Raw genomic sequence first — 56442 nt, forward strand, 5'->3', positions numbered from 1 at the left:
ACAGCCCCGACAGCGTCGTCATGCTGGTGTCCAGCGCCTGGTACTGGCGGCGCAGGCGCGCCTCGGCCAGGGCCAGCCGGACCTCGAACGCGTCCTGGCTCTTCTCGTTCTGCTTGATCTGCGACTGGATGCCGGAGGTGCGCGTCGTCAGCAGCCCCTCGCTGCCGAGCACCGCGTTGCCCAGGTCGCGGAAGCGGTCCATGAAACCGGAGCCGGCGGTGGTGTCGGCGTCCTCGGCGAAGACCTTGCGCAGTTCCTCGCGCTGGCTCGTCAGCGCGTTCTTCAGCTTGGTGCTGTCGACCGAGAGCTGGCCGTTGGCGCCCATCGAGATGCCGACGTCGGACAGGCGGCCGTAGACCGACGACGCGCTGCTGCCTTCGTTGATGACGTTGCGCAGCTGGGACTGCAGCGACACCGTCGTGCGGTCGCCCTGCAGCGTGCCGCCCTTCTTGGTGTCGGCGTCGTACTTGGTCTGCTCGGCGATGTAGCTGGCGAGCTGGTTGAAGGCCTTCACGAAGGTGTCGACGGCCTTGGTCACGGCCTCGTCGTCGGCGTTGACCTTCACCTCGACGGCGCTCGTCGTGGTCTTGTTCAGCGTCAGCGTCAGCCCTTCGGCGACGTTCTCGAGCTTGTTGCTCGCCGAGGTGACCTGGATGCCGTTGATCGTCGCCACGGCGTCGGCGGCGGTCTGGGTGCGCGTCATCGCGCTGGCGCCGACGGCGCTGAAGCCCAGCGTCGACAGGCCGGTCGTGGTGCTGCCGTCGTCGGCGGTCTCGGTCGCGGTGACGCGGAACGCGCTCTCGGCGCCGGTGCTCGCCGAGCGCAGCGCCAGGCGCGCGCCCTGCGAGTCGGTGACGATGGTCGCGGTGACGCCGGCGCCGGCGGCGTTGATCTTGTCGCGGATCTTCTCGAGCGTGTTGTCCTCTTCGCCGATGGTCACCGTGACCTCGCTCTTGGCGGAGAAGCCGGTCGGCGTCGGTTCGCCGGTCCAGCTGCCGAGCTCGATCTTCAGCGTGCCGGTGCCGACGACGGTGTCCGACGCCGCGAAGCGCTGGCTCGCGACGGTCTGCGTGCTGGCGAGCTGCTGCACCCCGATGGCGTAGCTGCCGGCCACGGCCCCGCCGGCGGAGCTGACGCCGACGGCGGCGCTGTCGCTGCTCGTCGCCGCGGTCTGCTTCCACAGCAGCACCGACGACAGCGCGTTGGCCGCGTCGCGCATCTCCGAGGTGTAGCTCGTGAGCTTGCCGACCGCCGACAGCCGGGTGTTGAGCGTCGAGTTCGCCTGCTGCAGCAGGTTCAGCGGCCGCTTCTCGACCGACATCAGCTGCGTGACCACCGCCTCGACGTTGATGCCGCTGCCCAGGCCGGTGGAGGAAATGGTCGCCATGTCGATTCCTTGGAGTCTCGTCTCGCCTTCGGCGCGCACGCGCCGAACTTGAGCCTGCGCTGCGCCGTTTCGCGCAAGGCGTCACGCCGCGCCGTGGCTGACGGCCCCGGAGCGGCGTGGAAGGAAGGCTTGCCGGTGGTCCCGGCGAAGGGGGGTCGCGTCAGCGCTGCAGCAGGCTCAGCACCTGCTGGGGCAGCTGGTTGGCCTGCGCGACCATCGCGTTGCCGGCCTGCTGCAGGATCTGCGCGCGGCTCATGTTGGCCGTTTCGGCAGCGAAGTCGGCATCCATGATGCGGCTGCGCGCGGCCGACTGGTTCTCGACGCTGATCTGCAGGTTGGAGATCACGGCCTCGAAGCGGTTCTGGGTCGCACCCCACATCGCGCGTTCGTTGTTGACCGTGTTGAGCGCCTTGTCGATGTTGTCGATGACGGTCTTCAGGTCGGCGGCGCTGGTCAGCGCGCCGGAGGTGCCGATCACCGAGCTGGTGGTCGTCACCGCGCCGAGGTCGGCGTTGGCGCTGAAGGCGGCGGCGATCCTGACGGTGACGACGTCGTCGTCGGTCGTGTTCGGGCCGACCTGGAACGACATGTCCGTGGTCTGGCCGAAGACCGGCTTCTCGTTGAAGGTGGTGCCGCCGAGCACACGCTTGACCTCGGTCTGCAGCTCGAAGAATTCCTTCTGCAGCGAGTCCTGGTCCTTGGCCGTGTTGGTCGAGTTGCGCGACTGCACGGCGAGTTCGCGCATGCGCTGCAGCGAGTCGCCGATCTTGGCCAGCGCACCTTCGGCCACCTGGGCGTAGGAGATGCCGTCGTTGGCGTTGCGGATCGCGACGTTCATGCCGCGCACCTGGGCGTTCATCCGTTCGGCGATCGCCAGGCCGGCCGCATCGTCCTTCGCGGAGTTCACGCGCAGACCCGACGACAGGCGCGCCATCGACGTCGCCAGCGAGCCCTGGGAGGCGCTGAGGCTGCGCTGGGCGTTCAGCGAGGCCAGGTTGGTGTTGATGGTCTGAGGCATGTGCGGCTCTCCTTCGATGGCTGCATTGTCCGGAGGGCCGCGGGCGGCAAAAGCGCGAAAAGGGCAGGAAAGACGCGCCAAAAGAAAAGCCGCGCCCGGGTGGGCGCGGCTTGCGGGGCGGTGTCCGGGGCGCGCCGCTTCGACGCGCGCCGGGCCCGGGCTGCGATCAGCGCAGCAGGCTCAGGACCTGCTGGGGCAGCTGGTTGGCCTGCGCGACCATCGCGTTGCCGGCCTGCTGCAGGATCTGCGCGCGGCTCATGTTGGCCGTCTCCGAGGCGAAGTCGGCATCCATGATGCGGCTGCGGGCGGCCGACTGGTTCTCGATGCTGACCTGCAGGTTCGAGATCACGGCCTCGAAGCGGTTCTGCGTCGCACCCCACATCGAGCGCTCGTTGTTGACCGTGTTGATCGCCTTGTCGATGTTGTCGATGACGGTCTTCAGGTCCGCGGCGCTCGTGACCGAGCCGCTGGTGCCGATGATGGCGGCGGTGGAGGTCACCGCGCCGATGTCGGCGTTGGCGCTGAAGGCGGCGGCCTGCTTGACCGTCACCACGTCGTCACCGCTGGTGTTGGCGCCGACCTGGAAGGTCAGGTCCGAGGTCTGGCCGAAGATCTTCTGCTCGTTGAAGGTGGTGCCGCCGAGCACGCGCTTGACTTCGTTCTGCAGCTCCAGGAATTCCTTCTGCAGGGAGTCCTGGTCCTTGGCCGTGTTGGTGGCGTTGCGCGACTGCACCGCCAGTTCACGCATGCGCTGCAGCGAGTCGCCGACCTTGGCCAGCGCGCCTTCGGCGGTCTGCGCCCAGGAGATGCCGTCGTTGGCATTGCGCACGGCGACGTTCATGCCCTTGATCTGGGCGTTCATGCGCTCGGCGATGGCGAGGCCGGCGGCGTCGTCCTTCGCGGAGTTGACGCGCAGACCGGACGACAGCCGGGCCATCGAGGTGGCCAGCGACGACTGCGAGGTGGTCAGGTTGCGCTGCGCGTTCAGCGAGGCAATGTTGGTGTTGATGGTGGCAGGCATTGAGGGCTCCTAAGACTGTCGGCGACCCGGGCGCACGGCGGAAACTCTCCGCTCGCGCAAGCCGCCTCGGGCGTCACGTGTTGCACTGACCTCATCCGGCTCGCGCCTTCGAGGCCACCGCCCGACGCCAGTCCCCTTCTCGTGGCCTTCCTTGCGGGAGGCGTCGATCGGGCTTCTGGCCGGACCACGGATTCGTTGTCGGACCCGTTGGGGGTGTTATCGAAGCGCCGCGGAAAAACTTTAGCGAGTCGTTGCGAAACCCTTCGCCGCCGCCGCCGCCGGCGCCGCGCACCGCGAGTGCCGTCGCGGCCCGCGCCCTCGTGCGAGATGGCCCGGGAAGGCGGCGCTTATCCGTCGACGGTGCCCACGCGCGTCTGCCTACAGTGCAGCCGGGGTCGCGGTGTGCGCGGCCTGCCCGCGCTTGGAGTCCGACAGACCATGAAAAATGCCACAGCTGGTTCAGATCACCGTGCCCGCACGCACTGGCAGGCCGGTGCCGCCGCCGTGAAGGTCGGGCGCTGGCAGCGTGCGGCGGAGGAGTTCGAGCGCGCCGCCCGGCTGGCGCCCGGCGACGCGCTGTACTGGCTCAACCTGGGCCGCGCCCGGCTGCAGCTCGGCCAGAACGACGCCGCGATCCAGGCCTTCAACGCGGTCACGAAGAGCACCCGCGGCTACGACACCATCACCGCGCTGACCGCCGCCCAGTGCCTGTCCGCGCTGCACCGCTATGCCGATGCCGCGGCCTGCCTGGACGCGGCGCCGGCCGGCGTCGTGCGCGACCACGCCTATCACTCGACGCACGGCTACGCGCTGTTCCGCGCCGGGCGCCACCACGAGGCCATCGAGGCCTACTTCCGCGCGCTGTCGCTCAAGATGGATGCGGCGCTCGAGCACTACCGCATGGGCCTGGCGTTCAAGGCGCTGCGCATGCCGGAGCAGGCCGCGGAGTGCATGCGCACCGCCGCCGTGCTCGACGAAGGCGCGGTGCGCGCGCTGGCGCTGACGATCCTGACGCACGAGAGCGGCAACGCCTGCGAGTGGAGCCGCCGCGCCGACGAGACCGCGCAGCTGCGCGAAGCGCTCAACCGCATCGGCCTGGACACGCCGCAGCTGCTGTCGGTGTTCCCGCTGCTGGCGCTGGACTGCAGCCCGCAGGAGCAGCTGCACGCCGCCCGCCTGTGCTCGGCCACCTACGCGCGCGGCGTTGCGCCGCTGCCGCGGCGGCGCGTGCGCACCGAGGGCCGCCTGCGCGTCGGCTACCTGACGGCCGACATCTGCTCGCACGCCACTGCCGTGCTGATGGCCGAGTTCTTCGAGCGCTGCGACCGCGAGCGCTTCGAGGTGCTGGTCTACTCCCACAGCCCGGACGACCAGTCGGCGCTGCGCGCGCGGGTCATCGCGGCCTGCGACCGCTTCGTCGACGTCAACAGCATGACCGACCAGCAGATCGCCCAGCGCATGCACGCCGACGGCGTGGACATCGCGGTCGACCTCAAGGGCCACACCGCGGACACGCGCTACGCCGTCCTCGCGCACCGCCCGGCGCCGGTGCAGGTGGCCTTCCTGGGCTACCCCGGCACCACCGGGGCGGACTTCATCGACTACGTCATCGGCGACCCCGTCGTGACGCCGCTCGAGCACGCGCCGCACTTCAGCGAGAAGATCGCGCAGCTGCCGTGGTCCTACCAGCCCAACGACCGCAACCGCGTCCTGCCGCCGTGCCCGTCGCGCCGCGAGGAAGGGCTGCCCGAGGGCGCCACGGTGTTCTGCTGCTTCAACCAGAGCTACAAGCTCAACCCCGCGATGCTCGACCTGTGGGCGCGCATCCTGGCGCAGGTGCCCGACAGCGTGCTGTGGCTGCTGGAGTGGAACGGGCAGGCGCCGCGCAACCTGCTCGCCGAGCTGGCGGCGCGCGGCATCGCGCGCGAGCGCGTGGTCTTCGGCAAGCGCGTGTCGATCGAAGACCACCTCGCGCGGCTGCAGTGTGCCGACCTGTTCCTCGACACCTGGCCCTGCAACGCCCACACCACCGCCAGCGAGGCGCTGTGGGCCGGCGTGCCGGTGCTGACCGTGCCGGGGCAGACCTTCGCGTCGCGCGTGGCGGCGAGCCTGCTGCACGCCTGCGAGCTCGACGAGCTCGTCTGCGGCGACGGCGACGCCTACGTGGACCTGGCCGTCGGCCTGGCCCGCGACCGCTCGCGGCTGCAGGCGCTGCAGCGCCACCTGCGCGAGCGGCGGCTGACGCTGCCGCTGTTCGACACCGCGCGCTACGCCGCCGACTTCGACGCGCTGCTGCTGCGCATGGCCGAGCGCGAGCGCCAGGGCCTGCCGCCGCAGGCGCTGCCCGCGACGGCCCCCGAGGGCCGGCGCTGAACGGCGCCGCGTGCCCGGCTTCGTCTTCCCCCGTCTGTCGACCTCCGAACGGCCCCCGATCCGGCCTGAAAGGCGCCCATGAGCCTGCCTCCCAAGATTCACCTGAGCATCTGCCAGCCGCTGGGCTACGTGCACTCGCTGGGCCTGCTCGATCCGGCGCGCTACTTCCGCTGGCAGTTCCGCCGCCTCGGCGCCGAGGTCAGCATCGCCAAGAACCGGCTGCGCCACGACGCGGTGAACTTCGTCTTCGGTGCGCACCTGGGCTTCGACGCCTCGCTGTGCCGCCGCCATGCCTGCGTGTTCGTCAACCTCGAGCAGCTCGGCGACCGCGGCGCCTCGGTGCGCCCGGAGTACCTGAAGCTGCTCGCCGCCAACGCCGTCGTCGACTACGACGCCGACAACGTCGCCGCCTACGCGCAGGTTCCCGACGAGGTGCCGGTGGTGCCGTTCTGGCACGCGCCCTATCTCGCGCCGGCGGTGCCGCTGCCGCTCGAGGAGCGGCCGATCGACCTGCTGTTCTTCGGCAGCATGAACGACCGCCGCAAGGCGATGATCGACCGCATCGAGGCCCTGGGCTGGACGGTGACGGTGTTCGACAGCGCGCTCTACGGCGAGGAGCGCGACCACTACATCCGCCAGGCCAAGGCGGTGCTGAACTGCCACTTCTACGACAGCGCCCGCTTCGAGCAGGTCCGCGTCGCCCACTGCCTGTCGCTGGGCACGCCGGTGATCTCCGAACGCACCCCGGACACCCGGCCCGACGAGGCCTTCGAGGACTGCGTGATCTGGCTGCAGGACGAGAACGAGCTCGTCCAGTTCTTCAGCGAGGACTTCGCGACGCCGGCCTACTACGACGTCACGCGCGCGGCGCTGCAGCGTTTCGAGGCGGCCGATCCGCTGGGCGCCTACGCCGCCGCGCTGGGTTTCGCCGAGGGTTTCGTCGGCACCCACCACGAGTGCCGCCCGGCCGAGCCCTGGGCGCCGGAGCGCATCCACATCGGCTCCGGCAAGGACTACCGGCCCGGCTGGCTCAACGTCGACGTGCTCGCGCGGGCCGAGCCCGACCTGCTGCTGGACCTGTCCGGCGCGCTGGAGCTGCCGCTGCACGCCGACTCGCCCACCGTCGGGCCGCTGGTGCTGGCCGCCGACAGCGTCGATCGCATCGACGCGAACAACGTGCTCGAGCACGTCGGCGACCTGCCGGCGCTGATGAGCAACTGCCTGCGCCTGCTGAAGGAGGGCGGCGAGTTCCACATCGAGGTGCCGCACGAGCGCGCCCTGACCGCCTGGCAGGACCCGACGCACGTGCGCGCGATGAACGAGAACTCGTGGATCTACTACACCGACTGGTTCTGGTATCTGGGCTGGGTCGACCACCGCTTCGAGGTCGCCGCGTCGAGCTGGCTGGACGCCAAGGTCCAGCCCTGCCAGCGCGAGCAGGCGGCGTTCATGCGCGTGGTGCTGCGCAAGATCCGGACGACGCCGCGCGAGCGCATGGTCGCGCTGACGATGGCCGCCGGGGTGCACCTGCCGGACGACGAGCCGGTCGCGCCCGCAGCGGCCGGCGAAGGTCCCGCGTCGTCGTGAGCCCCGCGGGGCGGCGCTCGCGCCGCCCCGGTCGCCGTGCCGGGCTCAGGCCGCCGCGTCGAGCTCGGTGCAGGCGCGGCGCAGCACGGCGATGACCTCGCGGGTCTGCGCCAGATCCTGCGTCGGCCCGATCGGCAGGCTCAGCACCTGCGCGTGCAGGGCCTCGGAACGCGGGAAGCGCCCGGCCGCCAGCCCCAGGTGGGCGTAGGCCGGCTGCAGGTGCGGCGCCACCGGGTAGTGGATCATCGTGCCGATGCCCGCAGCGGCCAGCCGCGCCGCCAGCGCGTCGCGCCGCGCATGGCGCACGACGAACAGATGCCAGACCGGCTCGGTCCCGGCCGCCGCGGCGGGCAGCTCCAGGCCGGGGAGTCCGCGCAGCCCGTCCAGGTAGCAGCCGGCGATCTCGCGGCGGTGCGCGTTGTCGCCGTCGAGCAGCGGCAGCTTGGCCCGCAGGAAGGCGGCCTGGAGCTCGTCGAGCCTCGAGTTGAAGCCGGCGACCTCGTTGTGGTACTTGAGCCGCGAGCCGTAGTTGCGCAGCGTGCGCAGCCGGTCCGCCAGCGCGTCGTCGTCGGTCGTCACGGCCCCGCCGTCGCCCAGCGCCCCGAGGTTCTTGCCGGGGTAGAAGCTGAACCCCGCGGCGTCGCCCAGCGTGCCGACCCGGCGGCCTTGCCGCCGCGCGCCGTGGGCCTGGGCCGCGTCCTCGAGCACCTTCAGTCCGTGCGCCTTCGCGATCGCCATGATCGGGTCCATGTCGGCGGGTTCGCCGTACAGGTGCACCGGGAGGATGGCGCGGGTCCGGGCGGTGATGGCCGGGCGCAGCAGCGCCGGGTCGAGGTTGTAGCCGCCGGCCGTCGGCTCGACGGGGACCGGCGTCGCGCCGGTGTGCGTCACGGCCAGCCAGGTCGCGATGTAGGTGTTGGCCGGCACGATCACCTCGTCGCCGGGGCCGATGCCCCAGGCGCGCAGCACCAGGATCAGCGCGTCCAGGCCGTTGCCGACGCCGACGCAGTGGCGCGCGCCGCACAGCGCGGCGAACTCCCGCTCGAAGGATTCGACTTCCTGCCCGAGCACGTACCAGCCCGAGTCCAGCACCCGGTCCAGCGCGTCGTGGAACGCCTGCCGCTGGCGCAGGTTGATCGTGCCGAGGTCGAGGAACTTGGTCATGACGTGCGCTGGCGCCGGACCGCGTCCAGGAACTGTTGGTAGTCGCGGTAGTAGTCGGCCTCGTTGTACGGCGTCGAGGCCAGCACCAGGCAGACCGAACCGGGGTCGAAGTTGATCTCCGACGCCCAGATCATCGGCGGGATGTGCAGGCCGATCCAGGGCCGGTTGAGGTGGACCACCTGCTTGGACACGCCGTCGTCGAGCGAGACGTCGAAACTCCCGGACAGGCAGATCAGGAACTGGTGCAGCTCCTTGTGCGCGTGCGCCCCGCGGTCCTCGCCGGTGGGGATGTCGTAGAGGTAGAAGACACGCTTGATCTCGAACGGGACGTGGCTCTGGCCCTCGATGAAGGTCAGGTTGCCGCGCGGGTCCTGGACCTTCGGCAGCGAGATCAGCTTGCAGTCAGATAGAGGCATGGGTCCTCCCGGTGGGGCGACGACGGGGCGCTCAGCGGGCCGGGTCGGCCCGGCGGCTCTTCTTGTGGCGTGCGGTGTGGATCGGTTCGGTCGCGATCACCACCTTGGCCGGCACCTTGTAGGCCGCCAGCGCCGCCCGGCAGGCCTGGCGGATGCGGCTCTTCACGCCGTCCACCGGCTCCGGCTGCGCCAGCACCACCCGGGCCACGATCATCTGGCCCAGCAGCGGGTTGGCCTCGGCGAAGACGGCGACGTCGACGATGTTCGGCAGCGTCATGATGACCTCCTCGATCTCGGTCGGGTAGACCTTCTGCCCGCCGACGTTGATCAGGTCGGTCACGCGGCCGAGGATGCGGAAGTAGTCGCCGTCGACCTCGACCTTGTCCTGGGTGTTGAACCATCCGTCGGCGTCGAAGTTCGACGCCGCGTTGAGGTAGCCGACCATCGAGTACTCGGACCGGATCCACAGGATGCCGTCGACGACCTTGGTCTCGAAGCCCTCGCCGCCGATGCGCATCCACAGCGAGCCGTCGCCGCGCGACTTGGACGCCAGCACGCCCACCTCGGACAGGCCGTAGGTCTGCTGCAGCACGACGTTCGGCAGCGCGCGGGCCAGGCGGTCCAGCGTGGCCTGCGGCATGACCTCGGTGCCGTAGCTGATGCGCTGCAGCGACGACAGGTCGTAGGCCTCGTGCGCCCGGGCCGCCAGCAGCAGGTTCAGGAACGAGGGCGTGGTCGGCAGCAGCGTGACGCGGTACGTCTCGATCGCCGCGCAGACGCTGGCGACGCTGCGCTCGGCGACGCTGACCACCGTGCCCAGGCTCGAGGTGATGGCCAGGATGGTGTTGAAGCCGCCGAAGTGGTCGAACATCAGGAACGGCACGGCCACCACCGGCGAGCGCGGCTTCACGAACTTGCCCGCCACGCGGCCGAGGTCGTGCAGGATGCCCTTGGGCCGGCCGGTCGAGCCCGACGAGAAGAACACCAGGCCCGGTGCGCCGCCGGCGATGAACTCGCGCATCGTCGTGTTGTCGACCTCGACCGGCGACCAGGTCAGCGTCGGCTCCACGGCGCCGGCGGCGAACTCGAAGATCCACTCGCAGCCCGAGACCGACAGCGCGGCCGACAGCTCGACGACCGACTCGCGCGTCAGCGGGATGACGACGTTGCCGTTGCGCGCCAGCGCCAGCAGCAGGGCGAAGGCCTCGGGCGTGTAGTCGCCGAGCACGACGACGCGCTGCCCGGCGTGCACGCCCTCGCGGGCCAGGCGCTGCTCGAACGCGGCCACCTGCCGCAGCAGCTCGCCGTAGCGCACCGAGCGGCCCTCGTGCACGAAGGCGAGCCCGTCGGGCGCGCCGGCGAAGCGCTCGAGCAGCCAGTCCAGCGTCACGGCCGGTCCTTCAGCTGCTCGAGCAGCACCAGCCGGATCAGCGGGTAGGAGGTGATGTTCGCCGCGTCCTCGTCGGGGATGCCGACGCCGAACTCCTCCTCGATCGCCAGCACCAGGTTCATGTGCTGGATGGAGTCCCACGTCGCCACGGTGTCCATGCTGGTGTCGTCGTCGATCGACTCCGCCGCGATGCCCAGCACGGCGGCCATCACGTTCTTCAGCGTGTCTTCGGTTGTCATGGGCAGACCTTGATCCAGTCGATGGGAGAGGGGTTGAAGCGGTCGAGCTCGGCGCGGTAGCGGCGCGTGCCGTCGTCCTCGCCGACCCGTGTCAGGCCGAGCCGGTCGTAGAAGTCGGCCACCTGGGCGTTCTTCGCGCTCGGGCGGTACTCGGCGGCGATGAAGCGGCAGCCGCGCCGCCGCGCGTCGTCGGCCAGCGCCGGCCAGATGCTGAACTCGATGCCGCGGCCGATGACGCGGCAGCTCATCAGGAAGGCCTCGATCCGGGCCGTCTCGGCCTCCCACGAGACCAGCACGACGCCGGTCAGGCCGGCGTTGCCGAAGCGGTCGCCGACCTCCAGCGCGTACACCGTCGACGCCGGGCTGTCGATGCGTTCGCGGACCTGCGCCGGCGACAGCCGCGGCGTGGTGAGGTTGAACTGGTTGGACTTGAGCGTCAGCTCGCTGATGCGGGCGACGCTGGCCACGTCGTCGCGCGAGATCCGCACCTGCAGGTCCAGCGAGGCGAGGTACTGCTCGTGCGTCTCGAAGTCCGCGCGCGCCGCCTCGGCCTGTTCGCGCTGCCGGTACTGCGCGGTCTTGGAGCGGCTCTCGGCGGTGACGCCGCCGGCCAGGAACAGCTCGCGCAGCTCGTCGAGCAGGCGCGGGTAGTCGGTCAGCGACTTGGGCACCTGCATCACCCGCAGCTCGGGCAGGGCGCTGCGCACCGCGCTGCACTCGAAGTCCGAGTCGTCGACGAACACCATGCTGTCCAGGCCGATGTTGAGCTCGCGCGCGATCGACTGCAGGTTGCTGACCTTGTCGGTCCAGTCGACGCGGCGCGCGGCGATGTGCTCGCGGCGCAGCACGGCGAACGGGTGGCGATCGAGCACCTCGTCGACGTCGGCCGCGTTGTTCTTGCTGCACAGGCACAGCAGCACGCCCTGCCGCTCGAGGGCGCGGAAGGTCTGCTGCGCCTGCCAGAACACGCGGCCGGGGTAGTGGTGCGGGTCGAGCCGGATGCCGTCGAGCTGGTCCTCGCCGACGATGCCGCCCCACAGCGTGTTGTCGCAGTCCAGCACCAGCGCCTTGTAGAAGTGGGCGTCGAAGCCGCGCGCCGCGGCGACGATGCGCCGCGCCAGCTCGTCGAGGAAGGGCGTGGCGAAGGGCGCCGTGCTGCGCAGGTAGAAGCGCATGTCGAAGGCGGCCGCGGTGCCGATGCGCTGGACGACGGCGCCGGTGTCGATGACGCGCACGTTCGCGAACGCCGCCGCCTCGTGGCGCAGCATGTCGTTGAACCGGTCGAGCACCCGTGCCACCGCGTCCGGCGCCCCGGTGTCGACGGCCGGCGTGCAGCGCACGAAGCTGCAGGCGTAGAGCCGCTTGAGCCTGCCGGCCTTCTCGAACACCAGCCGCAGGCGGGCGCGCAGGTCGGCCTCCCGGGCGTCGATGGCCTCGGGTTCCAGCAGCTCGATCTGGCGCTCGAAGGCGGGCAGCAGGTTGTCGAAGAACGGCAGCAGCACCATGTGCTCGACGCCGGCCTGCACGAAGCGCTCGACGTCGCCCAGGGCGTCGTCGTGGTGGCCGACCTGCAGCTCGGCCCGCGCGCCGGCGAGCAGCGCGTGCTTGCGCAGGAACAGCGCCAGCAGGTCGGCGCTGACGTTCGAGGAGATGCCGATGCGCGTGACGCGCCGGGCGGGCTCGAGCCTCTCCAGCCCGTCGACGGCGGCGATGGTTCGCGCCAGCGTCGTGCCGGGCGTGCGCAGCAGCTCGATGAAGGCCGCGGCGTCGCTCACGACATCACCATGCCGCCGTTGACGTCCAGGGTGTGCCCCGTGACGTGGCGGGCGTCGTCGGACACCAGATAGGCCACGGCCGCGGCGACGTCCTCCGGCACGGCCAGGCGGCGCAGCGGCGTCTGCCGCGCGATCATCAGCTGCTGCTTCTCGGCGATGTCGCCGATCAGGCCGGTCTCGGTCATGCCGGGGGCGACGCAGTTGACCGTCACGCCGCGCGGGCCGAGCTCGGCCGCCAGGTTGCGCGACAGCATCGCCAGCGCCGCCTTGGCCACCGCGTAGGCGGTCCAGTGCAGCGCCGGCGTGCCCTCGGTCACCTGCGAGGTGATGTTGACGATGCGGCCGGCGCCGTCGGCGGCCATGTCGGCGGCGCAGAGCTTGCTCAGCAGGAACGCGCCCTTGACCTGCACGTCGAGGTGGTGCTGCAGGTCGGTCCAGTCGGTGTCGGCCAGCGCCTTGGCCTGGATGCGCGGCGAGGCGTTGTTGACCAGCACGCCGACCGTGCCGTAGTGGCGTCGCGCCTGCGCCAGCAGGTGCTCGACGCCGGCGGCGTCGGAGACGTCGGCCTGCACCGCCAGCGCCCGGCCGCCGGCGGCGACGATGTCGGCGGCGATCGCGTTCGCGCGCTCGCGGCTGCCCTGGTAGTTGATCACGACGGCGTGGCCGTCCTGCGCGAGGCGGCGGCAGATCGCCTCGCCGATGCCGCCGGCGCCGCCGGTCACCAGCGCGACGCGGCTCGGTTCGCCGCGCGGGCGCGCGGCCGCGGCGGCCGGGCGCTGCAGCAGCATCTTCACCTTGCCCTGGCCCTGCAGCACCGCCTGCCCGTGCTGGTTGACGATGCGCGTCTCCAGCTCCAGCAGGCGCTCGCGCTCGTGCTTCTTCAGCACCGTGCAGGTCACCGTCAGCTCGTCGCCCAGCCGCACCGGCAGCAGGAACTCCATCGCCTGGCTCACCCACAGCGCGCCGGGGCCGGGCAGCTTGGTGCCGATCACCGTCGAGATGAACGAGGCGCCGAGCATCCCGTGCACGACGATGTCCTTGAACGCCGTCTCGCGGGCGAACGCGCGGTCGACGTGCAGCGGGTTGTCGTCGCCGGTCAGCTCGACGAAGCGGCGGATGTCCTCTTCGGTGATGGTCTTGACCAGCTGCCGGCAGTCGCCGACCTTCAGCGTGTCGAAATCGAGGAACGCGCTCATGACGCCGTCTCCAGGTGGCGGGGCAGCCAGCGCCAGAGGCTGGCCGCGAAGTTGAAGCCCGCGCCGACGCCGGCCAGCACCAGCAGGTCGTTCGGCTTCAGCAGGCCCTTGTGCACGGCCTCGCTGAGCGCGATCGCGATCGACGCCGAGCCGGTGTTCCCGATCTCCTGCACGTTGGTGTAGGTGCGCTCCAGCCCGGCGCCCATCTTGCGCACGATGTACTCGATCAGCCGCAGGTTGGCCTGGTGGAAGACGAAGAAGTCGACGTCCCGGGGGCTCGTGCCGGCCTTGTCGCAGGCGTTGCGGATCACCGTCGGCAGGTGCGTGATCGCCTGCTTCCAGGTCGCCAGGCCGTTCATCTCCATCGCGTCGACCGAGGGGTCGCGCTCGCGGCCGAGCGACGGGAAGCTCGAGCCGCCGCCACGCAGGCGCACCGACTCGTAGTTGGAGCTGTCGGTGAAGAACGCCGAGGACAGGATGCCGTGCGCGGCGTCGCAGCGGCCGAGCACGACGGCGCCGGCGCCGTCGCTCAGGTAGATCGCGGTGTTGACGTCGCCGCGGTCGACGTAGCGCGAGCACAGCTCGACGCCGACGACCAGCGCGTGGCGCACCGACGGGTCGCGGAACATGCGGTCGGAGGCCGCCGTGAGCCCGGACACGACGCCGCTGCAGTTGGCCTGCAGGTCGTAGACCTGGGCCCCCTTGGCGCCCAGGTCCTGGTGCAGCTTGGCCGACAGCGGCGGGAAGAGGTAGTCGCCCGAGAAGGTGCAGGCGATGATGATGTCCACCTCCGACGCGTCGATGCCGGCCATCGCCAGCGCGCGCCGCGCGGCCTGGCCGGCGAAGGCGCTGGCCGTGTCGCCCGGGGCCGCCAGATGGCGGCGCACGATGCCGGTCTTCTCGACGATCCACTCGGGGCTGACGTCCAGGCCGCGGCAGAGCTCCTCGTTGCTCTCCACGTGGTCCGCAAGGTGGTGGCCGACGCCGATGATGGCGACGCCGCCGGGCGTGCTGGTGCTCGTGTTCATGATGAGGATGCGGGCGTGCAGGGCGCGGGCTCCAGGAAGCCCCGCAGCGCGTCGTTGTGGTCGCGGATCCAGCCGAGCGTGGCCGACTCCCCGTGGCCGGGCAGGATCAGCGTGTCGTCGTCAAAGCCGTCCAGGATCGACCGGACGGACCGGCGCAGCTGCGTGGCGTCCTCGCCCGGCAGGCCGGCCAGGCCGACGCCGCGCGCGTACAGGGTGTCGCCGGTGAACAGCGCCTTGCCGATCTCGATCGCGCAGCTGCCGGGGGTGTGGCCGGGCACCGGGTGCCAGCGCACGGCCAGCCCGCCGATGTCCAGCGGCGGCGTGCCGTCGCCCACCCGCTCGGGGCGGGGCTGGCGCACGCGCGCCGGGATCCTGAACGCCATCAGCAGGAAGTTCGACGCGCCGAGCGTGCGCAGGTCGCGCTCGTGCAGGTAGACCGGGCAGCCGTGGCGCTCCTGGAAGTGGGCGGCCGAGCCGGCGTGGTCGAAGTGGCCGTGGGTGCAGACCACGGCGCGCGGGGTCAGCGCCAGCGCGGACAGCGCCTGCTCGATGCGCTCGGCGTCCAGGCCGGGATCGACCAGGATGCACTCGCCCGGCACGTCGGTGGCGTGCAGGTAGCAGTTGGACGGGAAGACCCCGTTGGCCAGGGTCCAGACACGGCCGGCCGAGCCCGCCACCGCGACGGCGAAGCTCACCTCAGTGCACCCCGCCGAGGTAGAGCGTCTGCGCGGTGACGTAGCCGCTGCGCTCGGACGCGAAGAAGTCGATGACGTTGGCGATGTCCTCGAAGCTCGCGTAGCGCGGCAGCGGCAGGCGCGCCACGACGGCGTCGATCTTGTCGCGCGGGAGCTGGCGCAGCATGTCGCTCTCGATCGCCGTGATGCCCAGCGTGTTGCAGGTGACGTTGAAGGGCGCGAACTCCCGGGCGAGCACGTTGGACAGCGTCGTCAGCCCGGCCTTGCAGGCCGCGTAGACCGAGTCGCCCTCGGGCTCCAGGGCGACGGCCATCGAGCTGATGTTGATGATGCGCCCCCACTTGGACTTGCGCATCATCTTCGCCGCCTCGCGGGCCACCATGAACGGTGCGAGCAGGTTGAGCTCGACCATCGAGCGGGCGGCCGAGGCCGGCATCACGAGCGCGTACTGCGAGGTCAGCACGGCGGCGTTGTTGATCGCGATGTCGATCGCCGTGCCCGAGCGGCGCAGCGCGGCGAACAGCTGCTGCACCGCGTCCGGGTCGGCGATGTCGGCCTGCCGGTGCAGGTAGCGCTCGTGCTCGCAGGTGGCGGCCCCCCGGGACACGCCGACGACCTTCGCGCCTTCGTCCAGGAAGTGGCGCGTCAGCAGCGCGCCGACGCCGCGGCTGCTGCCGGTGACGAGCACGGTCCGGCCCTCGTACTTGCGCGCGCTCATCGCCGGATCAGCCCCGCGACAGCTGCCGGACGATGTAGTCGGCCAGCGTCGTCACGCTGGAGAATGGCGAGACCGGCTGGCTCATCGCGGTGTCGTCGGTCAGGCTGACCGCGCGGCCGAGCTCGTCGGCCACCGCCGTCTCGACGTCGACGATGACCGACACCAGCGACAGCGAGTCGAGCGAGGCGTCGGCGCCGAACAGGCGCGTGTCCGGGGCCAGCGCGACGCGCTTGTCCGCGGCCAGCTCCTCGTTCAGGCTGCGCAGGGCTCGGTAGATGAGTTCGATGACTTCGGCTTGGCTGGCCATGGTTCACTCCGGAGAGACGGACGGTGCAAGAGGCAGCCGGGCGGCTGCGATGAGCGATTCGAGCCTGGGGCGCGTGACCTCGCGGTACTCGTTTTCGAGCAGGCCGAAGACCACCGCGTCCTGCAGCCGGCCGTCGATGAACAGGTGCTGGCGCAGGCGCCCCTCCTGGACCATGCCCAGGTAGGTCTGCCACTTGATCATGCGCCGGTTCTCCGACACGACGGTGCCCCAGACGCGGCGCAGCCGCAGCCGGTCGAAGGCCAGCTCGTAGAGCAGCTTCATGGCCTCGGCGGCGGCCGGCAGCCCGGCGGCGGCCTGTTCGTCGCCGATCAGGAAGCGGCCCGGCTCGCCGACCCGGTTCACCGGGTCGATGCCGCTGAGCGAGAGCATGCCGATCGGCACCTGCTGCTTGGTCTGGATGACGAAGTTGTACTCCGACGCAGGGCGGCTGGCGATCCAGCGGCGCTGTTCGTCGACGGTCGTCGCGCCGCGATGCAGCAGGGCCGCGCGTTCGCCCTGGCGCCAGGCCAGGGTGAGCGCGGCGTCCTCGGGCCGCAGCGGGCGCAGGTCGACGAACTCGCCGTGCAGGGTGCAGTGTTCCTCGTTGGACGTCATGGTCGGGGTTCAGCAGACGACGAAGGCGGCGGCCGCCGGCACCGGCGCACCCGCCGAGGCGGGTGCGTGGGCGGTGGCGACGAAGGACTGCTCCAGCACGAAGCCCGCCGCGTGGAGATGCGCCAGGACCTCCTCGCCGCTGCGGTAGAGGTAGATGTGGTCGGCGTGCGCGGCGTTGAGCGCGGCGGTGATGAAGGCCTTGCCGCCCGGGGCGAGGCCGGCGCGCAGCGCGCGCAGGAACTCGACGGGGCGCTCCAGGTGTTCCAGCACCTCGACGCAGACCAGCCAGGGCACGGGGTCGAGGCCGCCGTCGAGCACGTCGTGCTGGTGCATCGTGTAGCGCTGATCCAGACCGGCGGCCGCCAGGTGGCGCTCGGCGAAGCGGCACGACGACGGGCTGATGTCGTAGCCGGCGCCGGTGGCCCGGGCCACGCGCGACAGGAGGCGGCGCGAGTAGAGCGCCGTGCCGACGCCGACCTCCGCGAAGCGCGGCTGCGCGCCGAGCGCCATCGGCGCCACGAAGGCCGTGTCGAAGAAGCGCAGCTGCCGATAGTGGTGCGGCCAGAGGAAGTGCGACAGCAGCAGGCCCGGCAGGTACTCCTGCATCATGTGCGCGTCGTTGAGGTAGACCTCGTCGGCGGCCTGCGCGTAGGACTTGACGGGATACGCGCCGCTGGCCTCGAAGGCCTTCTGCCGGCGCATCGAGTCCATCGCGAACGCGACGTAGCCCTTGACGGCCGCCTGCAGCGCCTCGTCGTCGGCGCAGAAGGTCTCGAGCACCGACTCGAAGTCGGCGGCCCACTCGGCGCCGAAGCCGTCCATCGCGCGGCCGACGAGCGTGCGCGAGAGCCTGTACTTCTGGTCGAACAGCGCCTGCAGGCGTGTCAGCCAGGGCAGGGGGGCGGGATCTTGCGTGGAGCCTGGTTGCATCGTTTGCTCTCTTTTGTGCCGGCGGCGGCCCCGATGCCGGCGCATCGGGGCGCCCGGTCTCAGCCGCCGAAGATGCGGCGCACGGCGGCCTCGAACACCGGGCGAGAGTAGCTCTCCTCGTAGTGCGCGCGAGCCGCGCGGCTCAGTTCGGCGTGTCCGTCGACGGCGCGGCCGATGGCCTGCTGCAGCTCGGGCAGCGTCGCCCAGCCGAGCGTCGGGCTGGCGTAGACACTGGTGTTGCCGAGCACGGCGTGGCCGTCGTGCGCGTCGTGGAACACGACCGGGTAGCCGCAGCCCTGGGCCTCGATCGCCGCCCGGCCGCCGCCCGTCGGCGCCGAGCCGAGGTAGACGGCGGCGTCGCCGAGATCGCGCAGCGTCTGCCAGAGCGAGGGCACGAGCCCCAGCGGCACGAAGCGCGCCGGGTCGAGCCCGTGCTGCCGCAGCTGCGCCCGCACCGCCGCGATCCAGGCGTCGTCGAGCGGCCCGATGTGGAAGAAGCTCCCCCGCACCGCCTGCAGCGCGCTGCAGACCAGGGCCTGCAGCGCCAGCGGCCCGTCGCGCCGGAACTTGGCCGGGTGGCCCGAGGTGACGACCGAGCAGTCCGGGCCGACGACGGCGGCGAAGCGCCGCATCCCCAGGTCCTCGACGAACAGCGGCAGCAGCTCGGCCTCGACGCCGAGGTGGCTGCTGCAGTGCTGCTGCATCGCGCCGGAGCAGTCGACGTGGCGCAGGCCGGGCAGGGTGTGGCCCAGCCCCGCGTTGTGGTCGCCGTGGTGCACGAGCACCTGCCGCGGGCCGCCGGCGCGCGGCGCGGCGACGAAGGGCAGCGGGTCCTGGTGGTGGGCGAAGTGGCCGATCGCCGCCGGCCGCATCGCCTCGATCAGGCGCTGCAGGTTCTGCACCTTCTGCAGCGGCGTGCCGGGTGGCAGCACGACGAAGGGGGCCGGCGCGAACTGGCGCTCCAGCCGCGCGGTGGCGTCCGGGTCCTGCGCGGTGCGCTCGAACAGGTCGGTGACGACGACGAGCGGGTGGTCGACGACCCGGGCCACGTCGGCCAGCACGCGCGAGTGGCCGCCGAGCTCGTACAGCTCGGTCGCGATCAGCAGCGTGCCGCGGCGCGGGCCGGGCGGCAGCGCGCGTGCGTGGCGCGCCGCCAGGGTCTCCAGGTGACGGTCCAGCTGCGGGACGTACAGCGGGCCGGCGGCGTACTCGGGGCGGGTGTAGGTCCGGTGCACGCCGGCGATGATCTGGGCCAGCGCGGCGTCGTCCTCGCCGCGCGCGAGCAGCTCGTGGACCTTGCGGTCGACGCCGTCGAGCATCAGGTTCGCGCCCTCGGCGCGCGCGTCCGGGGTCTCGTCGGCCGGCGGGGGCGGCGCGCTGTCGGCGGCGCCGCAGAACGCCGCGTCGATCGTCCCGCACAGCGTCGGGATCGGCCCGAAGCCGGCGTGCTTGGCGCGCAGCACCCGTGCCGAGGCCTTGAACTCCTCGGGCAGCCGGTAGTCGTTGAGCGAGTTGTGGAACAGCGGCAGCCGCACGATGCGCGGGAACACGCGGTGGGTGCAGACCGCCGTCAGGCACAGGTCGGTGGCCCACAGGTGCCAGCCCAGCGCCGGGTCGATGGTGTGCACCGAGTCGCGCGCGACCACGATCGCCAGCTCGTCGATCGACAGCGCGCGCGCGCCCTCGGGGTGGTCGAAGCGGTGCTGGCGGTCGATCACGAAGCCGGCCGGCCGAGTGCCGTCGGCGCTGTCGTTGACGGCGATGCCGGCGAAGCCGAGCAGCGTGGTCCGGCGCTCGGCCGGCGGGATCGCGTCGAGCACGGCGCCCAGCCGGGCGCCGAAGCCGCTCGGGAAGTAGACGTCCTGGTGGCACAGCAGCACCCAGTCGGCGTCGGCGCAGCGGGCGGCGGAGGCCGCGAGTGCCGCGGCCGGCGAGGCCGCACCTTCGCAGGTGACGATCTCGGCGTCGACCTCGCGCAGGCCCGGGGACTGGAGCACGTTGAGCTGCAGCTGGCGCGGCCGCGTGACCGGCACGACGACGGCGAAACGCGCCCGGCCGGCGCGCACCGGCTGGCCGTCGAAGCGGCGCTCGGCTTTCACCAGCAGCTCGCGCTGGCCGAGGTTGCGCAGCGCGGTGAGCGGCGGCATGCGCAGGCTGGCGGCCAGCGCCGCCACCGCCTCGGCAAGGGCGCCCGACGGCGGCTCGTCGCGCGTGGCGTCGAGCAGTTCGGGCATCCAGCCCTCGTCCATCAGGCGCCGGTACAGCGCGGCGTACGACCAGCCGCCGCCGTGGTGCGGCCCGGCCGCCCGTTCGTCGTCGAGGTCGGCGCTCAGCGTGCGTTCGAGCTGCGACCAGTGCGCCGCGTTGGGCGCGAGCACGAACAGCTGCGCGCCCGGCGCCGCATGGCGCGCCAGGCCGGCCAGCAGGCCGGTGCAGGCCGCCGGCTGTGCCGGCAGCGCGAGCACGACGAGGTCCGCCGCGCAGGCCGGCGCCGACACGATCTCCGCGGCGTCCAGGCGCTGCCAGCGGCCGTCGGGATGGCGGGCCTGCCAGGCCTCGGCCAGACGGGTGTCGACGTCGACCAGCAGCAGGCTGCGGCCGGCGGGCAGCCGGGCCGCGCACAGGCCGAGCGCCTCCGCGGACGGCGCGTGCGGCACCGGCCCGGCAGGGGGGTTCACCACGGGCCTCGTGGACACCAGCGGCTCGCGAGAGGAGGAGCGGTCGGATTGCATGGTGCGATGTTGCCGGCAGTCCGGCCCCGCGAATGCGTCGAGCAGCGGGGTGATCCGGGTTCAGTTGCACGCCGCGGCCACCGCCGCCGCCGGGCCCCGGCGCCCGGCCGGACCGGACGCCACGCCGTCGGCTTGTAGGAATTTGCCTGACACGACCCATGGAAAAACCGGGACTCAAGCGACGGAAGTAGCCCGATGTTGCCGCCCATCTCCGATCCATACAGTTCGTATCACACCCGTCGCACCCCGACACACAGGAGCCCCGAGATGAACGCCGACCAGATCCTTGCCGAAATCCGCGAAGCCAACCTCTCGTACCTGATGCTGGCCCAGAGCCTCATCCGCACCGACCGCGAGCAGGCCCTGTACCGCCTGGGCGTCAGCGAGGAGACCGCGACGCTGATCGCCACGCTGACCCCGGCGCAGATGATGAAGATCGCCGGCGGCAACACGCTGCTGTGCCGCTTCCGCATGGATGACGACATCGTCTGGAGCCTGCTCACCAGCCACGGCAAGAGCTCGGCCAACGACGGCGTCTCGCGCCTGCACGCCTCCATCCTGATGGCCGGGCGCCATCAAGAAGCCGCATAACGAGCCCCCAAGCTCCCTCCCGGTCGCTGCCCCCCGAGGGCTGAGACCGGACACGGACGGTCCAGTGGACCGTGCGTGCCGGACGAAGGGCCGGGACACTGGCCCGGCGCGCCCTGCAAGGGCGCCTGGCGACGGACCGGCGGAGCCGGATCCGCGCCAGTAGCTTGATGAAGACAACGGAGAAACGACCATGGCCCGCAACAAGAGCATCCTGACCGAAGCCAAGCAGATCGAGCGCGCGGTCACGCTGATCAACCTCGGCGCGCGGCTGCAGGTGCTGGAAAGCGAGACCGACCTGAGCTACGAGCGCCTGCTGCGCCTGTACAAGGAGGTCTCCGGCAAGAGTCCCAGCAAGGGCCAGCTGCCGTTCTCCACCGACTGGTTCATGACCTGGCAGCCGAACATCCATTCGAGCCTGTTCCTGAACATCCACGAGTACCTGAACAAGGTCTCGGTCCTCGACGAGATCGACGTCGTCATCAAGGCCTACCAGCTGTACCTGGAGCAGATGCAGGCCCAGGGCCTGGAGCCGCTGCTGTCGGTGACGCGCGCCTGGCGCCTGGTGAAGTTCGTCGACAACGGCATGCTGACGATGACCGCCTGCAGCAAGTGCGGCGGCCACTACGTCACCCACCCGCACGAGATCGCGCGCCACTACGTCTGCGGCCTGTGCAACCCGCCGGCGCGCGCCGGCAAGGGCAAGGCCGGCGGCCTGCAGCTCGCCGGCTGCCACGGCGAAGGCGAACTGGCGCACTGAAGCATTCCGTCACGCCGGCGCCGCTCGAGCCGGCGCGCCGGCGGCCGATACAGCTTTCAACCGGCTTCATTGCGTTGTCTCCTCCTGGCACAGGCTCCTGTGCATTCGGCGGCGGATCCCGGCAGGGTCCGCCGCTTTTCTTTTCTGGGCCGGCATTGCCCCGTTTCTCCGGCGCTTGCCGCCACGCGAGGCGCCGCACACTGCCCGCATGTCCACCCTGAGCACTCCGCGACTGCCCTGGCCGCTGCCGGCCGTGGCCGCGTGGCTGCTGGCCTGGGCGGCCTTTGCCGCGGTGCAGGCCGCCGGCGCGGGCACCGGCCCGGCCTTCGCCGCCGGACTGGCGGCCGGCGTCGCGGTGGCCGCCACCGCACGCGGCCGCTGGCGCCGCCTGCTGGCCGGTGGCGGCTTCCCGCTGTCGGCGCTGGCGCTCGGCGCCTGGCCGGCGCTGCCCGCCTGGGCCTGGCTGGCCGCGGCGCTGCCGCTGGCGCTGGCCTACCCGCTGAAGGCCTGGCGCGACGCCCCGTTCTTCCCGACGCCGGCCGGCGCGCTGCAGGGCCTGGACGCCGTCGTCACGCTGCCCGCCGGCGCCCGCGTGCTCGACGCCGGCTGCGGCCTGGGCCACGGCCTGGCCGCGCTGCACCGCCTGTGGCCCGACGCCCGGCTCGAAGGCGTCGAATGGAGCGCGCCGCTGGCCTGGCTGGCGGCACGGCGCTGCCGTTTCGCCACCGTGCGCCGCGGCGACCTCTGGGCCGGCTCCTGGGCCGGCGCGGACCTGGTCTACGTCTTCCAGCGGCCCGAGAGCATGGACCGCGTCGCGGCCAAGGCCGACGCCGAGATGGCGCCCGGCCGCTGGCTGGTCAGTCTCGAGTTCCCGATCGCCGGGCGCCAGCCCGTGGCCCGCGCCGGTGTGCCCGGCGGCCGCCCGGTGTGGATCTACCGGACCGCTGCAAGCGGTAATTCGCCCTCAAACGCCGGGAGCCGGCGCCGATAACACGCCAAGTACCCCGCGTGTCGGTCACGTCGGGGCTTGCTCGAGGTCAAGCGCAACACCATGTTTGTCATCATCGGCTGGGTCATCGTGCTCGTCTGCGTGTTCGGCGTGTTCATCGTGCACGGCGGCAACATCGGCGTGATCCTGAAGGCGCTGCCGTTCGAGATGGCGACGATCGGCGGCGCGGCCGCGGGCGCCTTCCTGGCCAACAACCAGCCCAAGGTGCTGAAGGCCACGCTGCGCGGCCTGGGCAAGTGCTTCAAGGGCAGCAAGTACACCAAGGCCCGCTACATGGACCTGATGGCGCTGCTCTACGACATCCTGCAGAAGGCCCGCAAGGAGGGCCTGATGTCCATCGAGAAGGACGTCGAGGACCCGCACAACTCGCCGCTGTTCCAGAAGTACGCGACGGTGGGCAACGACCACCACGTCTCGGAGTTCGTCACCGACTACCTGCGCATGATGGTGTCGGGCAACCTGAACGCGCACGAGATCGAGTCGCTGATGGACAGCGAGATCGAGACCCACCACCACGAGGAGCACGCCGCGGTGGCCGCGATCCAGCGCCTGGCCGGCGCGCTGCCGGCCTTCGGCATCGTCGCCGCGGTGCTGGGCGTCGTGAACACGATGGGCTCGGTCGGCCAGCCGCCGGCGGTGCTGGGCGGCATGATCGGCTCGGCGCTCGTGGGCACCTTCCTCGGCATCCTGCTGGCCTACGCCTTCGCCGAGCCGCTGGCCGGCCTGCTGGAGCAGAAGGTCGACGAGGCCACCAAGGAACTGCAGTGCATCAAGACCACGCTGCTGGCCAGCATGCAGGGCTACGCCCCGCAGGTCGCGATCGAGTTCGGCCGCAAGGTCCTGTACTCCACCGAGCGCCCCAGCTTCTCCGAGCTCGAGAGCCACGTGAAAGGCAAGAAGTAGTGGCCCCCCCCCGTAGCGCCTTCGGCGCTCCCCCCCGTGGGGGCGCCGCCAGCGGCCCGGCAAAGCCGGTTCCGCGGCGTCCGCTTGAAGTCGCCGCCCGCTGGCGCGGAGCGGCGTCGAGGTTGTCCTCGATCGTTCCAAACGGCTTGGCTGAGCGCAGCGAGCTTGGGGGCGCGTGATGGCCGGCGACGCGAAGAAGCTTCAACCCATCATCATCAAGCGCGTCAAGAAGGGCGGCCATGCCGCCCACGGCGGCGCCTGGAAGATCGCCTACGCCGACTTCGTCACGGCGATGATGGCCTTCTTCCTGCTGATGTGGCTGCTGGGCAGCACCACCGAGGGCGACCGCAAGGGCATCGCCGACTACTTCACGTCGCCGCTGAAGGTGGCGCTGAACTCCGGCGGCAGCGGTGCCGGTGACGCCTCGCACGTGCTCAAGGGCGGCGGCCAGGACCTCACGCGCACCACCGGCCAGGTCAAGCGCGGCGACATCGAGGCACCTCGCGCCACCGTCAACCTGCAGGCGCTGAAGCAGGAGCAGGTGCGCGCCGAGATCGTGCGGCTGCAGGACCTCAAGCGCCGCATCGAGGAGAAGATCGCGGCCAACAAGCGGCTGTCGGCGATGCGTTCGCAGCTGCGCCTGGACATGACGCGCGACGGCCTGCGCATCCAGATCGTCGACGAGCAGAACCGGCCGATGTTCGCCAGCGGCAGCGCCGTCGTGCAGCCCTACATGCGCGAGCTGCTGCAGGAGATCGGCTCGGTGCTCGCCGAGGTGCCCAACCGCCTGACGCTGGAGGGCCACACCGACGCCATGGCCTACGCCGGCGGCGAGCGCGGCTACAGCAACTGGGAGCTGTCGTCCGACCGCGCCAACGCTTCGCGCCGCGTGCTCGCCGAAGGCGGCCTGCCCGAGGACCGCATGCTGCGCGTGCAGGGCCTGGCCTCGAGCCAGCCCTTCGACCGCCAGGACCCGCTGGCGCCGACCAACCGGCGCATCAGCATCATCGTGATGAACCGCGAAGCGGAGGACCGCTTCTTCCGCACCGAGCCCGACGCCATCGAGGCGGTCGGTGACGATGCTCCCGTCAACGGCGCGCCCGCGGCGCCAGCGAACGACTCAAGTCCGGCTGCGGGCAGCCGATAAACCCCGAAGCCGTCTTTTCAAGGTCTGCCATGAACCCTTCCGACCTGAAGTTCCTCATCGTCGACGATTTCTCGACGATGCGTCGCATCGTCCGCGGCCTGCTCAAGGAGATGGGCTGCAACAACGCCGACGAAGCCGAAGACGGCGTCGTCGCGCTGAACATGCTGCGCGCGTCGAAGTACGACTTCGTCGTCTCCGACATCAACATGCCCAACATGAACGGCTTCGAGCTGCTGAAGGCCATCAAGGCCGACGGCTCGCTCAAGCACCTGCCGGTGCTGATGGTCACGGCCGAGGCGCGCAAGGAAGACATCGTGCTGGCGGCGCAGAGCGGCGCGGCCGGCTACATCGTCAAGCCCTTCACGAAGGCGACGTTGGAAGAGAAGGTCCAGAAGATCCTGCAGAAGCTGGCGGCCACCGCCTGAGGGAGGGACTCGACATGAAGATGGAAGACCTGACCTCGTTCCAGCCGGCCGAGCCGCTGACGGTGTCCCCCGAAGTGTTCCAGCAGCTGGGTTCGATCACGCGGCTGCTGCACGACACGATGCAGCAGCTGGGCGTGATGCCCAAGCTGCAGATCGCCACCGACGGCCTGCCCGACGCGCGCAGCCGGCTGAACTACATCGCCAACAAGACCGCCGACGCCGCCAACAAGGTGCTGAACTCGGTCGACCAGGCCAAGGCCGAGCACGCCAAGATCACCGAGGCGACGCGCCAGATCGCCGCGCGCATCGTCGCCGATCCGGTGCGCGCCGTGGCCTCGGGCGCGGTGCTGAACTTCGTCCAGGATGTCGAGCACTCGACCGCCAAGATCGACGAGCAGCTCACCGACATCATGATGGCGCAGGACTTCCACGACCTCACCGGCCAGGTCGTGGCCAAGGTCGTGACGCTGGCCAACGACCTCGAGGACAGCCTCGTGAAGCTGCTGGTCTCGGTGGTCCCGCCCGAGCAGCGCGAGAAGGTCGACCCGAACGTGCTGCACGGCCCGGTCGTGAACCCGGAAGGCCGCACCGACGTCGTCGCCAACCAGGGCGAAGTCGACGACCTGCTGGCCAGCCTGGGGTTCTGAGCGTCCGGCGCCCAAGCCTGGGGTCACAAGCCTGGGGTCAGGTCTTGTGAGACCTGACCCCGTCCCTGCAGCGGAACCGGCGCCAGCCTGGGGTCAGGTCTCTTGAGACCTGACCCCGTCTTCCCCTTGAGACCTGACCCCGTCTTCCCGTCTTCCTGAGGCGCTCCGTCCCCGCGGGACTGGTGCGCTCCGCTCGCGCCTGGGCATCGCGATTCGGAACACAGGGGCTTTTGACCCGCTTATCGGGCTCAAGTCCGGCGGTGCTGCCGGCACCATGGCGAGGCTCTCTCCGGAGCCGAGATCGCCATGGCCGACGACGCACAGGACCGCCGCTTACCCGCATCGCAGCGCAAGATCAGCAAGTCCCGCGAGGACGGGCAGGTCGCGCGCTCGCAAGACCTCGGCCATCTCGCGACGCTGGGCGCCGGGCTGGCGCTGCTGATCGTCTTCGCGCCGCGCCTCACCGACTGGCTGCGCCGCGTGCTCGAGACCGGGCTGCGCTTCGACGCCCAGGCCATGGACCGGCCCGGCACGATGCTCGAGCGCCTGTCCGCGTCGGGCGTGGACATGCTCGTCGTCGTGCTGCCGCTGGGCGCGGTGGTGGCCGTCGTGGCGGCGGCGTCGGCGGTGCTGGCCGGTGGCTGGAACTGGACGTTCAAGCCGATGCAGCCCAAGTTCTCCAAGCTCAACCCGATCACCGGCCTGGGCAACCTGTTCAAGGGCCAGCAGCTCGTCAACACGCTGAAGATCTGCCTGCTGGCGCTGATCCTGGGGGCCATCGGCATGCTCTACCTGCACGCCCAGCTGGCCGAGTTCACCTCGCTGGTGGCGATGCCGCTGCCCACCGCGATGGCCGAGACCGGCTCGCTGCTGCAGGGCGGCATGGTGCTGCTGCTGCTGGCGCTGACGCTGTTCGCGCTCGTCGACGTGCCGCTGCAGCGCTTCATGCTGCTGCGCCGCCTGCGCATGAGCTTCGAGGAGGTCAAGCAGGAGCACAAGGAGTCCGAGGGCAACCCCGAGGTCAAGGGCAAGATCAAGGCCAAGATGCGCGAGATGGCGCGGCGCAAGATGATGGCCGCCGTGCCGAGCGCCGACCTCGTGGTCATGAACCCGACCCACTTCGCGGTGGCGCTGAAGTACGACGAGGCGACGATGGCCGCGCCGCGTGTCGTCGCCAAGGGCGCCGACCTGCTGGCGTTCCGCATCCGCGACGCCGCCAAGGCCGCCAACGTGCCGGTGCTCGAGGCCCCGCCGCTGGCGCGGGCGCTGTACCGCCACGCCGAGATCGACCAGGAGATCCCCGCCGCGCTGTTCGGCGCCGTCGCGCAGGTGCTGGCCTGGGTCTACCAGCTGCGCGCCGCGATGGCCGCCGGCCGCCCGCTCAACGCCCCCGCGCCGGCCGTTGCCGTGCCGCCGGGCTTCGACCCCGCCGAAGGGCGTGCCGCCTCCGGGAGGACTGAACCGTGAACGCGCTGATGCAACGCCTGAACACGCTGCTGGGGCCGAACGCGGCCTCGGCGAAGATGCTGATGCTGCCCGTCTTCGTGGTGCTGATGCTGTCGATGATGGTGCTGCCGCTGCCGCCGTTCGTCCTCGACCTGCTGTTCACCTTCAACATCGCGCTGGCGCTGGTGGTGATGATGGTCGCGGCGCAGATGGTCAAGCCGCTGGACTTCGCCGCGCTGCCCACCGTGCTGCTGGTGACGACGCTGCTGCGCCTGTCGCTGAACGTGGCCTCGACGCGCGTCGTGCTGCTCGAGGGCCACAACGGCCCGGGCGCCGCGGGCAAGGTCATCGAGTCCTTCGGCCACTTCCTGATCGGCGGCAATTTCGCCGTCGGCCTGATCGTCTTCGCGATCCTGGTCGTCATCAACTTCATCGTCGTCACCAAGGGCGCCGAGCGCATCGCCGAGGTCGGCGCGCGCTTCACGCTGGACGCGATGCCCGGCAAGCAGATGGCGATCGACGCCGAGCTCAACGCCGGCCTGATCGACGAGACCGAGGCCCGGCGCCGCCGCTCCGAGGTCGGCGAGGAGGCCGACTTCTTCGGCTCGATGGACGGTGCCAGCAAGTACGTGCGCGGCGACGCGATGGCCGGCCTGCTGATCCTGTTCATCAACATCGTCGGCGGCCTGATCATCGGCATGGCGATGCACGGGCTCAGCGCCGGCCAGGCGGCCGAGAGCTACATCCTGCTGGCCGTCGGCGACGCGCTCGTCGCGCAGATCCCGGCGCTGCTGATCTCGGTGGCCTCGGCGATGGTCATCTCGCGCGTCGGCAAGGACCAGGACATCGGCACGCAGATCCGCGGCCAGGTGTTCGACTCGCCGCAGTCGCTGGGGCTGGCCGCCGGCATCGTGCTGATGCTGGGCTTCGTGCCGGGCATGCCGCACCTCGTGTTCCTGCTGATCGGCGGCAGCCTGGGGCTGCTGGCCTGGCAGCTGCAGCGGCGCAAGAAGCGCGCCGCCGCCGAGCCGGCGCGCAAGGAGTCGGACGACCCGGCCCAGGCCAACGCCGAGGCCAGCTGGGACGACCTGACGCCGGTCGACACGCTGGGCCTGGAGGTCGGCTACCGGCTGATCCAGCTCGTCGACAAGTCGCGCCAGGGCGACCTGCTGGCGCGCATCAAGGGCGTGCGCAAGAAGTTCGCCCAGGACGTCGGCTTCCTGCCCCCGCCGGTGCACATCCGCGACAACCTCGAGTTGAAGCCCAGCGTCTACCGCGTCACGCTGCGCGGTGCCGTCGTCGGCGAGGGCGAGGCCTTCCCGGGCCAGCTGCTGGCCATCAACCCCGGCGGCGCGCAGCAGCAGCTGCCCGGCACCAAGACCGTCGACCCGGCCTTCGGCCTGCCGGCGATCTGGATCGAGCAGCGCCACCGCGAGACGGCCCAAATGGCCGGGTTTACGGTCGTTGATTGCGCGACCGTCGTGGCGACCCATCTTTCACACTTGATGCAAATGAATGCATCCCGCCTGCTGGGCCGCGTCGAGACGCAGCAACTCGTCGAACACGTGACCAAGCTGGCCCCGAAGTTGATCGAGGACGTGGTTCCCAAGATGGTCGGTATCGCCACTCTGCAGAAGGTGCTCCAGCTCTTGCTGGAGGAGGGCGTGCACATCCGCGACATGCGCTCGATCATCGAGTGCCTGGCCGAGCACGCCGCCACCGTCACCGACCCGGGCGAGCTGGTGCGCCGCATCCGCACCCACCTGGCGCCGGCGATCGTGCAGCAGATCTACGGCCCGACCAAGGAACTCGACGTCATCGCGCTGGAGCCCGAGCTCGAGCGCCTGGTGACGCAGGCCCTGAGCTCGCCGCACGGCGCGGCGCTGGACCCCGGCGTCGCCGAGGCGATCACCAAGCGTGCCGCCGACACCGCGCGCCGCCAGGAAGACCTGGGCCTGCCGGCCTGCCTGCTGGTGCCGGACCTGATCCGCGCGCCGATGGCCCGCCTGCTGAAGCGTTCCGCGCCGCGCCTGAAGGTGCTGGCGCACAGCGAGATTCCCGAGACCCACTCGATCCGGATCGGTTCGATCATCGGAGCCAACGCATGACCACCGTCACGACCCTCACCCCGCGCACTGATCGGGAGGCCGCATGAACGTCAAGCGTTTCACCGCACGCACCTCGCGCGAGGCCCTGGCGCTGGTGCGCCAGGCCTTCGGCGAAGACGCCGTCGTGATGTCCACCCGCCCCTGCGCCGACGGCGTCGAGGTGCTGGCGATGGCCCCCGAGTCGCTGCAGCAGCTCGAGCGTGTCGCCGCCGCGCCGGCCGCCGAGGCGCCGCGTGCCCGTGCCGCCGCGCCGCGCCTGCCGGCCGCGCGTGTCGAGCCCCGGGTCGAGCCGTCGTTCGACGCCGGTGCCGTCGATGACGACGTCGAGCAGCTCGAGATGAGCACGCTGTCGTTCCAGGACTACGTGCGCGAGCGCATGCTCAAGCGCCGCCAGACCGAACTCGCCCGCGAGGCCACCGAGCCGCGCCAGCCCGGCGCCGTCAGCACGCGCCGTGCCGAGGCCCAGCGCGAGGAGCCGCCGGTGCGCCCGGTGGCCGTGCCGGCCGCCGAGCCGCGCACCCGTGCCGCCGCGCCGGCCATCGAGCCGCGCGCCCGTGCCGCCGAGGCCCGCCGCGAGCCGCCGGTGCTGCGCGAGGAGATCCGCCACGCCGAGCCGCTGCTGCCGCAGGCGCCGGTGCTCGCCGACGGCGCGCCGCGCCGCGACCAGGTCGAGATGATGGAAGAGCTGCGCTCGATGCGCGGCCTGATCGAGCAGCGTTTCGGCGCGCTCGCGTTCATGGAGAAGCTGCAGCGCCAGCCGCGCCAGGCGCAGCTGACGCAGAAGCTGCTGGGCTGCGGCTTCTCGCCGTCGCTGGTGCGCAAGCTCGTCGAAGGGCTGCCCGGCGGCTGCGACGAACTGGCCTGGGCCGCCGGCGTGCTCGAGCGCAACCTCGCCACCGGCGAGCGCGAGAGCCCGCTGGAGGACGTCGGCGGCGTCTACGCGCTCGTCGGCCCGACCGGCGTCGGCAAGACGACGAGCACCGCCAAGCTGGCCGCGGCCTTCGCCACGCGCCACGGCGCCGCCAACCTCGGCCTGATCACGCTGGACGCCTACCGCGTCGGCGCCCACGAGCAGCTGCGCACCTACGGCCGCATCCTCGGCGTGCCGGTGCACACCGCGCACGACCGCGCCTCGCTGGAAGACCTGCTGGACCTGCTGTCGGCCAAGAAGATGGTGCTCATCGACACCGCCGGCATGGCCCAGCGCGACGCCCGCACCCGCGAGCTGCTGGACATGCTGTCGCACCGCTCGATCAACAAGCTGCTGGTCGTCAACGCCGCCGCCCAGGGCGAGACGATCGAGGAAGTGCTGCTGGCCTACGGCGCCGCCGCCTGCCGCGGCATCGTGCTGTCCAAGATGGACGAGGCGGTGAAGCTGGCGCCGGCGCTGGATGCGCTGATCCGCTACAAGCTGAAGGTGCTCGCGGTGGCCAACGGCCAGCGTGTGCCCGAGGACTGGCACCGCCTGTCGGCCAACGCGCTGGTGCAGCGTGCGCTGCGCGGCGGCGGCAGCCCGGCCTGGCGCATGGACAGCGCCGACATGAACCTGGTGTTCGCCGGCGTGCCGACGCCCGCCGCCGGCAACCCGCTGCACGCCTGAACCCGGCGCCGAGCAGCATGCGCGACTTCTACGCCACCGACACCGCGCCGCTGGACCAGGCCCACGGCCTGCGCCGGCTGTTCGCGGCCTCGCGCCAGCGTTTCGTCCCGCTGGCCGCCAACCCGCACGTGCCGTTTTCCGGCGTCGTCATCGACGAGCTGACCGCCGCCTTCGTGCAGCGCGGCCAGCGCGTGCTGGTCGTCGACGCCGCCGACGGCGCCCCGGCGCCGCGCGAGATCTCGCTGCTGGACCTGGGCGCCGGCATCGAGGACCTGTCGCCGCAGATCGGCTACCTGGCCGCGCGCGGCCTGCCGCTGCGCCACGTCGACACGCGCGGCTCGGCCTCGGCCTTCGTCGACGCGCTGGCCCAGGCCGCGCCCAAGGCCGACGTCGTGCTGGTGCACGCCAATCCCGGCGACCTGGCGCGCATGTTCGGCCAGCGTGCCGCGCGCCCGATCCTCATCGGCGCCGACCACCCGGAGAGCATCAAGCACGCCTACGCCGCCTGCAAGCTGCTCGCCCAGCGCTGCGGCCTGATGACCTTCGATCTCGTGCTCGCCGCGCCGCTGGCCTCGCGGCGCGTGCGCGCCATCGCCTCCAGCCTGGCGAGCTGCGCCGACGCCTTCCTGGGCGCGCTGCTGCACGACTGGGCCGTCGTCGACCCCGCGACCGACCTGCGCGCCGGCCCCGATGCCGCCGTGGCGCGCCTGGTCGGCGGCCAGCTCGCGCTGGACGCGGCCGGTTTCGCCGGCCCTGCGGCGGTGGCGGGTTTCGCCCCGCCGGTCAGCGCGACGACGAACTGAAGAACGCCAGAACACGCCCCGAAAGGCTGCGCCCATGTACACCGCCAAGGGACAACTCGATGCCAACGCGCTGCTCCGGCAATACAGCCCGCTGGTGCGACGGCTGGCGCACCAGATGATCGCCAAGCTGCCGGCGAACGTGGAGCTCGACGACCTGATCCAGGTGGGCATGATCGGCCTGTCCGACGCGCTGTCGCGCTTCGATGCCGGGCAGGGCGTGCAGTTCGAGACCTTCGCCACCCAGCGCATCCGCGGCGCGATGCTCGACGAGCTGCGCGGCAACGACTGGATGAGCCGCGGCGACCGCCGCCACCAGCGCAGCATCGAGGCCGCGGTGCACAAGCTCGAGCAGAAGCTGCACCGCGCGCCCAACGAGAGCGAGATCGCCAAGGAGATGGGCCTGTCGCTCGCCGAGTACCAGGAACTGCTGACCAAGGTCCGCGGCACCCAGCTGATCTACCTGGAGGACATGAGCGGCGACGACGGCGACGAGGACTACCTCGATCGCCACGTCCACGACGACGAGGCCAACCCGCTGGGCCGGCTGCAGGACCAGCGCATGCGCCAGGCCCTGGTCGACGCGATCAAGAACCTGCCCGAGCGCGAGCAGTACGTGATGAGCATGTACTACGAGCACGACATGAACCTCAAGGAGATCGCCGCGGTGCTCAAGGTGACCGAGAGTCGCGTCTGCCAGCTGCACAGCCAGTCGATCGCCCGTCTGCGCACGCGCCTGCGCGAGTGGTGACGCCGGCGCCGTGAACGAATCCGCGCGGGCTGCCCCGGCGCCGCGCGACAGCCTCGTCGGCGACCGCCTCGCGTCTCTGTATCTGATGAAAATGCGACCGCGGCGTGCCGCGATCCCAGGAGACACGATGCTGAAGATGTTCCGGCGCGAGCCCCCGCCGCTGTCCGCCGCCCCTGTGCCCGCCGCTGCGGCCGGTGCTGCCGGTCCCGCCGAGACGGCGCTTCGCCAGATCAACGAACGTGCCTCGGGCCTGGGCCGCGAGGCCGCCGAGGTCTGCGGCGTCATCGCCGACACCCAGCGCATCGCCACCGCCCAGGCCGCGGCGCTGCAGGCGCTGGCCAGCCAGCTCCAGGACGTGGTCGCGGCGCAGGCCGCGATCGCCGGCGAGACCGACAACGGCCTGCGCGCCGTGGCCGAGGTCGGCGAGGCCGTGCAGGCCGTCGGCGCCGAGGTCGGCGGCATCGTCGACACGCTGCGCCAGGTCTCCGGCGCGGCCGGCCAGATCACCCAGATCGCGCTGCAGACGCGGCTCGTCGCCTTCAACGCCTCGGTCGAGGCCAAGCGCGCCGGCGAGGCCGGGCGCGGCTTCGGCGTCGTCGCCGACGCGGTCAAGGATCTGGCGGCCAAGGTCGAGGTCTCGTCCAAGGAGATCCTGGCCACCGTCGGCCGGCTCGACGAGCGCATCGCCGCGCTGGCGCGCGAGATCCAGCGCAGCGAGGGCAGCCCCGCCGGCGGCGTGCACCGCGCGCTCGACGGCGTCGTCGAGGGCGTCGGCCGCATCCACGAGGCCAGCCGGCGCAGCTCCGAGGTCTGTGCCGTGCTCGAGGCCCAGATGGCCGGCATCGAGGGCGAGGTGCGCCAGACGACGCGGGCGCTGGACGGCGCCGCCGGCCGCACCGAGAACTTCCTGCGCATCTCCGAGCAGCTGATCGAGGCCTTCGCCGCCAGCGGCCTGGAGACCGAGGACTCGCCGTACATCCGCGCCGCGCAGCAGGCCGCCGGGCAGGTCGCGGCGCTGCTCGAGGACGCGCTCGCCGCGGGCCGCGCGACGCTCGAGGACCTGTTCGACGAACGCTACCAGCCGATCGCCGGCACCGAGCCGGCGCAGCACACGGCGCGCTTCTCGGCGCTGGCCGAGCAGCTGTTCCCGCAGGTCCAGGAGGCGGCGCTGCAGCTGTCGGACAAGGTCGTGTTCTGCATCGCCGTCGACCGCAACGGCTACGTCGCCTGCCACAACCGGCGCTACAACCAGCCGCAGCGCCCCGGTGACCTGCTGTGGAACACCGCCAACAGCCGCTGGCGCCGCATCTTCAACGACCGCACCGGCCTGGCCTCGGCGCGCAACGAGCGCCCGTTCCTGCTGCAGACCTACCGCCGCGACATGGGTGGCGGCCGCTTCGTCGTGCTGAAGGAAGCCGCCGCGCCGATCACCGTCGGCGGCCGCCACTGGGGCGGGCTGCGGCTGGCGTTCAACTTCTGATCAGTCCGCCGCGGCGGCGAGCGTGAACTCGAAACGCGCGCCGCGGCCCGGCGCGCCGTGCGCGGCCACCGTGCCGCCGTGGCGCTCGACGATGCGCTGCACGATGCTCAGGCCGACGCCGGTGCCGGCGTAGTCCTCGCCGGCGTGCAGCCGGTTGAAGGGCACGAACAGCCGGTCGGCGAGCGCCGGGTCGAAGCCGGCGCCGTTGTCCTCGACGGTCACGCGCAGCCGGCCGTCGGCGTCGGGCGCGGCGGCCACGCGCACCGTCGGCGCCTCGACGCGGCGCGTGAACTTGGCCGCGTTGCCGAGCAGGTTGGCGAGCACGATGCGCAGCGCCGGCGCGCAGCCGTGCACGCGCAGGCCGGGCTCGATCTCCCAGTGCAGCGGCGCGCGCCGCTCCAGCGCCGGCAGCCCCGCCGCGGCGTCCAGCGCCAGCGCGCTCAGGTCCACGCTGTCCATCGGCATCGCCTGCACCGTCGAGCGCGCCAGCAGCATCAGCGCGTCCAGCGTCTCGCGCATCGTGCGCGCCGCCTGCTCCTGCATCGCCAGCAGCTCGCGGTCGGCCTTGTCCAGCCGCGCCGCGGCGCGGTGCGACAGCAGCTGGGCGATGCCCTCGACGTGGCCGATCGGCGTGCGCAGCTCGTGCGCCAGCTGGCGCGAGAACGCGTCGAGGTCGCGGTTGATCTGCTGCAGCTCGCGCGTGCGCTCGGCCACTGCCTGCTGCAGCGCCTCGTTGTCGCGGCGCAGCACGGCTTCGGCCTGCTTGCGCACCGTGATGTCGCGGCCGACGCCGCGGTAGCCGAGGAAGCGGCCCTGGCCGTCGAAACGCGCGATGCCGCTGAGCGACACCCAGCGTGTGCCGCCGTCGCGGGCCTCGGTCGGGAACTCGAAGGAGCGGAAGGGCCGGCGCGTGTCGAGGTCGGCGCGGTGGCGCTCCCAGAGTTCGGGCGGCGTCGCCGTGTGCAGCTCCCAGCGCGTGCGGCCGTCGCCCGGCTCCAGGTAGTCGACGGCGCTGCGGTAGACGGCGCGCCCCACCGGCTGCAGCCGGTGCGCGGCGTCGGTCTCCCAGTACCAGTCGGAGGCCAGGTCGACCATCAGCGCCCAGCGCTGTTCGTTCTCGCGCTGGCGCTCGTAGCCCAGCTTGCGTTCGGTGATGTCGCGGCCCACGCCTTCGTAGCCGGTGAAGCGGCCCTCGGCGTCGTGGCGCGGGCGGCCGCTGAGCGCGATCCACAGCGCGTGGTCGCCGCGGCGCGAGCGTGCCCGCAGCTCGACGTCGCGGAACGGCTGCCGGCGCGCCATGCGCTCGTTCAGCCAGTCCCAGCCCAGCGCCGGCGGCTCGAAGGCCGGCAGCTCGTCGCGGCGCCGGCCGATCAGCTCGTCGAGCGTCCAGCCCAGCTGCGTCGTCAGCGGCGACGAGCCCGACGACCACGACAGGCGCATCTGCTCGTCGCTCTCCCAGTACCAGTCGGCCGACAGGTCGGCCAGCGCGCGCCAGCGGCGCGCGGAGACCCCGGCCTCGGCGGTGTCGGCGGGCGGGCTTTCCGCGCCGCGCGCCAGCGTGTCGGAGAACTCGCGCAGCGCGCGGCGCATGCGCCGGCGCTGGCGCCACAGGCCGTGGGCCGGGAGCAGCAGCGTCAGCGCCAGCGTCGCCGACAGCAGCTGCAGCCACAGCCCCAGCCGGGCCTGGCGCTGCAGCATCTCCTGGCGCGCCTGGGCGGTGACGCGCTCGGCGAGGTCGGCAACGGCGCGCAGCTCGGCGCGGCCGGCGCGCGGCCCCAGGCCGGCCAGCCGCGACTCGAGCAGGTCCAGCTCGTGCAGCACGAGGCCGCCGCTGGCGGCGGCGCCGCGCAGCGTCGCCAGCCGCTGGCGCAGCAGGGCGAGCTCGCGCTGCGTCTCGTCTTCGGCGCCGTCGGCGACGGTCCAGCCCAGACGGGCGGTGGCGGCGCCGAGGCCGTCGGCCGCGTCGGCCAGCGTGGTGTCCGGGCGCTGCTGCAGCAGCGCGATGACGAGGGCCGCCGCGCACACCGGGCCGGCGAGCAGCAGCAGCCAGCGGTTGTCGGCACAGCCCCGCAGGCGTTCCAGCAGGGTGCGGGCGGCTTCGGCGCCGCTGGAGGCAGAGCCTGGCGCTGCGGACGTCCAGGCGGTATCGGTGTTTCCCAACGCAGACTGATCGATCAGGACGCCGCTCGTGACGGCGCCCGGGTGATGGGGCGGGGGCCGCAGTCGTGGCCGCGCCCCTCGGGTTTGTCAGGAGGCCATTGTCACCCCATTCCTGACGCGGACCCCGGCGTGCCGCGCCGCGGCCGCCGAAACGACGACGGCCGGGCCGCTGACGCGACCCGGCCGTCCGGGAATGGGGCGAGGGCGGCGCGAGCCGCCGCGTGATCAGGCCAGCAGCGAGCCGCCGTGGCTGGTGCGGGTGCTGGCACCGGCGGCGCCGTAGCCGCCGCTGCCGATGTTGGGCAGCAGGACGTCGATCGCGCGGTCGAGCGCGGCGGTGGCGCGGGCCAGCGCTTCGCGCTGCGCGGCCACCTGGCCCCCGGCGACGGCCAGGCGCTGGCGCAGCGGCATCGGCACGCCGCCTTCGCGTGCGGCGCGGGCGAAGTGCTCGACGGCGGCGGCAAGCGCGCCGTGCAGCTCGCCGGCGGCGGACTCGATGCCGGCGGCGTCGCTGGCCGCCAGCGCGGCGCCGAGCTCGGCCAGGCGCTGCTCGAGCGTGTCCAGCGGGGCTTCCAGTTCGGTGGCGCGTTGCAGCGCCCGCATTTCGGCGGCAGTCGTCAGCATGGACGCTTCGGCGTGGTTCAGCGGTTGTAGGTTCTGCCCAGGAGCTCCTGGGCATTGGCGATCAGCTTGTCGGCGATCTTCTCGGCGTCGACCTGGTAGCCGCCTTCGCGGATCGCCTGGGCGATGCGGTCGACCTTGGCGGCGTCGAAGCTGCCGTCGGCGGCGTCGCTGGCGGCCAGGGCCGCCGACGACAGCTCGACCTTGGCGCTCGGCTCGGCCGTGGCGCCGGACGTGCGTGCCTGCGAACCCGTCTTGCGGTCGCCGTTCACCGCCGAGGCGGGCGACGTGGAATCGAGGTGACCGATCTTCATGTTGAACTCCAGCAGGAGCCGTCCCGGCGGGGCAGCCTCCCATGACATGATCGCTGTATCGGAGCGTGGAGAGCCAACTTTAGGGCCCGGCGGGATGATTTTTCATCGGTCCCCTGAATGCGGGGGGAATCGCGCTCAGCGGGCGACATCGACACGCCCCTCGGCCGTGGGCCAGCCGGTGACGATGCGCCCGGCCTCGGTGCGCACGCGCACCGGCCGGCCTTCGACGCCGCGCATCAGCGCCTCGCCGCGGGTGCTGACGGCGTAGCCGTCGCCGCGTGCCACGACGCTGACCACCTCGCCGGCGGCGAACCACTCGCGCGGCTTCAGCGCGTCCAGGCGCAGCGCCTGGCCGGGCGCCAGCGGCCGCGCCAGCGTGCGGCCCTCCAGCGCCTGCACCGAGGCCAGCGGCGGTGTCGCCGCCGCGGCCCAGTCGACCTCGCCCAGCGCCAGCTGGCCGGGGGCCAGCACGGTGCCGGGGGCCAGCGCCGTGACGGCGACGACGCCCGGGCCCCAGACCTCGACGGTGATCGGCAGGAAGACGTTCCAGGGCACGGCGCCGTCGCGGCAGCGCAGGCCCACGCGCGCGCGGCCCCAGGGGCGCACGCCTGTCGGCAGATAGGGCTCGACGCGGTTGCAGGGCGCCAGCCGCAGCCGCGGGTCCAGCCGGCCGGGCACGACCTCGACGCGCAGCCCGGCCGGGGCGAGCGCGGCGGCGGCGTCGCGCGCCAGCGCGCGCACGGCCTGCAGCGTGGCCGGCGCCAGCGTGTCGGCCGCCGCCGGGCCCGGGCAGGCGAGCGCGGCGGCCAGCAGCAGGGCGCCGGCCGTGCCTCGCGAGCGGGGGCAGTCCTTTTCCACGCGACGCACTCTAGACGTCGGCAGCGCGGGCACGGCGGCGAAAAGCGCCGGGATGTGCCCGCTTATCGGCCCCAAGCCGCGGCCCCGGCTGCCGAGAATCGGCGCGGACCATCCCGAAGGAGCGCGAGCCCATGATCAACCGCCTGACCGGACAGCTGGACTTCCAGGCCCAGGCGCTCGCGCTGCGCTCGGAGCGCCAGCGCGTGATCGCCAGCAACATCGCCAACGCCGACACGCCCGGCTACGTGGCGCGCGACTTCGACTTCTCGCAGGCGTTGCGCGAGGCCACCGCCTCGCTGCCGCGCCCGCCGGCCAGCGGCGCGGCACCGGCCGGCGGCGGCAACGAGCTCGGCTCGCCGGTGGCCCGCGGCCTGCTGGCCGAAGGCTTCGGCCGCCAGCGCCCGGCGACCGACCTGCGCTACGGCGCGCCGTCCCAGACCAACCTCGACAGCAACACCGTCGACATGGACCGCGAGCGCGCGGCCTTCGTCGACAACACGCTGAAGTTCGAGGCCTCGCTGCGCTTCCTCAACGGCAGCGTCAGGACGCTGACCGACGCGATGAAGAGCCACAACCAGGGCTGAGGAACCGAATCATGAGCATGTTCCGCATCTTCGACGTCTCGGGCAGCGCGGTCAGCGCGCAGAGCCAGCGGCTCAACGTCGTCGCCAGCAACCTCGCCAACGCCGACACCGTGGCCGGCCCCGACGGCCAGGCCTACAAGGCGCGCCAGGTGGTGTTCCAGACCGCGCTGATGGACGCCGGCGCCGACCCGGCCAGCGCCGCCGGCGTGCGCGTCTCGACGATCCGCGAGGACGCGAGCCCCGGCCGGCGCGTGCACGACCCCAAGCACCCCGCCGCCGACGCCGAGGGCTACGTCACTTTCAGCAACGTCAACGCGGTGCAGGAGATGGTCGACATGATCTCCGCGTCGCGCTCCTACCAGAACAACGTCGAGGTGATGAACACCGCGAAGACCCTGCTGCAGAAGACGCTGCAGATGGGCCAGTCCTGAGCCTGAACGGAAGACGCGATGACCACCATCGATCCCTACGCCGCGATCAACACCCCGACCGAGAGCAAGAACGCGGGCACCGCGTCGGCCAGCGCCGACCGCTTCCTGAAGCTGCTGGTCGCGCAGATGCAGAACCAGGACCCGCTGAATCCGATGGACAACGCGCAGGTCACGAGCCAGATGGCGCAGATCAACACCGTGACCGGCATCGAGAAGCTCAACGAGACGGTCACCGGCCTGAACTCGCAGTTCCTGCAGATGCAGGCCATGCAGGGCGCCTCGCTGATCGGCCGCGACGTCACCGTCGAGGGCAAGCACCTGGACGTGCGCCAGGGCGTGGGCGTCGGCGGCATCGACCTGTCGGGCGCCGCGGACTCGGTCAAGGTCGAGATCCTCGACGCCTCGGGCCGCGTCGCCGACACGCTCAACCTCGGTGCGGCCAAGGCCGGCACGCACAGCTTCAGCTGGGACGCGAGCAAGGTCGAGGACCCCAGCGGCTACACCTTCCGCGTCACCGCCAAGCTCGGCACGACGACCGTGCAGACGACGCCGCTGATGCGCGACACGGTGGCCGCGGTCAGCAACTCCGGCGGCAAGCTCCAGCTCGAACTCGCCCACAGCGGCGCCATCGACTACACCGCCGTCAAGGCCTACAACTGAACAGGACGACACGATGAGCTTCCAGCAAGGTCTCTCCGGGCTCAACGCGACCAGCAAGAGCCTGGACGTCATCGGCAACAACATCGCCAACGCCAACACCTACGGCGCCAAGGTCTCGCGCGCCGAGTTCTCCGACATGTACGCCACCGCGCTCAACGGCGCCGGGGTCAACAACGTCGGCATCGGCGTGACGCTGGGCGCGGTGTCGCAGCAGTTCACGCAGGGCAACATCTCGACCACCGGCAACGCGATGGACATGGCGATCAACGGCGCCGGGTTCTTCCAGGTGACCGACGGCGTCAGCCCGACCGTGTACACGCGCAACGGCCAGTTCAAGGTCGACCGCGAGGGCTACATCGTCAACAACGAGAAGCTCAAGCTGATGGGCTACCCGGCCGACGGCACCGGCACCATCCAGCCCGGCCTGGCGCAGCCGCTGAAGCTGCCGACGGCCGGCATCGCGCCGAGCGCGACGAGCAAGATCGAGCTGGAGTTCAACCTCAAGGCCGACTCGGTGGTCACGGCGCCGGCGGCCACCGCGACGCCGCAGATCGACTTCACCGACAAGTCGACCTACAACAACGCGACCTCGGTCGTCGCCTACGACTCCAAGGGCCAGGACGTCGCGCTGTCGTACTACTTCCAGAAGGAGTCGAACGACAAGTGGAACGTCTACGTCACCGCCAACGGCCAGCCGGTGAACGTCGACGCCGCCGGCAACCCGGTGAAGTGGCAGACGCTGGAGTTCGACAACACCACCGGCCGCCTGGCCTCGCCGGACCCGGCCGACGCGCTGGCGCTGAGCATCACCAACGACCTGATCATCACCGACCCGGTCACCGGCCGCGAGACCTCGCGCATCGTGGTGCCGCTGAACATGTCGGTCAACGTGGCCAGCGCGACCCAGTACGACCAGACCTTCGGCGTCACCAACCTGACGCAGAACGGCTACGCCGCCGGCCAGCTCACCTCGATCGCGATCGAGGCCGACGGCATCGTGCTGGCGCGCTACAGCAACGGCCAGAGCAAGCCCGCCGGCCAGCTCGAACTCGCCAACTTCCGCAACCCGCAGGGCCTGCAGCCGCTGGGCGGCAACGTCTGGGCCAGCACCTACGCCTCGGGCGACGCGGTCGTCGGCGTGCCCAGCGAGGGCAACATGGGCGTCATCCAGGCCGGCGCGCTGGAGGAGTCGAACATCGACCTCACCGGCGAGCTGGTCAACATGATCACCGCGCAGCGCATCTACCAGGCCAACGCGCAGACCATCAAGACCCAGGACCAGGTCATGCAGACGCTGGTCAACATGCGCTGAACGCGCGCGCGGCGGAGGCTGAACCGTGGACCGTCTGATCTACCTGTCGATGGGCGGCGCGAAGGCGACGATGGAGCGCCAGGACGTGCTCGCCAACAACCTGGCCAACGCGTCGACGACCGGCTTTCGCGCCGAGCTGCAGGCCTTCCGTGCCGTGCCGGTGCGCGGCGACGGCGCCAGCACCCGGGTCTACGCGCTGGAGTCCACCGTCGGCCACGACGACCAGTCCGGCCCGCTGCAGGTCACCGGCCGCAACCTCGACGTCGCGATGCGCGGCAAGTCCTGGCTGGCGGTGCAGTCGCTCGACGGCACCGAGGCCTACACGCGCGCCGGCTCGATGGAGGTCAGCGCCGAGGGCGTGCTGGTCACGCCGTCGGGCCTGCCGGTGCTCGGCGACGGCGGCCCGATCACGGTGCCGGCCAACGCGACGCTGACGATCGGCGCCGACGGCACCGTCTCGGCGGCGGCCAACGGCGGCAAGCCGCAGGCCATCGGCCGGCTCAAGCTGGTCACGCCCGAGGCGCCGCTGACGCGCGGCACCGACGGCCTGTTCCGCGCCGCCGACGGCGACCTGCCGGCCGATCCGGCCGCCCGGCTGCAGGACGGCGCCCTCGAGGGCAGCAACGTCAGCCCGGTCGAGACCATGGTGCAGATGATCTCCGCGGCGCGCCAGTTCGAGCAGCAGATCAAGATGCTGCAGACCGCCGAGCAGAAGGAGCAGGGCGCCACCAAGCTGCTGGCGACCTGAGTCCGGGCCCCCGGCCCGGCCCCCCGACACGCCGCGCCCCGAGCGCGGCGTTTTCGTTGGCGGCGCGGAGATGCGGGCACAACGCGGCTGTTTTCGGCGTTTCGACCGGGCTTGTCCGCCCTCAAGATTCGCTCGTACCCGTCCGCCCCCCGAGGAACCGACATGCTTCGTTCGCTATGGATCGCCAAGACCGGCATGGAGGGCCAGCAGACCAAGCTGGACGTCATCTCCAACAACCTCGCCAACGTCGGCACCAACGGCTTCAAGCGCGGCGGCGTCCAGTTCGAGGACCTGATCTACCAGAACCTGCGCCAGGCCGGGGCCGCCAGCAGCGAGCAGAGCACGCTGCCGACCGGCCTGCAGGTCGGCCTGGGCGTGCGCGCCGCCGGCACGACGCGCAACTTCAGCCAGGGCAACCTGCAGCAGACGGGCAACAGCTACGACATCGCGATCAAGGGCAACGGCTTCTTCCAGATCCAGATGCCCGACGGCACCACCGGCTACACGCGTGACGGCGGCTTCCAGGTCGACAACGCCGGCCAGCTGGTCACCAACCAGGGCTACCCGGTGCAGCCCGGCATCACGATCCCGGCCGACGCCAAGACCGTCACCGTGGCCGACGACGGCACGGTGCAGGTGACGACCGCCGGCAACGCCACGCCGACCACCGTCGGCCAGCTGCAGCTGGCGAACTTCATCAATCCGGCCGGCCTGGAGTCGCTGGGCGGCAACCTCTACGCCGAGACCGCGGCCTCGGGCACGCCCAACACCGGCACGCCGGGCACCAACGAGCTCGGCGCGCTGCAGCAGGGTTTCGTCGAGACCAGCAACGTCAACGTCGTCGAGGAGCTCGTCAACATGATCGCGACGCAGCGCGCCTACGAGCTGAACTCGAAGGCCATCCAGACCTCCGACCAGATGCTGCAGAAGCTGGGGCAGCTGTGAACACGCTCGTGAGGACCTGCCTGGCCGCCGCGGCGCTGGCGCTCGCCGGCTGCGAGACGATGTACCCGACGGTGCAGTTCGAGCAGCCCACCGGCGCCGACACGCCGCCGCCGGTGGTCGCGGCCGAGGCGCCGAGCACCGGCGCGATCTTCCAGACCTCGCAGTACCGGCCGCTGTTCGAGGACCACCGCGCGCGCCAGGCCGGCGACACGCTGCAGGTGCGCATCGTCGAGAAGATCAGCGCCACCGCCAAGTCGACGAGCTCGCTGGACAAGACCACCGACCTGAGCGGCGGCATCACCGCGCTGCCCGGCATCAACGCCGCCACGGCGCTGCGCCGCGCCGCCGTCAGCGCCAACTCCGAGAACAGCTTCGCCGGCAAGGGCAGCACCCAGAACAGCAACGACTTCCAGGGCACGATCACCGTCACCGTGCGCGGCGTGCTGCCCAACGGCCACCTGCTGGTGGCCGGCGAGAAGCAGATCGGCGTCAACGCCAACGTCGACGTGCTGCGCTTCTCGGGCCAGGTCGACCCGCGCGCGATCGAGCCGGGCAACGTCGTGCAGAGCACGCGCATCGCCAACGTGCGGCTGGAGCAGCGCGGCCGCGGCGCCCAGGCCGACACCAACGCCGTCGGCTGGCTCAGCCGGGTGTTCTTCAGCGTGCTGTGGCCGCTGTGAGGAGCGACACGATGCGAAGCCTCGTCCTGCTCGTCGCCGCCGCGCTGACGGTGCTCGCCGCCGCGCCGGCCGCCGCCGCGGTGCGGCTCAAGGAAGTCGCCGCGGTGCAGGGCGTGCGCGCCAACGCGCTCGTCGGCTACGGCCTCGTCGTCGGCCTCGACGGCACCGGCGACCAGACCACCCAGACCCCGTTCACGACGCAGAGCGTGACGGCGATGCTGCAGCAGATGGGCGTCACCGTGCCCGCCGGCAGCAGCATGCAGCTGAAGAACGTCGCCGCGGTGATGGTCACCGCGCAGCTGCCGGCCTTCGCCCAGCCGGGCCAGCAGATCGACATCAACGTCTCGTCGATCGGCAACGCCAAGAGCCTGCGCGGCGGCACGCTGATCGCCACGCCGCTCAAGGGCGCCGACGGCAACGTCTACGCGCTGGCCCAGGGCAACCTGATCGTCGGCGGCGCCGGCGCCTCGGCCAACGGCTCCAAGGTCCAGATCAACCACCTGAGCGCCGGCCGCATCCCGATGGGCGCGACCGTCGAGCGCACCGTGCCGACGCCGCTGCTCGACGGCGACGGCGTGCAGCTCGGGCTGCAGGCAGACGACTTCGCCACCGCCCGCGCCGTGGCTGACGCGATCAACCGCGCCAAGGGCCAGGGCACCGCCGTCGCGCTCGACGGGCGCAGCGTGCGCGTGCGCGCGCCGCAGGCGCCGGGCGAGCGCATCGCCTTCCTCGCCGACATCGAGAACCTGACGGTCGAGATCGCCAAGCCCGCCGCGCGCGTGGTGCTCAACGCGCGCACCGGCTCGGTGGTGATGAACGACGCCGTGACGCTGGGCGCCTGCGCCGTGGCCCACGGCAACCTGTCGGTGACGATCAGCACCACGCCGCAGGTCAGCCAGCCCAACCCCTTCGGCCAGGGCCAGACGGTCGAGTCGGCCAAGTCCGACATCGCCATCACCCAGCAGGGCGGCTCGCTGGTGCAGCTGCCCGCGGGCACCAAGCTGGCCGACGTCGTCAAGGCGTTGAACTCGCTGGGCGCCACGCCGATGGACCTGCTGGCCATCCTGCAGGCGATGAAGAGCGCCGGCGCGCTCAACGCCGAGATCGAGGTGATCTGATGGCTGCCGGCCCGTCCTCGCTGTCGGTCGACTCGCGCTCGCTGGCCTCGCTGCAGGCCAAGGCCCAGCACGACCCCAAGGCCGCGGTGCGCGAGGCCGCCAAGCAGTTCGAGCGCCTGTTCATGAACGAGCTGCTGAAGAGCATGCGCCAGTCGACGATGGCCACCGGCCTGTCCGACGACCCGGGCCGCAAGATGGGCACCGAGATGCTCGACGAGCAGTATGCCGGCCAGCTCTCGGGGCTGCCGGGCGGGCTGGCCGACGTCATCGCGCGCCAGCTCGAGCGCCAGATGGGCATGGCGCCGGGGCCGATCCCGGTCACCGGCTCGGCCAACAACACGCCGGCGCCGCTGTCGGCGCGGCCGCAGGCCACGCGCATCCCGCAGACCGGCGCCGCCGGCTTCGTGCAGCAGCACGCCGGCGCCGCCGAGCGCGCCGAGCAGAAGACCGGCATCCCGTCGGAGTTCATGATCGCCCAGGCCGCGCACGAGACCGGCTGGGGCCGCAAGGAGATCCGCCACGCCGACGGCTCGCCGTCGTTCAACCTCTTCGGCATCAAGGCCGGCGCCAGCTGGAAGGGCCCGGTCGCCGAGGTGACGACCACCGAGTACGTCGACGGCAAGGCGCAGAAGATGGTGCAGAAGTTCCGCGCCTACGCCAGCTACGAGGAGTCCTTCGCCGACTACGCGAAGCTGATCTCCGAGAGCCCGCGCTACCGCGACACGGTGGCCGGCGCCACCGACGCGAGCACGTTCGCGCGCGGCCTGCAGAAGGCCGGCTACGCCACCGACCCGGCGTACGCGGACAAGCTCACCCGCGTCATCAACACGACGCTGCGCGTGCAGCGCAGCCTGGGGTAAGGGATGGCCGCTTCATCGCTGATGTCGCTGGGCATGCGTGCCATGACGGCAAGCTATGCCTCGATGCAGGTCACCGGGCACAACATCTCCAACGCCAACGTGCCCGGCTACTCGCGCCAGCAGGCCGAGCTGGCGACGGCCAAGGGCCAGTACACCGGGGCCGGCTTCTTCGGCAAGGGTGTCGACGTGGCCAGCGTCACGCGCGCGCACGACCAGTTCCTCACCCGGGCGGCGGCCTCGGCCAAGTCGCTGGCGGCGATGGACGAGACGCTGTCGCAGCGGCTGCAGCTGCTGGAGGACGTGTTCCCGACCGGCGAGAGCGGCCTGGGCTACAGCGTCGGCAACTTCCTCAACGCCATGGTCGACCTCGCCTCGCGGCCCGGCGACACGGCCACGCGCCAGGTCGTGCTGGCGCGTGCGCAGGACCTGGCGACGCGCTTCAATGCCGCCGCCGGCCAGATCGACACGCTGCAGGCCGGCGTCACCGCCGACCTGAAGACCACCGTCTCGGCGGTCAACGGCCTGACCAAGAGCCTGGCCAAGATCAACGACCAGATCGCCGCCGCGCGCGGCCTGGGCCAGCCGCCGAACGACCTGCTCGACGAGCGCGACCGCATCGTCAGCGAGCTGTCCTCCAAGATCCAGGTCAGCACCGTGATGGCCGACGACGGCACCGTCGGCGTCTTCGTCGCCGGCGGCCAGAACCTGGTGCTGGGCGCGACCTCGGTGGACATGCGCGTCACCACCGACCCGCTGGACACCTCGCGCTCGGCGCTGGCGCTGGTCGACGGCGACAAGCTGCGCATGCTCGACGAGAACTCGCTGGGCGGCGGCTCGATGACCGCGCTGCTGCGCTTCCAGAACGAGGACCTGGTCGACGCGCGCAACCTCGTCGGCCAGCTCGCCGCCGGCGTGGCCTCGGCGGTCAACGGCCAGCAGAGCCTGGGGCTGGACCTCAACGGCAACACCGGCAAGCCGCTGTTCCAGGTCGGCGCGCCGTCGGCCCGCTCTGACATCAACAACTCGCGCGACGCCAGCGGCAACTTCGCCGCCACGCTCAGCATCTCCGCGCCCGACGGCACCGTGCTGAAGGCGTCGGACTACCTGGTGCGCCCGGACCCGGCGACGGCCAACGGCTACGTCATCACGCGCCTGTCGAACCCGCAGGAGACCTTCCAGCGCACCGCCGACGCCAGCGGCCGCTTCGAGGTCGAGGGCTTGGAGGTCACGGTCAGCGGCACGCCGGCGGCCAGCGACCGCTTCCTGCTGCAGCCGGTGGCGCGCGCCGCCAGCGGCATGAACGCGCTGCTGCAGGACCCGCGCCAGATCGCCGCCGCCTCGCCGCTGGTCTCCTCGGTGGGCTCCGCCAACACCGGCACCGCGTCGGTGGCCTCGCTGACGATGGTGCGCACGCCGGACATGACGGCCAGCGCGGCGATCAGCTTCTCGACGACGCCCTCCGGCCAGCTGCAGTACAGCTGGACCGTCACCGACGGCGGTGGCACGTCGACGACGACCGGCCCGCTGGACTGGAACGAGGAGGGCATCGTCCCGCCCGAACCCGACTCGATCAACGGCGCCCGGCTGCGCCTGGCCGGCGTGCCCAGGGCCGGCGACACGATCGCCGTCAACACGATCGCGCCGGCCTACGTCGGCGCCAACAACGGCAACGCGCTGGCGCTGGCCGGCCTGCGCGACCAGGCCATCGTCGGCCGCAGCGAGAGCGGCGGCGTCTACAGCGGCGGCATGGTCGCCACCGACGCCTACGCCGCCGCGCTCGCCGACATCGCGGTGCGCGTGCAGACGACCAAGGCCGCCTCGACGATCTCGACCTCGGTGGCCAACCAGGCCGAGCTCGCGCGCAGCGAGGTCTCCGGCGTCAACCTCGACGAGGAGGCCGCGCGCCTCATCCAGTACCAGCAGAGCTACCAGGCCGCGGCCAAGGTGCTGCAGGTGGCCCAGAGCGTCTTCGAGACGCTGCTCCAGACCGCGGCCCGCTGAGGCCGCCTTCCAAGAGGCTGAAACGCCATGCGAATCACCGCTGCCAACGCCTTCGAGACCTCGATCAAGAACCTGCAGAAGCGCCAGGAAGGGCTGTCCGACGCGCAGGACCGCCTCACCAGCGGCAAGCGGGTCGTCACCGCCAGCGACGACCCGGTGGCCGCTGCACGCGCCGAGCGCGCGCTCGCCGCGATGGTGCGCAGCGAGGCCAACCAGCGTGCGCTGGAGGCCAGCCGCAACGTCATGCTGCAGGCCGAGTCGGCGCTGGGCAATGCCGGCGACCTGCTGCAGCAGGCGCGCGAACTCGTCGTCCAGGGCGGCAACGGCAGCTACGGGGCCAGCAACCGCGAGACGCTGGCCGACGCGCTGCGCGGCATCCGCGCGCAGCTGCTGGGCGTGGCCAACCGCGGCGACGGTGCCGGCGGCTACGTCTTCGCCGGGCAGGGCGCCGACTCGCCGCCGTTCGTCGACACGCCGGGCGGCGTCATCTTCCGCGGCGCCGAGGGCGAGATCAGCGCCGCCTCGGACGAGGCCCTGCCGCTGTCGGTCGACGGCCGGCAGGCCTGGCTGGGTGCACGCGACCCGTCGGGCACCGGCACGGTCTCGGTCTTCACCGCGCTGGACACCGTGATCGGCAAGCTCTCGGACGGCACGCTCAGCGAAGCCGAGGTCTCGACCGCGGTCAAGGAAGGGCTGGCCGACATCGACGCGGTGATGAACAACGTGCTCACCTCGCGCGCCGCCGCCGGCGAGGCGCTGAACCGCACCGACATGGTCGAGAGCCGCATCGCCGAGAGCAAGCTCGCCGCCAAGACCGAGCGTTCCAACGCCGAGGACCTTGACATGGTGCAGGCGATCTCCGACTTCCAGAACAGGCAAACCGGCTACGATGCGGCACTGAAGACGTATTCCCTGGTGCAGCGGCAATCGCTGTTCCAGTACCTCAGCGCCTGATGCACGACCTCCCGATCCTGGGCCCGGTGGCCCTGGGCTTCAGCCCGGTCATCGACCGCCAGCACGCCGTCGTCGCGACCCGTCTCACGGTCTTCCCCGAACAACCCGACGCCGGTTGCGACGTCGACGCGTTGCTGGCCGCCGTCGACGCGGTCTGGCCGCCCGAGGCCGACGCCGGCACGCCGGCGCTGTCGCTGAACCCGCGGCCGCTGGCGCCCGGCGGCGCCCGCCCGGCGGCGACGCTGCGGCCGGTGTCGCTGAACCTGGCCGGCGAGCGCCTGCTCGCCGACGTGCTGGCCGCCGCGCCGCGGCCGCAGGCCATGATCGAGGTGCCGGCCTTCCTGGCTGCCGAACCGCGTTTCGCCCAGGCGCTGGTCGCCCACGCCGAGGCCGGCGGCACGCTGCTCGTCAAGGGCCGGCCGCTGGCGCCGCTGCCGCCGCAGGTGCTGTCGGCGTTCTCGTTCGCGATCCTCGACCACGACGCCGCCGCGGCCGGCCCCGCGCTCGCCGGCCTGGCCGAGCTGCGCGCCGGCGCGCGCACGATGGGCGCCGTCGACGCGGCGCTGCAGCGCGGCGCCATCGCCACGCTGGGCTGGCCCAGCGACGAGCCGGTGGCGCGCTCCGGCCGCCAGGGCGTGCCGCCGGACGTGCAGGTCGTCATGCAGCTGATCCAGGGCGTGGACCGCGAGGAGCCGGTCGCGCGGCTGGAGGCCATCATCAAGCGCGACCCGACGCTGGGCTTCCGGCTGCTGCGCTACCTCAACTCGCCGGCCTTCGGCCTGTCGGTCGAGATCAGCTCCTTCGGCCATGCGCTGATGATGCTCGGCTACCAGCGCCTGAAGCGCTGGCTGGCGCTGCTGCTGGCCTCGTCGTCGCGCTCGGCCGCGGCCAAGCCGCTGATGTACGAGGCGGTGCGCCGCGGGCTGCTGATGGAGGAGCTCGCGCGCGGCAGCGACGACGCCGAGATGCGCGGCGAGATGTTCATCTGCGGCGTGTTCTCGCTGCTCGACCAGCTGCTGCAGCAGCCGGTGGCCGACCTGCTGAAGAGCGTGCCGGTGCCCGAGCGCGTGCGCCAGGCGCTGGTCGACGAGACCGGCCCGTTCCACCCCTTCCTCGAGCTGGTGCGCGCGATCGAGCAGGAATCGGTGTTCGACATCCGCGAACGCGCCGAGACCCTGCTGCTGGCCCAGGGCGAGGTCAACCGCGCCGTGCTCGCCGCGCTCGCGTCGGCCCGGTCGCTGGACTGACGTCCCGACCTTGGCCACGCCGACGACTTCCGCCTCCTCGCCCGAACTGCTCGCGGCGCTGCTCGACGAGGTCGCCGACGCGCTGCTGTGGTTCGACGCGCGCGGCGTGCTGCGCGCCTGCAACCAGGCCGCGCTGCGCCTGCTCGGCTGCGAGCCGGGGCAGGGCACGCTGCAGCTCGCGCCGGTGCTCGGCGTCGACGCGATCCGCTGGCTCGACCGCGCCTTCGCGCTGCCCGACCGCAGCGAGACCCTGCTGCCCGGCACCGACGGCACGCTGCTGCGCCTGGCCACGCGGGCGCTGGGCGGCGGCCATTCGCTGCGCGTCGTGCCGCAGCCGCAGCTGCCGCCGCCGCGCCCGCCGCTGCCGCTGGACGCCGCGCGCAGCACCGACGAGGCGCGCCGCGCCGTCGCTCTGCTGTGGAGTTCGCCGTTCGCCGCGACGCTGCAGGACGACGATTTCCGCATCCTCGACGCCAACGACGCCTTCGTCGAGCTGAGCGGCTATGCGCGCGAGGCGCTGGTCGGCCGCGACCCGGCCGAGCTGCAGCTGCCCGAGGAGGCCGGCGCGCACCTCGCTGCACGCGCCGAGCTGCGCGCGGCGCTGGCCGCCGGCGTGCCGCTGCCGGCCGCGCCGCGCAGCCTGGCCGACGCCCGCGGCGGCCGCCACTGGTTCATGCTGGTGCCGCAGAACCTGGCGCCGGCCGGCGCGCCGCCGCTGTGGCTGGTCGTCTGGCAGGACGTCACGTCCGAACACCACGCCCGCGTGCATGCGCGGCGCGCCCAGGACGAGCTGCTGCGCTGGTTCGAGCTGGCGCGTGCCGGCATGCTGGTCTACGACGACGCCGGCCTGGTGCTGACGTCCAACCCCGCGCTGGAGGCGCTGCTCGAGCAGGTGCCGGTGCTGCTGGCCGATGCCGACGAGGCGCTGCAGGCGCTGCTCGGCTGGGAGGACGGCGCGCCGCTGGCCGCGCTCGTGCCCGGCGCGCCGCCGCTGGAGCGCCAGGCGCTGGTGCCGCTGCCCGGCGGACGCCGGCGGCGGCTGGGCGCGCGCCTGTCGGGCTGGGCCACCGAGGCCGGCCAGCGCCGCGTGATGGCCGTCGTCGAGGACCGCAGCGCCGAGGAGGAGCGCGACCTCGCCCAGCTCGAGATCGGCATGCTGATGGACACCGCCAGCATCGGTGTCGCCACCTACGACCCGGCGCGCGGCTGGCTGGTCTCCGACCGGCCGCGGCCGGCGCCGGCGGCCGCCGGCAAACGTGCCGGCGCCGGGCTGCAGGGCATCGGCCGCGAGCTCGTCGAGCCCGAGTCGATGGCCGAGTACGAGCGCCTGCAGCGTGCGCTGCGCCTGGGCGAACGCGCCGAGGTGCGCTACGCCGTGCGCCACCCCGAGCTGGGGCTGCGCTGGCTGCTCACGCGGGTCGAGCCGGGGGCGCTGTCGGGCGGCCGCACGACCTCCGTCGTCACGCTGGACGTCACCGACCAGGAGGTCGCGCAGCGCCGCAACGAGCAGCTGCTGCGCGAGCTGACGACCATCCTCGACGGCTCCAACGCCGGCATCGCCTACCTGCGCGGGGCGCTGCTGGTGCGCTGCAACCACCGCTTCGAGCGCATGCTCGGCGTCGCCGCCGGCGCCGCCGCCGGGGCCTCGCTGCAGCAGCTCTTCGGCGCGCCCGACGGCAGCGGCGGCATCGCCGCCGAGATCACGCGCGCGATGGCCGAGGGCCGCGGCTACGAGACCGAGCTCGTCGCCGGCGAACGCCGCGGCCAGCCGGTCTGGTACTCGCTGTCGGTGCACCGCGCCGAGTCGGCGCTGCCCGAGGCCGAGGCCGAGGCCGTGGCGGTGCTGACCGACATCTCCTCGCTGAAGGCGCAGCAGGGCGAACTCGAGCGCCTGCTGCGCGAGCGCGACCTGATGTTCGACCTGTCCGACGTCGGCATCGCGACGATGCGCGGCCCGCGCATCGAGCGCGCCAACCAGGCGCTGTCGCGGCTCACCGGCTACCGGCCCGAGGAGCTGGTGCAGCTGCCGACCGCCAGCCTGTGCCCCGAAGGCGAATGGGAGCAGCGCGAGCGCGAGGTGCGCGACGCGCTCGCCACCGAAGGCCGCTTCAACGGCGAACGCACGCTGCGCCGCAAGGATGGCGAACTGGTCTGGGTGCAGGCCGCGGTGCGCCCGGTCGACGCCGAGGATGCCGGCGCCGGGCTGATCTGCTCCTTCGTCGACATCGACGCGGCGGTGCGCGCGCGCCGTTCGCTGCAGGTGCAGGCCGAGCGCACGCGGGCGATCCTGAACTCGGTGCTGGTGGGCATCGTCACCGTCGGCGACACCGGCATCACCTGGATGAACCGCTCGGCGCAGCGCATGTTCGCCGGCGAGCTGGCCGACTTCATCGGCCGGCCGATCGCCACCGTCGCCACGCCCGAGGACGAGCATCCGCTGCGCCGCGGCGACTGGAGCGAGCGCCTGGCCGCCGGCGAGACCGAGCCCTTCGAGTGCCGGCTGCAGGCCCGCGACGGGCGCGAGTTCTGGGTCGTCGGCAGCGTCGTCGCCACCGCCAGCGAGTCCAGCGGCCCGCAGCTGACCTTCGCGCTGCTCGACGTCGAGCGCCGCCGCCAGGCGCAGATCGCGATCGAGCAGGCGCGCGAGTCGCTGCGCCGCATCATCGAGACCGCGCCGCTGGCGATCGCGCTGTTCGACGCCGCCGAGCTGCGTGTGCAGGAATGCAACCACGTCGCCGCGACGCTGTTCGGCCGCCCGGTCGACGAGGCGCTGGGGCGCACGCCGGCCGAGCTCTGCAAGCCTGCCACCGCGCAGGCCGTCGAGGACTGGCTGCGTGCCGCGGCCGCCGGCACCGACCTGCAGCGCCACGAGCTGCGCGAGCTCGGCGCCGCCGGGCAGACCACGGTCTGGGACACGCGCATCGCGCCGGTGGCCGGGCCGGTGGGCGCGCCGCTGCTGCTGCTGGTGGCCAGCGACGTCACCGAGGAGCGCGAGGCCGAGCAGGCGCGGCTGACGGCCGAGATCGTGCAGCGCGAGTCGCTGGTGCGCGAGGTGCACCACCGCATCAAGAACAACCTGCAGGGCGTGGCCGGGCTGCTGCGCCACAACGCCAAGCAGCACCCCGAGATGGGCTGGCTGCTGTTCGAGGCCGAGGCCCAGGTGCAGGCCATCGCCCAGGTCTTCGGCCTGCAGGTGCGCAGCGGGCCGCTGGGTGCGGCCGCCGTGGTCGGCGCGATCGCCCAGTCGGTGCGCCGGGCCTTCGGCCGGCCGGTGCTGTTCTCCGCCGCGCCGGGCGCCGAGCGCTACCTGCTGCCCGAGGCCGAGGCGATCCCGATCGCGCTGTGCGTCAACGAGCTGCTGGCCAACGCCGTCAAGCACGCGCCCGAAGGCGACCTGCAGTGCCTGATCACGCCGGGCGAGGCCGCCGGCGAGCTCGTCGTCGAGGTGCGCAACCCCGGCCGCCTGGCCGAGGGCTTCGACATCGACCAGGTGCCGCGCGGCATGGGCGGCCTGGCGCTGGTGCGTTCGCTGCTGCCGCGCGGGGCCACGCTGTCCCTCGAACAGGCGGGTGGCGAGGTCCGTGCGCGCATCCTGCTGCGTCCGCCGCGTGTTCTGCTGCAGCCGTAGGCGAGAATAGCGGCGGTCGCGCGGAGGGCGACGGTTCGATGGCTTCGAAGGGCAGGATTCTGGTGGTGGACGACGACCGCCTCGTGCTCGCCGCCGTGACACACGGTCTGGCGCAGGCGGGGTACGAGGTCGTGGACGCCGACAACGGTGACGAGGCCATTCTCAAGGCCCGCCAGCTGCGCCCCGAGATCGCGCTGCTGGACATCCGCATGGAAGGCAAGAGCGGCTTCGACGTCGCCGAGTACCTGCGTGACGTCGCCCGCATCCCGTTCATGTTCCTGTCGGCCTTTGCCGACGAGGCGACGATCGCCAAGGTGCACGAGCTCGGTGCCGTGGCCTACCTCATCAAGCCGCTGGACATCGACCAGATCCTGCCGACCGTCGACGACGCGTTCGCGCGGCTGCGCGCCGGCCAGCTCGCGCCGCCGCCGGCGGTCGCGCCGGTGGTGGCCGCCGCCGCGCCTGCGCCCGAGCCGCTGTCGGACCCGCTGCCGCTGGCCGTCGGCGTGCTGATGCACCGCCACTCGCTGTCGCGCCAGGCGGCGCGCCAGCGCCTGCAGCGCATGGCCGCCGAGCAGGGCATCGCCGAGACGGCGCAGGCCGAGCGGCTGGTCGCCGCGGTCGAGGAGCTCGCGCGCTCGTCCTGAGGCGCGGCGCGCCTCAGTCGCGCAGCGTGAAGTGGAAGGTCGCGCCGCGGCCGGGTTCGGCCTCGGCCCAGACCTCGCCGCCGTGGCGGCGCACGATGCGCCGCACCGACGCCAGGCCGACGCCGCTGCCGGGGAACTCGCTGGCGCTGTGCAGGCGCTGGAACAGGCCGAACAGCCGGTCGGCCGAGCGCATGTCGAAGCCCGCGCCGTTGTCGCGCACGTAGTACGAGACGCGGCCCTCGTGCGGCTGGCTGGCGAAGACGATGCGCGCCTTCGGGTTGCGCGCGCTGTACTTCCAGGCGTTGCCGAGCAGGTTCTCGAGCACCAGGCGCAGCAGCGTCGGGTCGCCGCGCGTCGCCAGGCCGGGCTCGATCTCGACCTCGACGCGGCGCTCCGGCGGCGACTGCCGGCGCAGGTCGTCTACGACCCAGGCCGCGAGCTGCGACAGGTCCACCGGCTGGCGTGCCAGCGGTTGCTGCGACAGCTTGGCCAGCGCCAGCATCGAGTCGATCATGTGGTTCATGCGCGCCGCCGCGCCGAGCACCCGGTCCAGGTGCTCGTTGCCGAGACGGTCGAGCTGGCGGCCGTAGTCCTCCTTCAGGATGCGCGTGAAGCCCTCGACGACGCGGATCGGCGCGCGCAGGTCGTGCGAGACGGTGAAGCTGAACGCCGCGCCGTCGCCTTCTTCGCCGGCGCGGGCGGCCTGCATCACCAGCAGCCCGGCCTCGGCCTCGATGTCGCAGCGGCGCAGCACCCAGCCGTCGACCTCCGTCGCGCTGCCCGGCGCCGAGGCGGCGAGCGCCTCGCGCACCGCGGCCGGCAGCCGCGCGAGGACCTCGCCCCAGGCTGGGGCGTCGCGCTCCAGCCAGCGGCGGGCCGCCGGGTTGAGGGCACGCAGCGCCCAGCCGTCGGCGCGGCCGTCGCCGGCGGCCAGCAGCGCCGGCACGTCGACGGCCTGCAGCACCGCCTGCAGCGCCGCATGGTCGGCCGCCAGCGCGTCCTGCGCCGCCACCGGCTCGGCGGTGCCGCTGAAGCCGTCGAAACGGCCGAGTTCGTCGAAGCTCGGCGCGCCGCGCAGCCGCCAGGCGCTGCCGTCGGCGCGCAGGCGCACGCGCAGCGCGCGGAAGGCGCGCTGCGTCGCCAGCCGTGCGCCGAGATCGCCGTCGGCTTCGGGATGCGAGGTCTCGAACTGCTCGCACAGCGGGCCGCCGGCGGCCGGGCCGCCGACGCTGCTGCCGGCCGGCGGCTGCAGCGCGACGAGGCGGTGCGACGCGTCGCTGCGCCAGACCCAGCCGTCCAGCAGCGACTCGGCCTCGCGGCGCGCGGCGCGGGCGCCCCGCAGCGCGGCCTGCGCCGCCTGGCGTTCGCGCAGCCCGCCCAGCGTGTAGGCGGCGGCGCCCACGCCCACCAGGGCCAGGCCGCCGAAGAGCGCGCCGCGGTCGCCGCCGCCGGTGCAGCCGGTCATCGACAGCAGCCCCGCGATGCCGGCCAGGCGCAGCGCGAGAGCGCTGCCGGCGTGGCGCAGGCGGTGGCGGGTGACGAGCATGTGAACGATTGTACGGACGGGGGCTGCGGCCGACGCTGTCGACAGCAAGCCTGCGGCAGGACACGAAAGCGGCGCCGGAAACGGGTATGGTGCGCGGGCACGTGCCGGTCGCCGGGGCGCGGCGGAGACGCCGCGCACGAGGTGCTGCGGCAAGATTGCTCACCGCGGCGGCGTCCGTGGTGCCGCCTGTCGTGACCCCGCTTGACCACCGCCGCGCCGGGCGCCATCCTCGCCGCCTGACCGGCGGCATGGAGCTTGCCTCGCAGCCCCGCCTATGACTGGCCAGAACATTCCGCACGACGCCCCCGCCCCGATGCTCGACGACACCGCGCTCGCGCGCCTGCGTGAACTGGACCCCGACGGCAGTCTCGGCGTCGTCGGCCGCGTGCTCGAGACCTTCCGCACCGCGCTCGGCCGTGACCTCGAGCGCCTGGCCCTGGCGCGCGACGCCGGCGATCTGAAGACCGTCGGCGAGGTCGCGCACAAGGTCAAGTCCTCGTCGGCCAGCGTCGGCGCGCTCGAGCTGTCGGCGCTGTGCGCCGAGGTCGAGCGCCGCGTGCGCGCCGGCGACACCGCCGACATCGCGCCGCGCGTGCAGGCCCTGCTCGACGAGGCCCAGCGCGCGCTGCGTGCCGTGGTCGCGGCGCTGCGAACGTGAGGGCCCCGGCACACGATCCGATCCCTCCGCGCCGCGACGACGCGGCGCTTCTCGCTCGCCCGGAGGTCCTGCTCGTCGACGACGACGAGGTCGGCCTGCTGACCACCGCCATCGCGCTGCGCGAGCGCGGCTTCGCCATCGTCGAGGCCACGCGCGGCGAGGAGGCGCTGGCCATCCTGCGCGATCGCAAGCCCGATCTGGTCGTGCTCGACGCC

52 protein-coding genes (2 of these 52 only partly in view) are annotated in these 56442 nt (G+C 72.2%); 31 read left to right on the top strand and 21 right to left on the bottom strand.

What is annotated here, in order from left to right; translation table 11 throughout:
• The 3 genes from fliD to G5B56_RS19020 all read right to left on the bottom strand — a co-directional run.
• Positions 1-1387: the 5' portion of a flagellar filament capping protein FliD gene (gene fliD / locus G5B56_RS19010; RefSeq protein WP_009857946.1), read on the bottom strand. 50 nt of this gene lie to the left of the window's left edge; only the first 1387 of its 1437 coding nucleotides appear in the window; it begins with the start codon at positions 1385-1387; its stop codon lies beyond the left edge, outside the window.
• A gap of 160 nt (positions 1388-1547) precedes the next feature.
• Positions 1548-2405, bottom strand: coding sequence for a flagellin (locus G5B56_RS19015; RefSeq protein ID WP_009857947.1), 858 nt, complete (start codon positions 2403-2405; stop codon positions 1548-1550).
• Positions 2406-2571: 166 nt separating this feature from the next.
• Positions 2572-3426 carry a flagellin gene (locus G5B56_RS19020; RefSeq protein ID WP_009857948.1) on the bottom strand — a complete coding sequence of 285 codons (855 nt, stop codon included), beginning with the start codon at positions 3424-3426 and terminating at the stop codon, positions 2572-2574.
• Between the two features lie 438 nt (positions 3427-3864).
• Between G5B56_RS19020 and G5B56_RS19025 the strand changes: the two genes are divergently transcribed.
• Positions 3865-5799 (top strand): glycosyltransferase family 41 protein, encoded by a 1935-nt coding sequence (locus G5B56_RS19025; RefSeq protein WP_164964243.1) that lies wholly within the window; start codon positions 3865-3867, stop codon positions 5797-5799.
• Positions 5800-5877: 78 nt separating this feature from the next.
• Entirely contained in the window at positions 5878-7386 is a 1509-nt protein-coding gene (locus G5B56_RS19030) for a hypothetical protein (RefSeq protein ID WP_164964244.1), read from the top strand.
• Between the two features lie 45 nt (positions 7387-7431).
• On the opposite strand, the gene G5B56_RS19035 is transcribed toward G5B56_RS19030, so the two are convergent.
• The 13 genes from G5B56_RS19035 to G5B56_RS19095 are packed head-to-tail and all read right to left on the bottom strand — an operon-like array spanning position 7432 to position 20537.
• Positions 7432-8550, bottom strand: a complete 1119-nt coding sequence (locus tag G5B56_RS19035) for a DegT/DnrJ/EryC1/StrS aminotransferase family protein (RefSeq protein ID WP_009857951.1) — start codon at positions 8548-8550, stop codon at positions 7432-7434.
• Positions 8547-8966, bottom strand: a complete 420-nt coding sequence (locus G5B56_RS19040; protein WP_009857952.1) for an FdtA/QdtA family cupin domain-containing protein — start codon at positions 8964-8966, stop codon at positions 8547-8549. Before G5B56_RS19040 ends, G5B56_RS19035 begins: the two co-directional genes overlap by 4 nt.
• Positions 8967-8997: 31 nt before the next feature.
• Entirely contained in the window at positions 8998-10356 is a 1359-nt protein-coding gene (locus G5B56_RS19045; protein WP_009857953.1) for a fatty acid--CoA ligase family protein, read from the bottom strand.
• Positions 10353-10595, bottom strand: coding sequence for an acyl carrier protein (locus G5B56_RS19050; protein ID WP_009857954.1), 243 nt, complete (start codon positions 10593-10595; stop codon positions 10353-10355). The genes G5B56_RS19045 and G5B56_RS19050 overlap by 4 nt, the downstream gene beginning before the upstream one ends.
• Positions 10592-12370 (bottom strand): HAD family hydrolase, encoded by a 1779-nt coding sequence (locus G5B56_RS19055; protein WP_164964245.1) that lies wholly within the window; start codon positions 12368-12370, stop codon positions 10592-10594. The genes G5B56_RS19050 and G5B56_RS19055 overlap by 4 nt, the downstream gene beginning before the upstream one ends.
• Positions 12367-13566: an SDR family oxidoreductase gene (locus G5B56_RS19060; RefSeq protein WP_164964246.1), complete on the bottom strand. Its 1200-nt coding sequence runs from the start codon at positions 13564-13566 to the stop codon at positions 12367-12369. Before G5B56_RS19060 ends, G5B56_RS19055 begins: the two co-directional genes overlap by 4 nt.
• The gene (locus G5B56_RS19065) at positions 13563-14594 is read right to left on the bottom strand and encodes a 3-oxoacyl-ACP synthase III family protein (protein ID WP_164964247.1); all 1032 of its coding nucleotides are present in this window, start codon (positions 14592-14594) and stop codon (positions 13563-13565) included. The genes G5B56_RS19060 and G5B56_RS19065 overlap by 4 nt, the downstream gene beginning before the upstream one ends.
• Entirely contained in the window at positions 14591-15289 is a 699-nt protein-coding gene (locus G5B56_RS19070; RefSeq protein WP_164964248.1) for an MBL fold metallo-hydrolase, read from the bottom strand. Before G5B56_RS19070 ends, G5B56_RS19065 begins: the two co-directional genes overlap by 4 nt.
• A gap of 1 nt (position 15290) precedes the next feature.
• The gene (locus G5B56_RS19075; protein ID WP_164964249.1) at positions 15291-16007 is read right to left on the bottom strand and encodes an SDR family NAD(P)-dependent oxidoreductase; all 717 of its coding nucleotides are present in this window, start codon (positions 16005-16007) and stop codon (positions 15291-15293) included.
• A 7-nt stretch (positions 16008-16014) separates the two neighbouring features.
• Positions 16015-16314 carry a hypothetical protein gene (locus tag G5B56_RS19080; RefSeq protein WP_164964250.1) on the bottom strand — a complete coding sequence of 100 codons (300 nt, stop codon included), beginning with the start codon at positions 16312-16314 and terminating at the stop codon, positions 16015-16017.
• Between the two features lie 3 nt (positions 16315-16317).
• Positions 16318-16929, bottom strand: coding sequence for a GNAT family N-acetyltransferase (locus G5B56_RS19085; protein WP_009857961.1), 612 nt, complete (start codon positions 16927-16929; stop codon positions 16318-16320).
• 9 nt (positions 16930-16938) lie between these two features.
• A complete protein-coding gene (locus G5B56_RS19090) occupies positions 16939-17859 on the bottom strand; it encodes a bifunctional 2-polyprenyl-6-hydroxyphenol methylase/3-demethylubiquinol 3-O-methyltransferase UbiG (protein WP_164964251.1) in 921 nt (306 codons plus the stop codon).
• 59 nt (positions 17860-17918) lie between these two features.
• Positions 17919-20537: a glycosyltransferase family 4 protein gene (locus G5B56_RS19095; RefSeq protein WP_164964252.1), complete on the bottom strand. Its 2619-nt coding sequence runs from the start codon at positions 20535-20537 to the stop codon at positions 17919-17921.
• Positions 20538-20858: 321 nt separating this feature from the next.
• Between G5B56_RS19095 and flhD the strand changes: the two genes are divergently transcribed.
• From flhD to G5B56_RS19160, 13 genes are all read left to right on the top strand, one after another.
• On the top strand, positions 20859-21182 hold the full coding sequence (gene flhD, locus G5B56_RS19100) for a flagellar transcriptional regulator FlhD (RefSeq protein ID WP_009857964.1): 324 nt from the start codon (positions 20859-20861) through the stop codon (positions 21180-21182).
• A gap of 190 nt (positions 21183-21372) precedes the next feature.
• Entirely contained in the window at positions 21373-21939 is a 567-nt protein-coding gene (gene flhC, locus G5B56_RS19105) for a flagellar transcriptional regulator FlhC (RefSeq protein ID WP_009857965.1), read from the top strand.
• 208 nt (positions 21940-22147) lie between these two features.
• Positions 22148-22930, top strand: coding sequence for a trans-aconitate 2-methyltransferase (locus tag G5B56_RS19110; RefSeq protein WP_029718831.1), 783 nt, complete (start codon positions 22148-22150; stop codon positions 22928-22930).
• Positions 22931-22990: 60 nt separating this feature from the next.
• The gene (motA, locus tag G5B56_RS19115) at positions 22991-23851 is read left to right on the top strand and encodes a flagellar motor stator protein MotA (protein ID WP_009858116.1); all 861 of its coding nucleotides are present in this window, start codon (positions 22991-22993) and stop codon (positions 23849-23851) included.
• Positions 23852-24029: 178 nt separating this feature from the next.
• Entirely contained in the window at positions 24030-24998 is a 969-nt protein-coding gene (gene motB / locus G5B56_RS19120; RefSeq protein ID WP_009858117.1) for a flagellar motor protein MotB, read from the top strand.
• 29 nt (positions 24999-25027) lie between these two features.
• Positions 25028-25423 (top strand): chemotaxis response regulator CheY, encoded by a 396-nt coding sequence (cheY, locus tag G5B56_RS19125; RefSeq protein WP_009858118.1) that lies wholly within the window; start codon positions 25028-25030, stop codon positions 25421-25423.
• A 14-nt stretch (positions 25424-25437) separates the two neighbouring features.
• Positions 25438-26070, top strand: a complete 633-nt coding sequence (locus G5B56_RS19130; RefSeq protein ID WP_009858119.1) for a protein phosphatase CheZ — start codon at positions 25438-25440, stop codon at positions 26068-26070.
• A gap of 306 nt (positions 26071-26376) precedes the next feature.
• Positions 26377-27537, top strand: coding sequence for a flagellar biosynthesis protein FlhB (gene flhB, locus G5B56_RS19135; protein WP_009858120.1), 1161 nt, complete (start codon positions 26377-26379; stop codon positions 27535-27537).
• Between the two features lie 8 nt (positions 27538-27545).
• Positions 27546-29624: a flagellar biosynthesis protein FlhA gene (flhA, locus tag G5B56_RS19140; protein WP_029718830.1), complete on the top strand. Its 2079-nt coding sequence runs from the start codon at positions 27546-27548 to the stop codon at positions 29622-29624.
• A 43-nt stretch (positions 29625-29667) separates the two neighbouring features.
• Complete coding sequence (flhF, locus tag G5B56_RS19145; protein WP_164964253.1) at positions 29668-31224, top strand: flagellar biosynthesis protein FlhF; 1557 nt, start codon at positions 29668-29670, stop codon at positions 31222-31224.
• A gap of 17 nt (positions 31225-31241) precedes the next feature.
• Positions 31242-32027, top strand: a complete 786-nt coding sequence (locus G5B56_RS19150; RefSeq protein WP_009858845.1) for a hypothetical protein — start codon at positions 31242-31244, stop codon at positions 32025-32027.
• Positions 32028-32061: 34 nt separating this feature from the next.
• Positions 32062-32775 carry an RNA polymerase sigma factor FliA gene (locus G5B56_RS19155; RefSeq protein ID WP_164964254.1) on the top strand — a complete coding sequence of 238 codons (714 nt, stop codon included), beginning with the start codon at positions 32062-32064 and terminating at the stop codon, positions 32773-32775.
• A 127-nt stretch (positions 32776-32902) separates the two neighbouring features.
• The gene (locus G5B56_RS19160; RefSeq protein ID WP_164964255.1) at positions 32903-34255 is read left to right on the top strand and encodes a methyl-accepting chemotaxis protein; all 1353 of its coding nucleotides are present in this window, start codon (positions 32903-32905) and stop codon (positions 34253-34255) included.
• Here the strand turns inward: G5B56_RS19160 and G5B56_RS19165 are convergent, their stop codons facing one another.
• From G5B56_RS19165 to flgA, 4 genes are all read right to left on the bottom strand, one after another.
• Entirely contained in the window at positions 34256-36415 is a 2160-nt protein-coding gene (locus G5B56_RS19165) for an ATP-binding protein (protein WP_164964256.1), read from the bottom strand.
• A gap of 225 nt (positions 36416-36640) precedes the next feature.
• Positions 36641-37039 carry a hypothetical protein gene (locus G5B56_RS19170; RefSeq protein WP_138938927.1) on the bottom strand — a complete coding sequence of 133 codons (399 nt, stop codon included), beginning with the start codon at positions 37037-37039 and terminating at the stop codon, positions 36641-36643.
• Between the two features lie 17 nt (positions 37040-37056).
• Positions 37057-37350 (bottom strand): flagellar biosynthesis anti-sigma factor FlgM, encoded by a 294-nt coding sequence (flgM, locus tag G5B56_RS19175; RefSeq protein WP_009858840.1) that lies wholly within the window; start codon positions 37348-37350, stop codon positions 37057-37059.
• A 135-nt stretch (positions 37351-37485) separates the two neighbouring features.
• Positions 37486-38208 (bottom strand): flagellar basal body P-ring formation chaperone FlgA, encoded by a 723-nt coding sequence (gene flgA, locus G5B56_RS19180; protein ID WP_206023556.1) that lies wholly within the window; start codon positions 38206-38208, stop codon positions 37486-37488.
• A gap of 131 nt (positions 38209-38339) precedes the next feature.
• Here flgA and G5B56_RS19185 point away from each other — a divergent pair, with 131 nt between their 5' ends.
• The 14 genes from G5B56_RS19185 (at position 38340) to G5B56_RS19250 (ending at position 54023) form a co-directional block, all read left to right on the top strand.
• Positions 38340-38792, top strand: a complete 453-nt coding sequence (locus G5B56_RS19185) for a flagellar basal body protein (RefSeq protein ID WP_009856148.1) — start codon at positions 38340-38342, stop codon at positions 38790-38792.
• Positions 38793-38803: 11 nt separating this feature from the next.
• Complete coding sequence (gene flgC, locus G5B56_RS19190) at positions 38804-39223, top strand: flagellar basal body rod protein FlgC (protein ID WP_009856147.1); 420 nt, start codon at positions 38804-38806, stop codon at positions 39221-39223.
• A gap of 18 nt (positions 39224-39241) precedes the next feature.
• Positions 39242-39883 (top strand): flagellar hook assembly protein FlgD, encoded by a 642-nt coding sequence (locus tag G5B56_RS19195; RefSeq protein WP_009856146.1) that lies wholly within the window; start codon positions 39242-39244, stop codon positions 39881-39883.
• Positions 39884-39896: 13 nt separating this feature from the next.
• On the top strand, positions 39897-41195 hold the full coding sequence (gene flgE / locus G5B56_RS19200) for a flagellar hook protein FlgE (RefSeq protein ID WP_009856145.1): 1299 nt from the start codon (positions 39897-39899) through the stop codon (positions 41193-41195).
• Between the two features lie 25 nt (positions 41196-41220).
• Positions 41221-41943, top strand: coding sequence for a flagellar basal-body rod protein FlgF (gene flgF, locus G5B56_RS19205; protein ID WP_009856144.1), 723 nt, complete (start codon positions 41221-41223; stop codon positions 41941-41943).
• Positions 41944-42105: 162 nt separating this feature from the next.
• Positions 42106-42888, top strand: a complete 783-nt coding sequence (gene flgG / locus G5B56_RS19210) for a flagellar basal-body rod protein FlgG (protein WP_009856143.1) — start codon at positions 42106-42108, stop codon at positions 42886-42888.
• Positions 42885-43568 (top strand): flagellar basal body L-ring protein FlgH, encoded by a 684-nt coding sequence (locus G5B56_RS19215; RefSeq protein WP_009856142.1) that lies wholly within the window; start codon positions 42885-42887, stop codon positions 43566-43568. The genes flgG and G5B56_RS19215 overlap by 4 nt, the downstream gene beginning before the upstream one ends.
• An 11-nt stretch (positions 43569-43579) precedes the next feature.
• On the top strand, positions 43580-44686 hold the full coding sequence (locus G5B56_RS19220) for a flagellar basal body P-ring protein FlgI (protein WP_164964258.1): 1107 nt from the start codon (positions 43580-43582) through the stop codon (positions 44684-44686).
• On the top strand, positions 44686-45546 hold the full coding sequence (gene flgJ, locus G5B56_RS19225) for a flagellar assembly peptidoglycan hydrolase FlgJ (RefSeq protein ID WP_009856140.1): 861 nt from the start codon (positions 44686-44688) through the stop codon (positions 45544-45546). The genes G5B56_RS19220 and flgJ overlap by 1 nt, the downstream gene beginning before the upstream one ends.
• Before the next feature lie 21 nt (positions 45547-45567).
• A complete protein-coding gene (gene flgK, locus G5B56_RS19230) occupies positions 45568-47547 on the top strand; it encodes a flagellar hook-associated protein FlgK (protein ID WP_009856139.1) in 1980 nt (659 codons plus the stop codon).
• A 27-nt stretch (positions 47548-47574) separates the two neighbouring features.
• On the top strand, positions 47575-48501 hold the full coding sequence (gene flgL / locus G5B56_RS19235) for a flagellar hook-associated protein FlgL (protein WP_164964259.1): 927 nt from the start codon (positions 47575-47577) through the stop codon (positions 48499-48501).
• Complete coding sequence (locus G5B56_RS19240; protein WP_029718827.1) at positions 48501-49748, top strand: EAL and HDOD domain-containing protein; 1248 nt, start codon at positions 48501-48503, stop codon at positions 49746-49748. Before flgL ends, G5B56_RS19240 begins: the two co-directional genes overlap by 1 nt.
• 10 nt (positions 49749-49758) lie before the next feature.
• Positions 49759-53376: a PAS domain S-box protein gene (locus G5B56_RS19245; protein ID WP_164964260.1), complete on the top strand. Its 3618-nt coding sequence runs from the start codon at positions 49759-49761 to the stop codon at positions 53374-53376.
• Positions 53377-53441: 65 nt separating this feature from the next.
• On the top strand, positions 53442-54023 hold the full coding sequence (locus G5B56_RS19250) for a response regulator (protein WP_009858261.1): 582 nt from the start codon (positions 53442-53444) through the stop codon (positions 54021-54023).
• Positions 54024-54036: 13 nt separating this feature from the next.
• Here the strand turns inward: G5B56_RS19250 and G5B56_RS19255 are convergent, their stop codons facing one another.
• The gene (locus G5B56_RS19255) at positions 54037-55569 is read right to left on the bottom strand and encodes an ATP-binding protein (RefSeq protein WP_051141715.1); all 1533 of its coding nucleotides are present in this window, start codon (positions 55567-55569) and stop codon (positions 54037-54039) included.
• Positions 55570-55882: 313 nt separating this feature from the next.
• Between G5B56_RS19255 and G5B56_RS19260 the strand changes: the two genes are divergently transcribed.
• Positions 55883-56227, top strand: a complete 345-nt coding sequence (locus G5B56_RS19260) for an Hpt domain-containing protein (protein ID WP_009855480.1) — start codon at positions 55883-55885, stop codon at positions 56225-56227.
• On the top strand, positions 56224-56442 hold the 5' portion of the coding sequence (locus tag G5B56_RS19995; RefSeq protein ID WP_164964261.1) for an EAL domain-containing protein. Its footprint extends 1998 nt past the window's final position; only the first 219 of its 2217 coding nucleotides appear in the window; the start codon lies at positions 56224-56226; the stop codon falls past the right edge of the window. Before G5B56_RS19260 ends, G5B56_RS19995 begins: the two co-directional genes overlap by 4 nt.

It is taken from the genome of Rubrivivax sp. JA1026, assembly GCF_011065555.1.
Taxonomy (GTDB): Bacteria; Pseudomonadota; Gammaproteobacteria; order Burkholderiales; family Burkholderiaceae_C; genus Rubrivivax; species Rubrivivax benzoatilyticus.

What these genes read in the sequence shown, in the direction of transcription:
- flgK (WP_009856139.1), top strand. Translation starts at nt 45,568, where the DNA reads ATGTCGCTGGGCATGCGTGCCATGACGGCAAGCTATGCCTCGATGCAG.
- flgC (WP_009856147.1), top strand. Translation starts at nt 38,804, where the DNA reads ATGAGCATGTTCCGCATCTTCGACGTCTCGGGCAGCGCGGTCAGCGCG.
- G5B56_RS19220 (WP_164964258.1), top strand. Translation starts at nt 43,580, where the DNA reads ATGCGAAGCCTCGTCCTGCTCGTCGCCGCCGCGCTGACGGTGCTCGCC.
- G5B56_RS19155 (WP_164964254.1), top strand. Translation starts at nt 32,062, where the DNA reads ATGTACACCGCCAAGGGACAACTCGATGCCAACGCGCTGCTCCGGCAA.
- G5B56_RS19170 (WP_138938927.1), bottom strand. Translation starts at nt 37,039, where the DNA reads ATGCTGACGACTGCCGCCGAAATGCGGGCGCTGCAACGCGCCACCGAA.
- G5B56_RS19015 (WP_009857947.1), bottom strand. Translation starts at nt 2,405, where the DNA reads ATGCCTCAGACCATCAACACCAACCTGGCCTCGCTGAACGCCCAGCGC.
- G5B56_RS19185 (WP_009856148.1), top strand. Translation starts at nt 38,340, where the DNA reads ATGATCAACCGCCTGACCGGACAGCTGGACTTCCAGGCCCAGGCGCTC.
- motB (WP_009858117.1), top strand. Translation starts at nt 24,030, where the DNA reads ATGGCCGGCGACGCGAAGAAGCTTCAACCCATCATCATCAAGCGCGTC.
- G5B56_RS19040 (WP_009857952.1), bottom strand. Translation starts at nt 8,966, where the DNA reads ATGCCTCTATCTGACTGCAAGCTGATCTCGCTGCCGAAGGTCCAGGAC.
- G5B56_RS19255 (WP_051141715.1), bottom strand. Translation starts at nt 55,569, where the DNA reads ATGCTCGTCACCCGCCACCGCCTGCGCCACGCCGGCAGCGCTCTCGCG.
- flhC (WP_009857965.1), top strand. Translation starts at nt 21,373, where the DNA reads ATGGCCCGCAACAAGAGCATCCTGACCGAAGCCAAGCAGATCGAGCGC.
- G5B56_RS19050 (WP_009857954.1), bottom strand. Translation starts at nt 10,595, where the DNA reads ATGACAACCGAAGACACGCTGAAGAACGTGATGGCCGCCGTGCTGGGC.
- flhA (WP_029718830.1), top strand. Translation starts at nt 27,546, where the DNA reads ATGCAACGCCTGAACACGCTGCTGGGGCCGAACGCGGCCTCGGCGAAG.
- G5B56_RS19090 (WP_164964251.1), bottom strand. Translation starts at nt 17,859, where the DNA reads ATGCAACCAGGCTCCACGCAAGATCCCGCCCCCCTGCCCTGGCTGACA.
- G5B56_RS19110 (WP_029718831.1), top strand. Translation starts at nt 22,148, where the DNA reads ATGTCCACCCTGAGCACTCCGCGACTGCCCTGGCCGCTGCCGGCCGTG.
- G5B56_RS19085 (WP_009857961.1), bottom strand. Translation starts at nt 16,929, where the DNA reads ATGACGTCCAACGAGGAACACTGCACCCTGCACGGCGAGTTCGTCGAC.
- flgJ (WP_009856140.1), top strand. Translation starts at nt 44,686, where the DNA reads ATGGCTGCCGGCCCGTCCTCGCTGTCGGTCGACTCGCGCTCGCTGGCC.
- flgE (WP_009856145.1), top strand. Translation starts at nt 39,897, where the DNA reads ATGAGCTTCCAGCAAGGTCTCTCCGGGCTCAACGCGACCAGCAAGAGC.
- motA (WP_009858116.1), top strand. Translation starts at nt 22,991, where the DNA reads ATGTTTGTCATCATCGGCTGGGTCATCGTGCTCGTCTGCGTGTTCGGC.
- flgL (WP_164964259.1), top strand. Translation starts at nt 47,575, where the DNA reads ATGCGAATCACCGCTGCCAACGCCTTCGAGACCTCGATCAAGAACCTG.
- flgG (WP_009856143.1), top strand. Translation starts at nt 42,106, where the DNA reads ATGCTTCGTTCGCTATGGATCGCCAAGACCGGCATGGAGGGCCAGCAG.
- G5B56_RS19030 (WP_164964244.1), top strand. Translation starts at nt 5,878, where the DNA reads ATGAGCCTGCCTCCCAAGATTCACCTGAGCATCTGCCAGCCGCTGGGC.
- cheY (WP_009858118.1), top strand. Translation starts at nt 25,028, where the DNA reads ATGAACCCTTCCGACCTGAAGTTCCTCATCGTCGACGATTTCTCGACG.
- G5B56_RS19025 (WP_164964243.1), top strand. Translation starts at nt 3,865, where the DNA reads ATGAAAAATGCCACAGCTGGTTCAGATCACCGTGCCCGCACGCACTGG.
- flhD (WP_009857964.1), top strand. Translation starts at nt 20,859, where the DNA reads ATGAACGCCGACCAGATCCTTGCCGAAATCCGCGAAGCCAACCTCTCG.
- G5B56_RS19080 (WP_164964250.1), bottom strand. Translation starts at nt 16,314, where the DNA reads ATGGCCAGCCAAGCCGAAGTCATCGAACTCATCTACCGAGCCCTGCGC.
- G5B56_RS19160 (WP_164964255.1), top strand. Translation starts at nt 32,903, where the DNA reads ATGCTGAAGATGTTCCGGCGCGAGCCCCCGCCGCTGTCCGCCGCCCCT.
- G5B56_RS19060 (WP_164964246.1), bottom strand. Translation starts at nt 13,566, where the DNA reads ATGAGCGCGTTCCTCGATTTCGACACGCTGAAGGTCGGCGACTGCCGG.
- flgM (WP_009858840.1), bottom strand. Translation starts at nt 37,350, where the DNA reads ATGAAGATCGGTCACCTCGATTCCACGTCGCCCGCCTCGGCGGTGAAC.
- G5B56_RS19035 (WP_009857951.1), bottom strand. Translation starts at nt 8,550, where the DNA reads ATGACCAAGTTCCTCGACCTCGGCACGATCAACCTGCGCCAGCGGCAG.
- G5B56_RS19020 (WP_009857948.1), bottom strand. Translation starts at nt 3,426, where the DNA reads ATGCCTGCCACCATCAACACCAACATTGCCTCGCTGAACGCGCAGCGC.
- G5B56_RS19130 (WP_009858119.1), top strand. Translation starts at nt 25,438, where the DNA reads ATGAAGATGGAAGACCTGACCTCGTTCCAGCCGGCCGAGCCGCTGACG.
- flhF (WP_164964253.1), top strand. Translation starts at nt 29,668, where the DNA reads ATGAACGTCAAGCGTTTCACCGCACGCACCTCGCGCGAGGCCCTGGCG.
- G5B56_RS19240 (WP_029718827.1), top strand. Translation starts at nt 48,501, where the DNA reads ATGCACGACCTCCCGATCCTGGGCCCGGTGGCCCTGGGCTTCAGCCCG.
- flhB (WP_009858120.1), top strand. Translation starts at nt 26,377, where the DNA reads ATGGCCGACGACGCACAGGACCGCCGCTTACCCGCATCGCAGCGCAAG.
- G5B56_RS19075 (WP_164964249.1), bottom strand. Translation starts at nt 16,007, where the DNA reads ATGAGCGCGCGCAAGTACGAGGGCCGGACCGTGCTCGTCACCGGCAGC.
- G5B56_RS19195 (WP_009856146.1), top strand. Translation starts at nt 39,242, where the DNA reads ATGACCACCATCGATCCCTACGCCGCGATCAACACCCCGACCGAGAGC.
- G5B56_RS19065 (WP_164964247.1), bottom strand. Translation starts at nt 14,594, where the DNA reads ATGAACACGAGCACCAGCACGCCCGGCGGCGTCGCCATCATCGGCGTC.
- G5B56_RS19260 (WP_009855480.1), top strand. Translation starts at nt 55,883, where the DNA reads ATGCTCGACGACACCGCGCTCGCGCGCCTGCGTGAACTGGACCCCGAC.
- G5B56_RS19150 (WP_009858845.1), top strand. Translation starts at nt 31,242, where the DNA reads ATGCGCGACTTCTACGCCACCGACACCGCGCCGCTGGACCAGGCCCAC.